Here is a 56,351-nt window from a genome sequence, read left to right on the forward strand (position 1 = left end):
GGGGGAGACGCCCATGGCCTCGGCGGCCTCCTCGCCGTACGACGGGTGGGACGGGTCGTGCTCGTAGGCGTGGACGGTGAAGGCCACGCCCGCCGCGGTGAGCGCCACCGTCGCCGGGGTCCCCGCCGACTGCTGTTTCTTCTGCTTCTTCGCCAAAGTACTCGCGCCTTACGTGGCTCAGTTGAGGCTGGTCGTCCCGCGGGTCAGCTCCGTCGCGGGCAGCGACGGCAGGTTACGGATGATCGCGGTCTCCGCGCGAAGCGTTTTCAGCTCGTCCCGCAGCCGCGACGCGGTGTCCGGAGCCTCCAGGAGCCGCTGCTTCGTCGGGGTGTCCAGGACGGCCGCCGCGGCGACGAGGTAGGACACGACGGACGGGTCGTCCGGCAGCTCGGCTCCCGTGGACAGCGAGCCCTCCCGCGCCCCGGCCAGCCGCTTCTGGTAGGAGCGGAAGGCACGCAGGACGCCCTCGGCCAGGGCGCCCGCGCCGTCGCCCGGCTCCTCGGGCACCTCCTCGACCTCGGCGGTGAGGAAGGCCCCGGAGGCGTCGACGGAGTGGATGCGCACGCGCGTCGTACCGGTGGCGAGGACCTCGAAGCCGCCGTCGGCGCGCTCCCTGATCGTCGCCGCGTCCGCCACGCACCCCATGGTGTGGAAGGCCTTGAGCGGGTCGTCGCCGAAGCCCGCGGCGGGGCCGTGCTCGGGCAGCGCCGTCGGGTCGGGGAGGCCGGGCGCGCTCGGCGCCACCTCCAGGCCGTCGCGGATCGCGACGACGGCGAACCTGCGCTGCTCCTCCTCGGGGGTCTTGAGCAGTTCGCGCATCATGGCGCGATATCGCTCCTCGAAGACGTTCAGCGGCACGACGAGGCCGGGGAACAGCACCGAGTTGAGCGGAAAGAGCGGAAGCCGGGTGGTCACGACCGGCAAGCCTAATGCTCACCGGGGCGGTCGCGTTCGCTCGGCCAGATCCTGGAGCCGCGCAGCGGCGTCATCGAGGCCACTTCGATGCGTACGCCGTCGCGCAGCTCCAGGAACTGGCCGAGCGGATCGTCGGCCATCCGGTCCCAGGGGAAGGACGTCGCGTACGGCCCGATCAGGCGCAATTGCTCCAGCGCGTCGTCCCAGCGCTCCAGACGGACCAGGACGTACGTGAGGAGGTTGCGGACCTCGGCGGGCCACGGGTCCCCGGCCTCGTACGCGCACGAGAGGGCGATCGCGAGGTCGGCGGCCGTGTCCAGGCGCTCGCGCGGCACGTTCCCGGAGGGGCTGGTCAGGTAGGCGAAGGCGGCCCGCGCCGGGAGGACCTGTATCAGCGAGCCGGGCAGCGCGTCGGCCGCGGCGCGCTCGGCGAAGTCGAAGCACTCGCGGTGCGAGCCGTACCAGGCCGCCGACAGGTATTGCAGGGCGGAGGCGTGGCAGCCGTAGTGGTACGAGGAGCGGCGCACCGCCTCCTCCCACAGCTGCTCGAAGACGGTGTGCGGGGCGTGCGTGCCGCGGGCGTGGTCGAGGGCGATCCGCCAGGGCACCGGGTCGCGCGGGTCGGCCTCCGCGGCGGCGGTCAGCAGCGGCCCCGACTCGCGCAGGAGCTCGGCGCGGGCCGGCGACTCCCAGCCCCGGACGACCGCGAGCTCGGCCTTGACGAGCAGGGCGTCCGGGTCGTGCGGGGACGCGCCGAGCCAGTCGTCGAACCACTCGGGGCGGGAGCGGGCGAAGGCGGCGAGCCGGGTGGCGTAGCGGTCGCGGTTCTCCCACTCGGCGGCCTCGCGGGTGGTGGCGAGGACCTTCGAGGCCGGGCCGTAGTCACCGCGCCCGGCAGCGACGAGCGCGGGAGCGAGCCGCTCGTCGGGCACGTCCAGGAGGACCTCGTCGTCCGGCGGCAGTCCGGCGGCGAGCCGCGGGGTGTGCCGGACCATGCGGGCGGTACGGATGAAGGCACGCAGCACCGTGCCCTCCTTTGCGCCTCAACCGGCGCCGCTGGCGCGGTCTCGCCGGTCACCGTCGTGGTTGCTCGTTTGTCGGTCGCAGGGATGACGGCCCGAGGAGGGGGAAGGTTGCCCGCCCACGCATAACGGTTCAGCCGCCGGCCGCTCAGTTGCGGCGCAGCAGCCGGGTCGCGCCCGCCGCCACCGTGGTGGCGAGGACCCAGCCGAGCAGGATCAGCGCGGTCGAGAACCACTGCCAGCCGCCGCGCAGCTGCCAGTACGTGTCCTGGCCGAGGTTGATGACGGGCAGCAGCAGGTCGAGGGAGAAGAGGGCCGGGTTCCAGTGCGGGTGCTCGCCCGGCTTGATCGCCGGATGGTCGGCGCGCGAGAACGCCACCGCGCTGATCGCCCACAGCACGGCCATCCAGACCGCGGCCCGGCCCGGACGGTAGCCGTAGGCGACGGTCCAGTCCTGCGCGTACCCCCAGAGCTTCGCGGCCAGCGGCAGCGTCTCGCGGCGCCGGCGCTGCTTGGCGAGGAGGACCTCGCGGGCGTCGGCGTCCTCACCGCCGTTGCGCAGGACGGCGGCGAGCTTCTCGTACGGCTCGGGGTTGTACTCGGCCGTCGCGGCAAGCACCCAGTCGAGGCGCCGGGAGAGCGGGAAGCTGCCCTGCGGCACGAGGTTCTCGTACGTGAAGCCGCCCATCTGGAGGCCGCCGGGCCCCGGCCAGCTGCTCGCCCTGTCGATGAGGTTGACGACCTTGGCGCCGGACAGCACGACTTTCCCGCGCTGCGGCGCCTCGCCGAGGAAGCGGAGCTCGGGCGTCTGGACGCGGCGCAGCGAGATCTCCTGGTCGGTCTGGAGCGTGAAGCGGGCGTGCGCGAAGTCGATGGCGTCGCCGAAGCGGCCGTCGTCGAGGCGGATGCCGCCCTCGCACTCGAAGCGCTGCACGCGGGTGCCGCGCGCCGGCGTCGTGCCGCTGGTCTGCGGCGGATTGCCGACGGCCGCCGGGGTCAGGTACAGGGTGCGCTCGACGGTCATCTGCGGGGCGTTCAGGGCGTGCCTGCCGTACTGGTTGATCAGCTTGCTGCCGCGCAGGCTGAGCGAGACGCCGATCTTCGCGCCGCGCAGGCTCAGCATGCCGTGCGACTCCATCATCTCGGCCTGGAGGTCCTGCCCGACGGTGAGGCCGTCGCCGGTGATGGAGTGGCTGCGCCGGTCGCGGTAGATCACGGCCTGGTTCAGCAGCAGGTCGGTGCCGATGTGCGCGTCCGTGAGGCGGATGCCGTTGTGGATCCGGCAGCGGGGCAGGTGCAGATCGCCCTCGGTGTGCAGCCGCGCCGCCTCGATCCGGGGGATCGAGCAGTCGACGAGCCGCAGCGTCGCGAAGCGGGCCTCGGGGAGGAGGACCTCCTTCTCGAAACGGCAGTGCTTCATCTCCGTGTACGGGACGACCGTGCCGCCCGCGAGGTCGAGCGGATCGGTGATCTGCACGCCCGCCAGCTTCAGCGAGGACACCCGGCCCGCCAGCGCGGGCGGCCCGTCGAGCAGCAGCCAGCACACGATGCGCGCCCGCACGCTGCGCTCGGGCCCCCAGGGGTGCCCGCCGTGCGGGTCGTCGGCGGCCGGATCACCCGATCGGAGGTCGTAGACGCTGCCGTTGCGGAAGGCCTGCCACATGCCGATCTCCGCGGCGGTCAGCCCGTCCGGCGGGTCACCGGCGGCGGAGTCGTCGACCACTGCTGTTGCCCTCCGTCCTGCGGTGCGAGTTGCTCTCGTACACCTGTTTCATGCCCGCTGTGTGACCGGCTGAACGCTAGTGGTGAACACGGTCTTCCGTGGTTGATATCAGCCAGTGATACGGGCGAACGACGTCGAAAGAAGGTCTGAGAGAATTGGGCATGTGATCTCTCGAATCGATCTGCGCGGCGATGCCCTCACGGAGTTTCCGTCCGGGTCCGCCCTGCGCGCCATGCTGCCCCGTGCCGACTTCGACGTCGCGGCCGCCCTGGAGAAGGTGCGGCCCATCTGCGAGGACGTGCATCATCGTGGCGACGCGGCGCTGATCGAGTACGCGGAGAAGTTCGACGGCGTGCGCCTGGACCAGGTCCGCGTCCCCGCCGCCGCGCTCACCGAGGCCCTCGCCGGTCTCGACCCGGCCGTGCGCGAGGCCCTGGAGGAGTCCATCCGCCGCGCCCGCGCCGTCCACCGCGAGCAGCGCCGCGCCCCGCACACCACGCAGGTCGTGCCCGGCGGCACCGTCACCGAGAAATGGGTGCCCGTCGAGCGCGTCGGGCTCTACGCACCCGGCGGCCGGTCCGTCTACCCCTCGTCCGTGATCATGAACGCCGTTCCGGCGCAGGAGGCGGGCGTCGAGTCGATGGCGCTCGCGTCCCCGCCGCAGGCCGACTTCGGCGGACTGCCGCACCCGACCATCCTCGCCGCCTGCGCGCTCCTCGGCATCGACGAGGTGTACGCGGTCGGCGGCGCCCAGGCCGTCGCGATGTTCGCGTACGGCACCGAGAGCTGCGCCGCCGCCAACATGGTCACGGGCCCCGGCAACATCTGGGTCGCGGCCGCCAAGCGCTACTTCACCGGCCGGATCGGCATCGACACGGAGGCGGGCCCGACCGAGATCGCGGTCCTCGCCGACGACACCGCCGACCCGGCGCACGTCGCCTCCGACCTGATCAGCCAGGCCGAGCACGACCCGCTCGCGGCCGCCGTCCTCGTCACGGACTCCGTGGCGCTCGCGGACGCCGTAGAGAAGGAGCTGGCGCCGCAGATCGCCGCCACCAAGCACGTCGAGGACCGGATCGTCCCCGCGCTGAGCGGCCGCCAGTCCGCGATCGTCCTGGTCGACGGCCTGGAGGAGGGCCTGCGGGTCGTCGACGCGTACGGCGCCGAGCACCTGGAGATCCAGACCGGTGACGCGGCCGCCGTCGCGGGGCGCGTGAAGAACGCGGGCGCGATCTTCGTCGGCCCCTGGGCGCCGGTGTCCCTCGGCGACTACTGCGCGGGCTCCAACCACGTCCTGCCCACCGGCGGCTGCGCCTGCCACTCCTCGGGGCTCAGCGTCCAGTCCTTCCTGCGCGGCATCCACATCGTGGACTACTCGCGCGAGGCCCTCGCCGATGTCGCGCACCACGTCGTGACGCTCGCCGAGGCGGAGGACCTGCCCGCGCACGGCGCGGCCGTCAAGGCACGGTTCGGATGGAAGGTGCCGAACCAGTGAGCGACGTACGCATCGACGACCTCCCCGTCCGCGACGAGCTGCGCGGCAAGTCGCCCTACGGCGCGCCCCAGCTCGACGTCCCCGTGCGCCTGAACACCAACGAGAACCCGTACCCGCTGCCCGAACCGCTCGTCGAACGCATCGCCGAGCGGGTCCGCGAGGCCGCCCGCGACCTCAACCGCTACCCCGACCGGGACGCCGTCGAGCTGCGCACGGAGCTCGCCCGCTACCTCACCCGCACCGGAGGGCACGAGGTCACCCTCGCCAACGTCTGGGCGGCGAACGGCTCCAACGAGGTCATCCAGCAGCTCCTGCAGACCTTCGGCGGCCCCGGCCGCACGGCCATCGGCTTCGAGCCCTCGTACTCGATGCACGGCCTCATCGCCCGCGGCACCGGCACCGGCTGGATCTCGGGCCCGCGCCACGACGACTTCACGATCGACGTCGAGGCTGCCACGAAGGCCATCGCCGAGTACCGGCCGGACGTCGTCTTCATCACGACCCCCAACAACCCCACCGGCAACGCCGTCTCCGCCGAGACGGTCCTCGCCCTGTACGAGGCGGCGCAGGCCGCGAAGCCGTCCATCGTCGTGATCGACGAGGCGTACGTCGAGTTCAGTCACGGCGACTCGCTGCTCCCGCTGATCGAGGGCCGGCCGCACCTCGTCGTCTCCCGCACCATGTCGAAGGCATTCGGCGCCGCGGGACTGCGCCTCGGCTACCTCGCCGCCGCCCCCGCGGTTGTCGACGCCGTACAGCTCGTACGCCTGCCGTACCACCTGTCCGCCGTCACGCAGGCCACCGCGCTCGCCGCCCTGGAGCACACGGACACGCTCCTGGGATACGTCGAGCAGCTCAAGGCCGAGCGCGACCGCCTCGTCACCGAGCTGCGCGCGATGGAGTACGAGGTGACCGACTCCGACGCCAACTTCGTGCAGTTCGGGCGGTTCGAAGGAGAAGGGGCCGCGCACCGGGTGTGGCAGCGGATTCTCGACCGGGGCGTCCTGGTCCGGGACAACGGAGTGCCGGGGTGGCTCCGGGTGTCCACCGGAACCCCCGCAGAAAACGACGCGTTCCTCGATGCGGTACGCGAACTGAAGAAGGAGCGAGACGCATGAGCCGCGTAGGACGGGTCGAACGCACCACGAAGGAGACGTCGGTCCTCGTCGAGATCGATCTCGACGGCACCGGAAAGGTCGATGTGTCGACCGGCGTGGGCTTCTACGACCACATGCTCGACCAGCTCGGCCGCCACGGCCTCTTCGACCTCACGGTCAAGACCGAGGGCGACCTGCACATCGACTCGCACCACACCATCGAGGACACCGCGCTCGCGCTCGGCGCAGCCTTCAAGCAGGCGCTCGGCGACAAGGTCGGCATCTACCGCTTCGGCAATTGCACCGTGCCGCTGGACGAGTCGCTCGCCCAGGTGACGGTCGACCTGAGCGGCCGCCCCTACCTCGTGCACACCGAGCCCGAGAAGATGGCGCCGATGATCGGCGAGTACGACACGACGATGACCCGGCACATCCTGGAGTCCTTCGTCGCGCAGGCCCAGATCGCGCTGCACGTCCACGTGCCGTACGGCCGCAACGCCCACCACATCGTGGAGTGCCAGTTCAAGGCCCTGGCCCGCGCGCTGCGTTACGCGTCCGAGCGCGACCCGCGCGCGGCCGGCATCCTTCCGTCCACGAAGGGCGCGCTGTAACCCATGACCGGTCTCAACACCATCCTCATCGTCGTCGGGCTCTTCCTGATCGGCGGCATCATCTCCTTCGTCAAGCAGGGCATGCCGAAGAGCCTGATCACGCTGCTCTCCATCGGCGCAGCGATGTGCCTGGCCGCGGGCATCCTGCGGCTCGACTACTGGAACTGACGGGAGGAGTACGCGACATGAGCTCTCCCAAGAAGGTCGTCGTCTTCGACTACGGCTTCGGCAACGTGCGCTCCGCCGAGCGCGCCCTCGCGCGCGCGGGCGCCGACGTCGAGATCACCCGCGACTACGACACGGCCATGAACGCCGACGGCCTCCTCGTGCCCGGCGTCGGCGCCTTCGCCGCCTGCATGCGGGGCCTCAAGGAGGCGCGCGGCGACTGGATCGTCGGCCGCCGCCTGGCCGGCGGACGCCCCGTGATGGGCATCTGCGTCGGCATGCAGATCCTCTTCGCGCGCGGTATCGAGCACGGCGAGGAGACCGAGGGCCTGGACGAGTGGCCCGGCACGGTCGAACCGCTGAAGGCCGAGATCGTCCCGCACATGGGCTGGAACACCGTCCAGGCCTCCGCGGGGTCCCCGCTCTTCAAGGGCCTGGACGACGACGCCCGCTTCTACTTCGTGCACTCCTACGCCGTGCACGACTGGACCCTGGAAGTCGCGAACCCGGCGATGCGCGCCCCGTACGTGCACTGGTCCACGCACGGCGAGCCTTTCGTGGCGGCCGTCGAGAACGGCGCCCTGAGCGCCACCCAGTTCCACCCCGAGAAGTCCGGCGACGCCGGCGCCCAGCTCCTCACCAACTGGATCGGAACCCTGTGAGCATCCTCGAACTCCTTCCCGCCGTCGACGTCCGCGACGGCCAGGCCGTACGCCTCGTCCACGGCGAGTCCGGCTCGGAGACCTCCTACGGCTCCCCGCTGGAGGCCGCCCTCGCCTGGCAGCGGTCGGGCGCCGAGTGGCTGCATCTGGTCGACCTGGACGCGGCGTTCGGCACCGGCGACAACCGCGAGTTGATCTCCGAGGTCGCGGGCGCCATGGACATCAAGGTCGAGCTGTCCGGCGGCATCCGCGACGACGCCTCGCTGGCCGCCGCCCTCGCCACCGGCTGCACCCGCGTCAACCTCGGCACGGCCGCCCTGGAGACCCCGGAGTGGGTCGCCAAGGTCATCGCCGAGCACGGCGACAAGATCGCGGTCGGCCTCGACGTACGCGGTACGACGCTGCGCGGCCGCGGCTGGACCCGCGACGGCGGCGACCTCTACGAGACGCTGGCGCGCCTGGACTCCGAGGGCTGCGCGCGCTACGTGGTCACCGACATCGCCAAGGACGGCACGCTCCAAGGCCCCAACCTGGAGCTGCTGCGCAACGTGTGCGCTGCCACCGACCGCCCGGTCGTGGCGTCCGGCGGCGTTTCCTCCCTGGACGACCTGCGCGCCATCTCCGAGCTCGTCCCGCTCGGCGTCGAGGGCGCGATCGTCGGCAAGGCGCTGTACGCGAAGGCGTTCACCCTCGAAGAGGCCCTCGCCGCGGTGGCGTCGTCATGAGTGACTCCGTGCGCCGGGTGAGCTCGGGCGGCCCGTGGGAGGACGTCATCGGCTACTCCCGCGCCGTCGAGCTGCCGAACGGTCTCGTCCTGGTGTCCGGGTGCACCTCCGTGGTGAACGGCGTCATCGACGCGGGCACCCCGTACGAGCAGACGGTCAACGCCTTCCGGACCGCGTTCGACGCCCTGAAGAAGCTGGGCCTCGGCCGCGAGCACGTCGTCCGCACCCGCATGTACCTCACGCACGCGCGGGACGTCGACGACGTGGGCCGCGCCCACAAGGAGCTCTTCGACGACGTGCGGCCCGCCGCGTCGATGCTGATCGTCTCCGGCTTCATCGACCCCAGCCTGGTCGTCGAGGTCGAGGTGGAGGCGTACGGTCCGCGTGCTGCCAGGGGAGGTGCGGAATGACTCTCTCCGTACGCGTGATCCCCTGCCTCGACGTGGACAACGGCCGCGTCGTCAAGGGCGTCAACTTCCAGAACCTGCGCGACGCGGGCGACCCCGTCGAGATGGCCAAGGTGTACGACGCCGAGGGCGCCGACGAGCTGACCTTCCTGGACATCACCGCGTCGTCCGGCAACCGCGAGACGACGTACGACGTGGTCCGCCGCACCGCCGAGCAGGTCTTCATCCCGCTCACCGTGGGCGGCGGCGTGCGCACCGCGCAGGACGTCGACAAGCTGCTGCGCGCGGGCGCGGACAAGGTGGGCGTGAACACGGCCGCCATCGCCCGCCCGGAGCTGATCCGCGAGATCGCTGAGCGGTTCGGGCGCCAGGTCCTCGTCCTCTCGGTGGACGCGCGCCGGACTGCCTCCGGCTCCTTCGAGGTGACGACGCACGGCGGCCGCAAGTCCGCGGGCATCGACGCCGTCGATTGGGCGCACCGGGCCGCCGAGCTCGGCGCGGGCGAGATCCTGCTCAACTCGATGGACGCCGACGGCACGAAGGACGGCTACGACATCGAGATGATCTCGGCGGTGCGCAAGCACGTCGGCGTCCCCGTCATCGCGTCCGGCGGCGCGGGCCGCCTGGAGCACTTCCCGCCGGCCGTCGCGGCGGGCGCGGACGCGGTGCTCGCCGCATCGGTCTTCCACTTCGGCGACCTGCGGATCGGCGAGGTCAAGGGAACGCTGCGGGGGGCGGGGTACCCGGTGCGGTAACTCCTCGGACGGGTCTATAGGGCCCCGGTCACCCGATGCGGGTGGCCGGGGCCTTCTCGTTCCCAGACGCGAAAGGAAAGTTGCGCAATTATTGTTGTGCAATTTTTCTTTCGTATCTACCGTGAGGTCATGGACAACCGTCGCCGGATCACGGACCTCGGCACCCTCAAGGCCTTCGGGCACCCCCTGCGGATGAAGCTGTACGGCGCGTTGCGCGCGGGCGGCCCCGCCACCGCCTCGCAGCTCGGCGCGCAGGTCGACGAGGCCGTCTCGCTCGTCAGCTACCACCTGCGCAAGCTCGCCGAGCACGGCCTCATCGAGGAGGCCGAGGCGCAGAGCGAGGACGCGCGGGAGCGCTGGTGGCAGGCCGCGCAGGACACCCTGAGCTTCCGGCACGAGGACTTCAAGGACACACCGGAAGGCGCGGCCACGCACGCCGCAGTCCTCCGCGGCCTGATCGCCCACCGCAGGGAACAGTACGAGACCTACCTGGACCAGCAGGCGGCCTGGGGCGCCGAGTGGCGCACGGCGGCGGACCAGTCGGACTTCCTCGCCCGGCTGAACCCCGCCGAACTCACCCGGCTGAACGCCGAGATCCACGCGCTGGTCAGGGCGTACGAGGAACAGGGCAGGGCCGCCGAGGCGGCGGGGGACACCGAGGGACGCGAGAACGTCGCCGTCCACCTGGCCAGCTTCCCCTTCAGGCTCTGAGAGGACGCGCCATGACCACCGCCTTGGCCGCCCCGGCCGCGACCGGCCGCCCCGCCCACCGCGACGCCAACGTCCTGCGCTGGCTCGGCGCCTACACCGCGTCGATGGTCGGCGACGGGATCTACTTCGTCGCCCTGTCCTGGGCCGCGGCCCGCGGCGGCAGCCCAGGACAGGCGGGCCTGGTCCTCGCGGTCGGCGCCGTCCCCCGGGCCGTCCTCATGCTCGGCGGGGGAGTCGTCGCGGACCGCCTCGGCCCGCGCCGCATGGTGATCGGCAGCGACGCCGTCCGCTGCGCGGTGCTCCTCGCGGCCGCCCTGCTGCTGCTCGTCTCCTCGCCCGGCGTCTGGCTGCTCGCCTGCCTCGCCCTGGTCTTCGGCGCGGTCGACGCGCTGTTCCTGCCGAGCGTGGGCGCGCTGCCGCCGCGCATCACCGCCCCGGACCAGCTGGGACGGGTCCAGGGCATGCGGGGTCTGGCGCAACGCCTCGCCACCGTCGTCGCGGCACCCCTCGGCGGCCTCGCCGTGGCGCTCGGCGGACCGGCGGCCGCGTTCGGCGCCGGCGGCGCGCTGTTCGTCCTCTCGCTGGCGCTGCTGGCGGCCGTACGCCTGCGCCCGCTGCCCGCCGACGACGCCACGGCGCACGGCGGCTCGGCCCTGCGGCAACTCACCGACGGGCTGCGGTACATCCGCGGGCACCGGGTCCTCGCCCCGCTGACGCTCGTCGCGGCGGTGACGGAGCTCGGCTTCGCGGGACCCGCCAACATCGGCCTGGTGCTCCTCGCCGACCGGCGTGGCTGGGGCGCCACGGGAATGGGCTGGGTCATCGCGGGATTCGGCGTCGGCGCGGGGCTCGCCGCCCTCCTGCTCGCCGTACGCGGCCGGATACCCCGGGCCGGGGCGGTGCAGTCCGCGGGCGTCATCGCAGGCTCGGTCGCCCTGGCCGGCATCGGCTTCGCGCCCTCGGTCGCGGCGGCCACGGCGGCGGGGCTCTGCGTGGGCCTGTGCACCGGGCTCGGCGGCGCCCTGATCGCCGCGCTGACGCAGACCGCCGCCGCCCCCGCCTACCTGGGGCGCGTCACCTCCGTGGCCACCCTGTTCACCCTGGGTGTGGCACCGCTCTGCTATCCGGTCGTCGGCGCCGCGATCGGGGCATGGGGCATCGAACCGGTGTACACCACGTGCGCCGCGCTCAGCGCCGCGGGCGGCGTCATCGGACTCTGCTCACGCTCCCTGCGCCGCGCCGAACTCCCGCGCTGAGCAGTGTGGTTCAGAGCCCCAGCTGCTTCGATTCGTGCAGCCTCGCGATCGCTTCCTTGTCCCCTTCGAGACCGACCTCGGCGGCCTCCTGCCTGCCGTACGCGAACAGCAGCAGCTCGGACGGCTCACCGGTCACCGTCACCACCGGAGTGCCCCGGTGCGCCACCGCCGTCTGGCCGTCCGGGCGGCGCAGGACCAGGCCCACCGGCGCCTTGCGGCCCACCAGGCGGGCCGTGCGTTCCAGACGGGACCACAGGGCGTCCGAGAAGACGGGGTCGAGTTCGCGCGGCCGCCAGCCGGGCTGCGCGCGGCGCACGTCCTCGGTGTGGATGTAGAACTCGACGGCGTTCGACGCCTCGTCCACCTGCTTGAGGGAGAAGGGCGAGAAACGGGGCGGGCCCGTCCGGATCAGCTGGATCAGTTCCTCGTACGGCTTCGCGGCGAACTCGGCCTGCACCCGCTCCAGGCGTCCCGCGAGCTGCTTGATCAGCAGCCCGCCCGCCGCGTCCGCACGGCGCTCGCGCACCACCACGTGGGCCGCGAGGTCACGGGTCTTCCAGCCCTCGCACAGAGTGGCCGCCTCGGGCCCCTCCGCCTCCAACAGGTCGGCGAGAAGAAGTCGTTCACGCTTCGCATGGGTCGACATACCAACCAGCGTACGACCGCGCCACCGGTCCGCACAGTGGACGCCGCGGGGGACGGCCCGCGCGGGGCGGCACAATGGGCCCATGACCAGCGTGCCCCCGCCCAGCAGCAACCTCGACCCGGACATCGCCGCGCGCCTCAGGCGCAGCGCCGACGGTCTCGTCCCCGCCATCGCCCAGCAGTACGACACCGGTGAGGTGCTCATGCTCGGCTGGATGGACGACGAGGCGCTGCACCGCACCCTCACCACCGGGCGCTGCACGTACTGGTCGCGCAGCCGCCAGGAGTACTGGGTCAAGGGCGACACATCAGGGCACTTCCAGTACGTCAAGGAAGTGGCGCTCGACTGCGACGCGGACACCGTCCTCGTCCAGGTCGACCAGATCGGCCCCGCCTGCCACACCGGCACCCGCACCTGCTTCGACACCGACGTGCTGCCCGTGCTGCCCGTGACCGGCGCCCCCGCACCCGGTCAGTAGGGTCAGCTGCCATGGACCTCGAGACCTTCCGCAAGCTGGCGACCGACCGCCGAGTGATCCCCGTCAGCCGCAAGCTCCTCGCGGACGGCGACACCCCCGTCGGCCTCTACCGCAAGCTCGCCGCCGAACGCTCCGGCACCTTCCTCCTGGAGTCGGCGGAGAACGGCCGGTCGTGGTCCCGCTACTCCTTCGTGGGCGTACGCAGCGCCGCCGCCCTCACCGTCCGCGACGGCGAGGCCCACTGGCTCGGCACCCCGCCCGTCGGCGTGCCCACCTCCGGTGACCCGCTCGCCGCGCTGCGCGCCACCATCGGCATACTGCACACCCCGCGCGACGTGGTCAGCGCCGACGGCCTGCCGCCCTTCACCGGCGGCATGGTCGGCTACCTCGGCTACGACATCGTGCGCCGCCTGGAGAAGATCGGCCCCGGCGACCGGGACGATCTGCGGCTCCCCGAGCTGACCATGCTGCTCACCAGCGACCTCGCCGTCCTCGACCACTGGGACGGCTCCGTCCTGCTGATCGCCAACGCGATCAACCACAACGACCTCCACACCGGCGTCGACGAGGCCTACGCCGACGCGGTCGCCCGCCTCGACGCCATGGAGGCCGACCTCTCCCGGCCGCTCTCCCAGCCCCCGGCCGCCCTCCCGCCCTCCGAGCTCCCCGAGTACACCGCCCTGTGGGGCGGCGAGCAGTACCAGGAAGCCGTCGAGGACATCAAGGAACGCATCAGGGCAGGCGAGGCCTTCCAGGTCGTGCCCTCGCAGCGCTTCGAGACCCCCTGCACGGCGAGCGCGCTGGACGTCTACCGCGTGCTGCGCGCCACCAACCCGTCGCCGTACATGTACCTCTTCCGCCTCGACGGATTCGACGTGGTCGGCTCATCGCCCGAGGCCCTCGTCAAGGTCGAGGACGGGCGCGCCATGGTCCACCCCATCGCCGGGACCCGGCACCGCGGCGCCACCCCGCGGGAGGACCAGGCGCTCGCCGACGAACTGCTCGCCGACCCCAAGGAGCGCGCCGAGCACCTGATGCTCGTCGACCTGGGCCGCAACGACCTGGGCCGGGTCTGCGAACCCGGCTCCGTCGAGGTCGTCGACTTCATGTCCATCGAGAAGTACTCCCACGTCATGCACATCGTGTCGACGGTCACCGGACAGGTCGCCGACGGCCGCACCGCCTTCGACGTGCTCACCGCCTGCTTCCCCGCGGGCACCCTCTCCGGCGCCCCCAAGCCCCGCGCCATGCAGATCATCGACGAGCTCGAACCGTCCCGCCGCGGCCTGTACGGCGGCTGCGTCGGCTACCTCGACTTCGCGGGCGACTCCGACACCGCCATCGCCATCCGCACCGCCCTCCTCCGCGACGGCACGGCGTACGTGCAGGCCGGGGCCGGGGTCGTCGCCGACTCGGACCCCGTCGCCGAGGACACCGAGTGCCGGAACAAGGCCGCAGCCGTGCTGCGCGCCATCCACACGGCGAACCGCCTGCACGACCGTTCGGGCCGTGAGGGATAGTGGACGGGTGACTTCTGCCGTACCTCCGCCCCGTACCGAGGCCGCGTCCGAGAGCCGCGCCCAGCGCAGCAGCCGGCGCAGCATCGCCGCCGCGCTGCTGCTCGGCGCCGTCGGCGCGGCCCTCGCCCTGCTCGCCTCCCGCCAGGACTGGGCCCACGGCACCGCGTCGGTGGCCGGCGGCGAGCTTCCGCTGACCGCCAAGGGCGGCGACGTCACGGGCGTCCCCGCGGCCCTCGCGATAGTGGGCCTCGCCGCACTCGTCGCGGTCTTCGCGGTCCGCCGCGCCGGTCGCTTCCTCGTCTCCCTGCTGCTCACGCTCAGCGGCGCCGGCATCGTCGCCGCAGCACTGCTCGGCGCGGACGACAGCGACGCGCTCGACGAGAAGGCCGCCACCGCCTCCGGTGACGCCGCCAGCACCATCGGCGACCTCAGCCACTCGGGCTGGCCGTACGCGGCGGCCGCCGCGGGCGCCCTCATCCTGCTCGCCGGGCTGCTCGCCCTCACGTACGGCCGTTCGTGGCCCGCGATGTCGGGGCGCTACGAACGCGACGGCTCACCCAGCCCCCGCAAGGCGCGCCGCGCCCCGGACCCCGAGCGGCCCGAGGAGCTGTGGAAGGCCCTCGACCGCGGCGAGGACCCGACGCGCGAAACGTGACCCCGCGCTCACGGCATACGCGCCGGTACGGGACAATGCCAGCGAGCGTCCGACTCGCGGTGGGCTTCCCACCACCACGCATACAGCAACGAGGAGCAATTCAATGGCGGGCAGCAGCCACGGACACACCCCGGCCGCCTGGACCGGTGTCATCATCGCCTTCATCGGTTTCTGCGTCGCGGGTGCCTTCATGGTGATGGCCAACGTGCCCGGGTTCTGGGCCGGCATGGCCATCATCGTCATCGGCGGCCTCGTGGGCGGTGCCATGCGCGCCGCGGGTATGGGCCAGGTCAAGCGCCCGCACCGCCAGGCCGCGCGGTCCGAGAGCTGATCCACGCAGTACGACACGCGGCGCGACACGCCGCACGAAGTGCTACGGCAAGAGGCGGTCCGGCAGGTGCCGGGGCCGCCTCTTCCGCATAATGCACGGGTGACCGCCGACACCGAGAGCGCCGCGCCCGCCGTCCTGACCCGCCTGCTCGTACCGGCCGGCGTGCTCGCTTCGGTCGCCGGCGCCTTCGCCTATGTGGGCGCCGTCGACCCGAACGAACCCGGCCACTACCCCGCCTGCCCGCTGCTGCGCCTCACCGGCATCTACTGCCCGGGCTGCGGCGGCCTGCGCAGCGCCCACGCCTTCGTCCACGGCGACTTCGGGGCGGCCCTCGGCGCCAACGCGCTGGCCGTCGCCGGGTACGTCCTCTTCGCCGTGCTGTGGGCCGTATGGGTGATCAGGACGGTGCGCGGACGGCCGTCGCGGATCGAGCTGGGGCCGGTGCAGCTGTGGAGCTTCGGCGCCCTGGTGACGGTCTTCACCGTCGTACGCAATCTGCCGTTCGGGTCATGGCTGCATCCCTGAGAAGCGCAGGTGGCGGGCCTGGCGGATGTCCAGGTCGTGGGACGGGGGTCAACCGGATGCGGGGCCTTCGCCCTCCTGCGGATACCATCGCAGTGACCAGCTTGAACGTCAGCTCAACCGTCAGGGAAGGGGGCCGCTCGCGTGAGTGTGCTCGACGAGATCATCGACGGAGTCCGTGCCGACCTCGCGGAGCGGCAGGCACGCGTCAGCCTCGACGAGCTCAAGGAGCGTGCGGCCAAGGCCCCCGCGGCCAAGGACGGCGCGGCGGCCCTGCGCGGCGACGGCGTCAAGGTCATCTGTGAGGTGAAGCGCTCCAGCCCCTCCAAGGGCGCGCTCGCCGCGATCGCCGACCCGGCAGGTCTCGCCGCCGACTACGAGGCGGGCGGCGCCGCCGTCATCTCCGTGCTCACCGAGGAGCGCCGCTTCGGCGGTTCGCTCGCCGACCTGGAGGCCGTCCGCGCCAAGGTCGACATCCCGGTGCTCCGCAAGGACTTCATCGTCACCTCGTACCAGCTGTGGGAGGCCAGGGCGTACGGCGCCGACCTCGTGCTGCTGATCGTGGCCGCCCTGGAGCAGCCCGCTCTGGAGTCCCTCATCGAGCGCGCCGAGTCGATCGGCCTCACGCCGATCGTCGAGGTGCACGACGAGGACGAGGCCGAGCGTGCCGTCGACGCGGGCGCCCGCGTGATCGGTGTCAACAACCGCGACCTCAAGACCCTCAAGGTCGACCGCTCCACCTTCGAGCGGGTCGCGCCCGAGCTGCCGGACAGCGTCGTCAAGATCGCCGAGTCCGGTGTGCGCGGACCGCACGACCTGATCGCCTTCGCCAACGCGGGCGCCGACGCGGTGCTCGTGGGCGAGTCCCTGGTGACCGGCCGCGACCCGAAGGGCGCGGTCTCCGACCTCGTCGCCGCGGGCACGCACCCGGCGCTCCGCCACGGACGGAGCTGACTCCTCCCGATGCCGATCTCCGCCCGCCTCGCACCCGGCTGCCGCCCCCGCGGCTGCCGGGCCCCCGCACGCCGCGTGCGGGGCAGGCGCGTGCGCTACCACATCGGCTCCGAGCCCGGCCAGATCCCCGGGATGCGATGGCGACGCGGCGCTCTGTGCGCCGCCTGAACTGAAGAGCCCTCGCGCCGTTGCCGGCCAGGGTTTCGTCGCGACCGCGGCCCGTCATGGGCTTGTCGCGCAGTTCCCCGCGCCCCTGAAGGGGCGCGCAAGCACCCGCCGTCATCGCCAGTTCTGACAAGGATCTGCCATGCCCAGCGAATACTTCATCCCGGACCCGGACGGTCAAGTCCCGAGCGCCGAAGGCTACTTCGGCGCGTTCGGCGGCAAGTTCATCCCGGAGGCCCTCGTCGCCGCCGTGGACGAGGTCGCCGTCGAGTACGACAAGGCGAAGAACGACCCGGAGTTCGCCCGCGAGCTCGACGACCTGCTCGTCAACTACACGGGCCGCCCCAGCAGCCTCACCGAGGTCCCCCGCTTCGCGGAGCACGCGGGCGGCGCCCGTGTCTTCCTCAAGCGCGAGGACCTGAACCACACCGGCTCGCACAAGATCAACAACGTGCTCGGGCAGGCCCTGCTCACCAAGCGCATGGGCAAGACCCGCGTCATCGCCGAGACCGGCGCAGGACAGCACGGCGTCGCCACGGCCACCGCCTGCGCGCTCTTCGGCCTCGAATGCACCATCTACATGGGCGAGATCGACACCGAGCGCCAGGCCCTGAACGTGGCCCGGATGCGGATGCTCGGCGCCGAGGTCGTCGCCGTGAAGTCCGGCAGCCGCACCCTGAAGGACGCCATCAACGAGGCGTTCCGCGACTGGGTGGCGAACGTGGACAGGACCCACTACCTGTTCGGCACCGTGGCCGGACCGCACCCGTTCCCCGCCATGGTCCGCGACTTCCACCGCGTCATCGGCGTCGAGGCCCGCCGCCAGATCCTGGAGCGCGCCGGACGCCTGCCCGACGCCGCCGTCGCCTGCGTGGGCGGCGGCTCCAACGCCATCGGCCTCTTCCACGCCTTCATCCCGGACGCGGACGTGCGCCTCATCGGCTGCGAGCCCGCCGGACACGGCATCGAGACCGGCGAGCACGCGGCCACCCTGACCGCGGGCGAACCGGGCATCCTGCACGGCTCCCGCTCCTACGTCCTCCAGGACGAGGAGGGCCAGATCACCGAGCCCTACTCGATCTCGGCGGGCCTGGACTACCCCGGCATCGGCCCCGAGCACGCCTACCTCAAGGACAGCGGCCGCGGCGAGTACCGCGCGGTCACCGACGACGCGGCCATGCAGGCCCTGCGGCTCCTCTCCAGGACCGAGGGCATCATCCCGGCCATCGAGAGCGCCCACGCGCTCGCCGGCGCCCTGGAGGTCGGCAAGGAGCTCGGCAAGGACGGGCTGATCGTCGTCAACCTCTCCGGGCGCGGCGACAAGGACATGGACACGGCCGCGCGCTACTTCGGCCTGTACGACACGGACGCCACCGTCGAGGCCGACGAGCCCGGCACCGGCGCGGAGATCGAGGGGGACGCAAAGTGAGCGGCAACGTCAAACTGCTGGACGACACCCTCGCGGCCGCGAAGGCCGAGGGCCGGGCGGCCCTCATCGCCTACCTGCCCGCGGGATTCCCCACCGTCGACGGCGGCATCGCGGCCGTCAAGGCGGCCTTCGAGGGCGGCGCGGACGTGGTCGAGGTCGGCCTGCCGCACTCCGACCCGGTGCTCGACGGCCCGGTCATCCAGACCGCCGACGACATCGCGCTGCGCGGCGGCCTCAAGATCCGCGACGTCATGCGCACCGTCCGCGAGGCGTACGAGGCGACCGGCAAGCCGGTGCTCGTCATGACGTACTGGAACCCGATCGACCGCTACGGCGTGGAGCGGTTCACCGCCGAGCTCGCCGAGGCGGGCGGCGCGGGCTGCATCCTGCCCGACCTGCCCGTCCAGGAGTCCGCGCTCTGGAGGGAGCACGCCGGGAAGCACGGCCTGGCGACGGTCTTCGTCGTCGCGCCGAGCAGCAAGGACGAGCGGCTCGCCACGATCACCGAGGCGGGCTCCGGCTTCGTCTACGCGGCCTCGCTGATGGGCGTCACCGGCACCCGCGAGTCGGTGGGCGCACAGGCGCAGGACCTGGTGGGGCGCACCAAGGCCACCACCGCACTGCCGGTCTGCGTCGGCCTCGGCGTCTCCAACGCCCGCCAGGCGGCCGAGGTCGCCGGCTTCGCCGACGGCGTGATCGTCGGCTCCGCCTTCGTGCAGCGCATGCTGGACGCGCCGGACGAAGCCGCGGGCCTGGCCGCCGTGCACGCCCTCGCCGGTGAGCTCGCCGACGGGGTCCGCGGCAAGGCGTAACTCGTACGGGTGGACCTGGACCGGGGAGGCACGCTCGTGCCTCCCCGGTTCGTTTGGCGGGGTGTGAGCGAGAAGAACCGTGAGGAAAAGCGATCGGCCCGCGAGCGGATGGCGGCAGAGCGAGAGCGGCAGAAGGCCCGCGACAAGCGGCGCAGGGCGCTGGTCGTGAGCGCCGCGGTGGTCGGCGTCCTCGGCCTCGCCGCCGTGGTGGGGCTGCTCGCCGCCAATTCCGGCGACGACAAGAGCGACGCGGCGGGCCCGGTGGTCGCGCCCAAGGGGGCGGGCGACAAGGACGGCCCCGTGATCCCCGTCGGCAAGGACAGCGCCAAGTCGACCCTCACCATCTGGGAGGACTTCCGCTGCCCGGCCTGCAAGCAGTTCGAGGACGGCTATCGCACGACGATCCACGACCTCGCCGACAAGGGCCTGCTCAAGGTCGAGTACCACCTGGCCACCCTCATCGACGGGAACATGGGCGGCAGCGGCTCCCGGCGCGCGGCCAACGCCGCGGCCTGTGCCCAGGACGCCGGCAAGTTCACCCCGTACCACGACGTGCTCTTCAAGAACCAGCCCGCGGAGCCGGACGACGCGTTCGGCAAGAACGGCAAGCTGATCGAGCTCGCCGGTGAGGTCGACGGACTGGTCACCGACTCCTTCAAGAAGTGCGTCGAGGACGGCGAGCACGACAGCTGGGTCGACAAGTCCAACAAGGCGTTCCAGGACGCCAAGCTGCGCGGCACCCCCACGGTGCGGCTCGACGGCAAGGACATCTTCGCCGACCAGCGGAACCCCCTGACGCCCCAGAAGCTGAAGCAGGCGGTGGAGAAGGCGAACCGGAACTGACGGCCGGGGGCGGCACTCCTGTTATGGACCCGTAGCCGGACCGATTGCCGCCCCCCACGCCCGGCACGGTAGCGTCGGTCGTGTCATGGACCTTGCCTTCATTCCCAGTCCGTCGCGCGGTGTGGTCGAACTCGGACCCATTCCGCTGCGCGGCTACGCGTTCTGCATCATCATCGGCGTCTTCGTAGCCGTCTGGCTCGGCAACAAGCGGTGGGTCGATCGCGGGGGCCGGTCAGGCACCGTGGCCGACATCGCCGTGTGGGCCGTCCCGTTCGGCCTCGTCGGCGGGCGTCTCTACCACGTGATCACGGACTACCAGCTGTACTTCAGCGACGGCCGTGACTGGGTGGACGCCTTCAAGATCTGGGAGGGCGGCCTCGGCATCTGGGGCGCGATCGCGCTCGGCGCGGTCGGTGCGTGGATCGGCTGTCGCCGCCGGGGCATCCCGCTGCCGGCCTGGGCCGACGCCCTGGCCCCCGGCATCGCCCTCGCGCAGGCCATCGGCCGCTGGGGCAACTGGTTCAACCAGGAGCTGTACGGCAAGCCCACGGACCTGCCCTGGGCGCTGAAGATCACCTCCGCCGAGGACGGCCGGGTCCCCGGCACGTACCACCCGACCTTCCTGTACGAGTCGCTGTGGTGCATCGGCGTCGCCGTCCTGGTCATCTGGGCCGACCGCCGCTTCAAGCTCGGACACGGCCGGGCGTTCGCGCTGTACGTCGCCTCGTACTGCGCCGGGCGCGGCTGGATCGAGTACATGCGGGTCGACGACGCGCACCACGTGCTCGGCCTGCGGCTGAACGTGTGGACCGCCATCGTGGTCTTCCTCCTGGCCGTCGCCTACTTCGTGGTGTCCGCGAAGACCCGCCCCGGCCGCGAGGAGATCGTCGAGCCGGGCGACGAGCCCGCCGCCGACAGCACCGACAGCACCGACAGCACCGGCAGCACCGATGGCGACTCCGTGAAGCTCACCAAGGGTGAGAAGGACACGAAGGGCGCCGAGGAGACCGACGGGGAGAAATCCTCGGCCGAGCCGAAGAGCTGACGTTCCCCGCTCGTCCACGTCGACGCCGAAGGGCCGCAGGATCACTCGATCCGGCGGCCCTTCGGCGTGGGCGGTCACCCTCTGTCGGCCAGCGCCAGGACCCGCCGCGCCCCCTCCACCACCGCCTTGTCCACGAAGCGGCCGTCCGGGAGCGCCAGGGCGCCCTCGTCCGTCACCGCCGCCTTCATGATCTCCTCCGCCCGCTCGATCTCCTCGGCGGTGGGCAGATAGGCCCGTTCGATCACCGGGAGCTGCCGGGGGTGGATCGCCGCGCGGCCGAGGAAGCCGAGGGCGCGCCCGCGGGCGCAGGACGCGGCGAGGCCGTCCAGGTCACGGATGTCCGGGTGGACCGACTGACTGGGCGGGGCCAGGCCGGCCGCCCGCGCGGCCACCACCACGCGCGAGCGCGCCCAGTCGAGACCCGACTCGTCGCGCATCCCCAGGTCGGCGCGGAGGTCGGCCTCGCCGAGGGAGATGCCGCGCAGGGCCGGGTGCGCGGTGGCGATGGCGAAGGCGTGCTCCAGGCCGAGCGCCGATTCGACGAGTGCGTGCAGGGCGAGAGCGCCGCCGTCGGCCGGGACGGCACGCTCGGCGACGCGGATGACCTCGGCGCGCGAGGTGACCTTGGGCAGGCGCAGGCCCGCCAGGCCCGGGAGCGGGGCGAGGGCGCGGAGGTCGGCGTCGGCCCGCGGGCCGTCCAGGGCGTTCACGCGGACGTGGACGGGGAGGGGCAGGGGTTCCGAGAGGAGCTCGGCCGTCGCCGCGCACGCGTACTCCTTGCGGTCGGGGGCCACCGCGTCCTCCAGGTCGACGATCACCGCGTCGGCGCCCGCGTGGAGGGCCTTGGCGACCACCTCGGGCCGGTCCCCGGGAACGTACAGCCAGGTCAGTGGGGAGTGGACGGTCACAGCGCGCCCTCCTTGCGCAGGGTGGTGATGTCCCCTTCCGTCAGGCCGAGTTCGGTCAGGACGGCGTCCGTGTCGGCGCCGTGCGGGCGGCCCGCCCAGTGGATCGCGCCGGGGGTCGCGGAGAGCCGGAAGAGGATGTTCTGCATGCGCAGGGGTCCGAGCTCCGGGTCGTCGACCGTGGTGAGCGTGTCGAGAGCCGCGTACTGGGGGTCGGTCATGACGTCGCGTACGTCCTGGATGGGAGCGACCGCGGCCTCCGCCTTCTCGAACGCCTCGATCACCTCGTCGCGGGTGTGCCGGGCGATCCAGCCGCCGACCGCCTCGTCGAGGACGTCGGCGTGGCGCGCCCGGTCCGCGCCGGTGGCGAACCACGGTTCCGCGATCAGGTCGGGGCGGCCGACCAGGCGCATCAGGCGCTCTGCGATCGACTGGGCGGAGGTGGAGACGGCGACCCAGCCGCCGTCCGCCGTGCGGTAGGTGTTGCGCGGCGCGTTGTTCGTGGAGCGGTTGCCGGTGCGGGGCTGTACGTGGCCCAGCTGGTCGTACCAGAGCGGCTGCGGGCCGAGGACCGTGAGGATCGGCTCGATGATCGCCATGTCCACGACCTGGCCCTCGCCCGTGCGGTCGCGGGCCGCGAGGGCCGTCATCACCGCGTACGCCGTCGCCAGGCCCGCGATCGAGTCGGCGAGGCCGAACGGCGGCAGGGTCGGCGGTCCCTCCGGCTCGCCGGTGATCGCGGCGAAGCCGCTCATCGCCTCGGCCAGCGTGCCGAAGCCGGGGCGGCGGGAGTACGGGCCGAACTGGCCGAAGCCGGTGACGCGGGCGAGGACCAGGCGGGGGTTGGCGGCGTGGAGTTCCTCCCAGCCCAGGTCCCACTTCTCCAGGGTGCCGGGGCGGAAGTTCTCGACGATCACGTCGGCGGTGGCGGCCAGGCGCAGCAGGGTCTCGCGGCCGCCGGGCGTCGACAGGTCGAGGGTCATCGTGCGCTTGTTGCGGCCGAGCAGCTTCCACCACAGGCCGACGCCGTCCTTCGACGGGCCGTGGCCGCGGGACGGGTCGGGGCGCGAGGGGTGCTCGACCTTGATGACCTCGGCGCCGAAGTCGCCGAGCATGGTGGCGGCCAGCGGGCCCGCGAAGAGGGTGGCGAGGTCGAGGACGCGCAGGCCGGTCAGGGGAGCTGTCATGACGTGACACCCGCCTCCGCGTCGATCTCCTTGCGGTACGGCATGGAGGCCGATGCTCCCGGACGCTGTACGGACAGGGCCGCCGCTGCCGACGCCCAACCGAGCGCGTCGGGCGCGGAGTTGCCCTCGGCGAGAGCCACGGCGAGGGCGCCCGCGAAGGTGTCGCCCGCGCCGGTGGTGTCGACCGGGGTGACCCGGCGGGCGGGCACCATGACCGGCTCGGTGCCGCGCGCCGCGTACAGGCTGCCGCGCGAGCCGAGGGTGATGACGACCTCGGGCACCTGGGAGAGCAGGGACCTGGCGGCGGCCGGCGGGTCGTCAGGGATGCCGGTGAGGGCGGCGGCCTCGTGCTCGTTGGGCAGCAACAGGTCGACGGCGGCGAGGAGTTCGGGTGGCAGGGGCTGGGCCGGGGCGGGGGTGAGGAGGGTACGGACGCCGTGGCGCCGGGCGGCCTGGGCGGCGGCGAGTACCCCTTCCACCGGCACCTCCAGCTGGAGCAGCAGCGCGTCGGCGGAGGCGATCAGGCTCTCGTCGCCGGGGGTGAGGGCGGTGACGGTGCCGTTGGCGCCGGGGATCACGACGATCGCGTTGCCGCCCTCGTCGTCGACGACGATGTGCGCGATACCGGTGGGCGTCTCGACGGTGCGCAGGAGGTCCGTGTCGACGCCGGAGTGTTCCAGGCAGGACCGGAGCGTACTGCCGTGGGCGTCGTTGCCGACCGCGCCGACCAGCGAGACCGTGGCGCCCGCGCGGGCCGCCGCGACGGCCTGGTTGGCGCCCTTGCCGCCGGGGGCGGTGCGGAACTCGCGGCCCGTCACGGTCTCGCCGCGCCGCGGGGCCTCGGCGACGTACGCGACGAGGTCCATGTTGGCGCTGCCGAGGACGGCGATGTGGGGCGTGGGGGTCATGAGCGGTGTGCCTCCCGGGCGGTGAGTGCGGTGGTGAGGTCTGCGAGGGTGTCGAAGCCGATGCCGTCGAAGTCGCCCACGGAGGTGGCGAGCCGGTTCTTGAGGGGCGCCGTCCAGCGGTCGGGGAGCGCGTCGGGGTGACCGGCGAGCAGGCCCGCGACCGACCCGGCGGTCGCGCCGTTCGAGTCGGTGTCCCAGCCGCCGGAGACGGCGCGGGTGATGGAGCCGGTGAAGTCGCCGTCGGCGTGGGTGAGGGCGGCGGCGAGGAGCGCGGCGTTGGGGATGACGTGCACCCAGTGGTGGGTGGCGTAACGCGCGTGGAGGTGGTCCACGACATCGTCGAAGTCCCTTGTTTCGTCCGCCAGTTGAACGGCGTGTCGGACGGCCAGGGCCAGGCGCGAGTCGGACGGCACGACGGACAGCCCCGTCCGCAGACAGGCGTGGACGTCGGCGGTGCCGCCGGCCGCCGCGGCGATCGTGGCCGCCGCGAACTCGGCGCCGTGCACGCCGTTCGCCGTGTGGGTGAGGACCGCGTCGCGGCGGGCCTGCTCCGCGGCCGCCTCCGGAGCCCCGGGGTTGGTCCAGCCGTGCAGATCGGCGCGGATGAGGGCGCCGATCCACTCGCGGAACGGGTTGCGGTGGGTGGCGGTGTGCGGGGGCTCGATGCCGTTCAGGAGGTTGCGGTAGGCGACGCGTTCCGCGGTGAAGGTGCGGCCCGCGGGGAGCTCGTCCAGCCAGAGCCGCGCCACGTCCTCGGTGGTGAAGTCCCTGCCGTGGCGTTGGAGGAGGGCGAGGTTCAGGAGCGGGTAGTTGAGGTCGTCGTCCTCGGGCATGCCGTCGATGTTCTCGGCGAGGGAGGTCGGCGCGGAGCGGCGGTTCCAGGGGTGGGCCGCCTTGAGCTCGGGCGGGACGCCCCGCTCGGTGAACCAGGTGTGCAGGGGCCAGTTGCCCGTTGCCCGGGCGAGTCTCCGGATGCCGTCCAGGGGAAGCTTCTCCACCGGTTTGCCCAGGAGGCAGCCCGCGGCTCTGCCGAGCCAGGCGGCGTGGAGGCGGTGGCGCAGCCCTGAGGGTGCGGGCGCCGCACCGGCGGGCACCCGGCGTGGCACGTCTGCCCACGGCGGGGCCGACCGGGCCAGTTCGTCCAGGAGGCGTTCCGCCAGGGTGCGGCGGTGGGGCGGGGCCGGGGCAGGGGAGGCGCCCGCACGGAGCGGGGGCAGGTGGCCGCCCGCCGCGAGCCAGCGGGCGCGTACGGAGGTGACGTCGCGGCCCTCCTGTTCCGCCTGGCACAGTTCGTGGCCGATCAGGTCCTCCGGCTGGACCCAGGTCAGGCGGATCACCGTTCGGCCGTCAGGGCAGTGAACGCGGACTCGTGGGCGCGGCGGCGGCGGACGTCGCGGGTGAAGATCTCCTCGGCGACCGCCGTGAGCGCCGCCGCCGGGGCGTGCAGGTCGAGGCGGCTGGCCTCGGCGACGCGCTTGGCCCAGTCGGCGGGCACGGCCTCCTCGCCGCGGAGCGCGCCCACGATCGCGCCGCTCATCGTCGCGATGGAGTCGCAGTCGCGGCCGTAGTTGACCGAACCCAGCACGGTGCGGCGGTAGTCGGCCTCGCCGACCAGGAGCATGCCGAGGGCGACGGGGAGCTCTTCGACGGAGTGCAGCCGGGAGGGGCGGCGGGCGCCCAGGGAGGGGGAGCGGTAGTCGGGCCCGACCGTGTCGAAGGGGGCGACGGCGGCCCGGACCGGGGCCAGCGCCGTCTCGAAGTCCCGGTGTTTCGCGGCGACTTCGGCCACGGCCTCGATGGCGGCGCGGGTGCCGTCCTTCGCCAGGGCGAGGCACTCCCCGATCACCGAGTCCGCCGTGGCGCCGGGCGCGCAGGCCGCCGCCACGGCCGCCGCGAAGACCCCGGCGGCCTCCCGGCCGTACGACGACTGGTGGGCGCCCGCGATGTCGAGGGCCTCGGCGTACGCGGCCCGCGGGTCGGCGGCGTTGACCAGTCCGACCGGCGCCATGTACATCGCGGCACCGCAGTTGACGATGTTGCCGGTGCCCGCCTCACGCGGGTCGACGTGGCCGTAGTGGAGGCGGGCGGCGAGCCACTTCTCGGCGAGGAAGATCCGGTGCAGGAGGATCGTCTCCGCCTCCAGCTCGGGGATCCAGCGCGGGGTCGTCATCAGGTCGGGGACCAGGTGGTCGGCCACGGCGTAGGCGTCGAGGTGGTCGCGGACGGTGGCGTACACGCGGACGAGCGCGTGGGTCATCAAGGTGTCGTCGGTGACGTGCCCGTCGCCCTTGTGGTACGGCGCGATGGGGCGGGCGGTGCGCCAGCGGTCGCCGTTCCAGGGGCCGACGATGCCGTGGACGCGCCCGCCGTGCCGCTCGGCGATCTGCTCGGGCGCGTACCCCTCGACGGGTCCGCCGAGCGCGTCGCCGACCGCGGCTCCGACGAGGCTGCCCGCGATGCGGTCGGCCAGGGACAGCTCGGTATGTGGCGTCTCAGGACGTGGCGTCATGGTCGTCATGTCGGAATTGTCCACCTGGAGCGGTCAGTTCCGTGTCTGCCAGCTGCCCGGCGAGTTCCACCAGGTCGGTGCCCGCGAGACGGGGGAGCGCACAGCCCGAGAGGGTGCGGCAGGCGTCCCGCCACGCCCCGGGGATCGCGGCCGCCGTGCCCAGGACGCCGGTGAGCGCCCCGGCGAGCGCGGGCGCGGAGTCCGCGACGCGCGACAGGCACGCGGCGGCGGGCACCGCCTCCCGGATGCGGCCGCGCGCGGCGGTGGCCAGGGCGAGGGCGACCGGCACGGTCTCGGCGGCGGCGATGCCGTAGCTGTAGACGTGGTCGACGATCTGGTGCTCCAGGAGCGGTACGAGGGCGAAGGCGCCGTCGTCCGGCTGGGCGCGGGCCGTCTTCACGGCGTGCCGGGCGTTCCTGCCGATCTCCGTGTGCTCCGGGAGCTGGTCGAGCGCGCAGTCCACCGCGGTGTCGACGTCGGCCTCCGCGAGTGCGGCGGCGATCGCGGCGGCCATCGCGCGGGCGCCGTGCGTGCCGTCGCCGTCCTGGGTGTAGCGGGCGTCGAACTCCGCGAGGGCGGCGGCCCGTTCGGGGTCGCCGGGGTGGACCAGGGCCAGCACGCAGGCCCGCACGCAGGCCGCGTCGTCGAAGTAGTGCGGGTTGTCGTGGCCGGTGGCGGGCGGGCGCAGGCCCGCGGCGAGGTTGCCGAGGCCCGCGCGGACGGAGATGCGGGCCCGCAGAGGCAGGACCGCGGACTCGACCTCGGGGGCGCGGGCCGCCGCCGCGGCGATCTCGGCGGCGAGGGCGTTCCAGGAGAGGTCGAGTGCCGCGCGGACGCGGCGGTCCGGGGCCAGTGCGCTGTCCAGGGTGCCGTCGGCGGCGCGGAGCAGGGACTCGGCGGTGAAGGCCGCCCATTCGGCGTCGTCCGAGGGGCCGAGGCGCAGGGGCTCGGGCGGCTGGTTCAGGGCGATGGGGACGGGGAGGGTGGTGGTGGCGTTCTGCTCGGCGAAGGTGTCCAGTTCGCGGGTGAGCCGCCGTGTCCACTCGGGCATGCGGGAGGCTCTGTGGCGGGCGGAGGGCCACCCTGCGGCGTCGCCTGCCGCGAGGCCCAGCAGGAGCGCTTCGGCGGGGGGCGCCTCGCTTCGGTTGGGGCCTCCGTTCTCGGCACCCGGCACCGGGGGCTGTGCCCACCCTCCCCCAAGCTCTCGGCTGCGCTCGACCAAGGGGGACCCCCATCGCCCCACGGCACGCCTGCCCACAGTGGTCATGCCCCCACCACTCCGTCGTCCGGCGTCAGCAGGTCTGCCACGTCCAGTACGTGGTGGCCCCGCATCGAGGGGAGGCAGCTGCCCCGGGCCGGGCCGATCGCCACCGACCAGGGCGGGGGGATCGCCGAGGCGCCGCACGTGGCGCCCGAGAGCGCGCCCGCCACCGCCGCCGTCGTGTCCGCGTCGCGGCCCATGTTCACCGCGCAGAGCACCGCGTCGCCGAAGTCGCCGCGCGCCACCGCGTACGCCCCGAAGGCCAGCCCCACCGCCTCCGGCGCGAGATCGGTCCAGGGGTAGCCGCCGATGACCACCGCGGAGCGCACCGCGCGTTCGCCGCGGTGGGCGACCGCCACCGCGCGGCGCAGAGAGCGGGACGTCCAGCAGTCCTCGGGGATGACGGAGAGGGCCGCCTCCACCACGGTCTCCACCGGGGCCCCCGTCATGGCCGCAGCGACGCCCGCCGCCACCGCCCGGCCGCCGTGGATGCCCTCGCCGTCATGGCTGACGGAGCCGTCGATCGCGACGAGGCGGGCCGCCTCGTCCGGGCGGCCCGCGGCGAAGACGCCGAAGGGCGCGGCCCGCATCGCGAGGCCGTCGCTCCAGGCGTGCCGGTGCTGGGCGGAGATGGGGGCGGCGAGGCCCCTGCGCAGGTTCTCCAGGGTGCCGCGCTCGCTGAAACCCGCGCCCCGGAACGGGCCTTCGTCCAGGTCCGCGATCCACTCGTGCCACGCGGTCTCGACGTGGGCGACCGTCAGCGCGGAGCCGTGCCGGGCGAGCAGCAGCCCGGAGAAGATCGCGTACTCGGTGTCGTCGGTGCCGGCCGGGTGTTCGGCGACGTATCCCGTGATGCGGCCCCAGCGGCGGCGGATCTCGGACGGCTTCATGTTCTCGGCGGGGGCGCCGAGCGCGTCGCCGACCGCGAGGCCGAGCAGGGCGCCGCGCGCCCGCTCGCGGAGGTCGTCGGCGTCGCCGGGCGCCGGGACCGAGGGAACGCATGCGGTGGACGCCATGCCGTGCCTCCCTTGTGCGGACCGCTGGCTGTGCGCGGACCGCGGACGGAGCGTGAACCGCTGGATGCGGTGCTTGGTGCATCTCTGCCACGCGGGGTGCTCACACGAGCATGTGCGAGCTCAGATCACTCCTTCGCCGCTCCCCGCAGGAGCCCCCGCCGGGCGTGTTTTCGCAGGTAAGTACGGCCTTCCTTGCTGGCGGGAGATTTTTTTCGCGCGTACTTTCGAGATCGTTCAAGTACGCGTACGAGGGGGCTCACGCCATGGCGATCATCGAAACCGAAGCGACTCTGCACGAGGCGCACCGCGACAACCACACCCACCGCGACGTGAACGGTGGCTGGCTGCGTCCGGCGGTCTTCGGGGCGATGGACGGGCTCGTCTCCAACCTCGCGCTGATGACCGGCGTCGCGGGCGGCGCCGTCTCGCGGGAGACCATCGTCATCACCGGCCTCGCGGGGCTCGCCGCCGGTGCCTTCTCGATGGCGGCCGGTGAGTACACCTCCGTGGCCTCCCAGCGCGAGCTCGTCGAGGCCGAGCTGGACGTGGAGCGGCGTGAGCTGCGCAAGCACCCCGCGGACGAGGAGAAGGAGCTCGCCGAGCTGTACGCGTCGCGCGGCGTCGAGCCCGAGCTGGCCCGCGAAGTCGCACGTCAGCTGTCCAAGGACCCCGAGCAGGCGCTGGAGATCCACGCCCGCGAGGAGCTCGGCATCGACCCGGGCGACCTGCCCTCGCCGACCGTCGCCGCGGTCTCGTCCTTCGGCGCGTTCGCGCTGGGCGCCCTGCTCCCCGTACTGCCGTATCTGCTCGGCGCCACCGTGCTGTGGCCCGCCCTGCTGCTCGCGCTCATCGGGCTCTTCGCCTGTGGCGCGGTGGTGGCCAAGGTGACCGCGAGGTCCTGGTGGTTCAGCGGTCTGCGGCAGCTCGCGCTCGGTGGAGCGGCCGCCGGTGTGACGTACGCCCTGGGCGGCTTGTTCGGTACCGCCGCAGGATGACGCCTTGCAGGTCTATGCGGGACCTTGCATAAGTAGTCGTTACTCGGCGGTTTCGACCCCGTGACCACTGGGCATGAGCCGTAAGCGCTGCGGGCAATGAGGCTCGTGTCGCTACGGACCTTCGGTCATGGATCTGTCCGCAATGGTCCCGAGGGTCCCTCTCCGAACCGAGTGGGTACCCCTCCGAACCGCTCCTCACCTTCCCGAGCGGTGTCCACATGGTGGAATGAGCTATCCGCTTTTCGAGAAGCGTTCCATCATGTAATCTGCACGAAATTTTGCCAGGGCCAACGTCGTCCCTTGCCACATGTAGTTGCCTCGACGACGACGGGAGTGCCGATGCGTACCCACGCCTGGTCGCCCATGGACGGTCGCCCCGCCCCCCAGGGGATGTACGACCCCCGTAACGAACACGACGCCTGCGGCGTCGGATTCGTGGCCACCCTCACCGGTGTGGCCAGCCATGAACTGGTCGAACAGGCGCTGACCGTACTGCGCAACCTCGAGCACCGCGGCGCCACCGGCTCCGAGCCGGACTCGGGTGACGGTGCGGGCATCCTGCTCCAGGTCCCGGACGCCTTCCTCCGCGAGGTGGCCGGATTCCAGCTCCCCGCGGCCGGTGCCTACGCCGTCGGCATCGCCTTCCTGCCCGTGGACACCGCCGGCACGACCGACGGAGCCGTCTCACAGATCGAGACGATCGCCTCCGAAGAGGGCCTCACCGTCCTCGGCTGGCGCGACGTTCCCGTCGCCCCCGAGCTGCTCGGTGCCACCGCCCGCTCCACGATGCCCGTCTTCCGGCAGATCTTCGTCGCCGACGGCGACACCACGGGCCTCGAACTGGACCGCAAGGCGTTCATGCTGCGCAAGCGCGCCGAGCGCGAGGCCGGGACGTACTTCCCCTCGCTCTCGTCCCGCACGATCGTCTACAAGGGCATGCTGACCACCGGCCAGCTGGAGCCGTTCTTCCCCGACCTGTCCGACCGCCGCTTCGCCACGGCCGTCGCGCTCGTCCACTCCCGCTTCTCGACGAACACGTTCCCGAGCTGGCCGCTCGCACACCCGTACCGCTTCGTCGCGCACAACGGCGAGATCAACACGGTCAAGGGCAACCGCAACTGGATGCGCGCCCGTGAGTCGCAGCTCGCCTCCGAGCTCTTCGGCACCGCGGGCCAGGCGGACAGGCTGGAGCGGATCTTCCCGGTCTGTACGCCGGACGCCTCCGACTCCGCGTCCTTCGACGAGGTGCTCGAACTCCTGCACCTCGGCGGCCGCTCCCTGCCGCACTCGGTCCTGATGATGATCCCGGAGGCCTGGGAGAACCACGCCTCCATGGACCCGGCACGCCGCGCCTTCTACCAGTACCACTCCACGATGATGGAGCCCTGGGACGGCCCGGCCTGCGTCACCTTCACCGACGGCACCCAGGTCGGCGCGGTCCTCGACCGCAACGGTCTGCGTCCCGGGCGCTACTGGGTCACCGACGACGGCCTCGTCGTCCTCGGCTCCGAGGTCGGCGTCCTCGACATCGACCCCGCGAAGGTCGTCCGCAAGGGCCGCCTCCAGCCGGGCCGGATGTTCCTCGTCGACACCGCTGAGCACCGCATCGTCGAGGACGACGAGATCAAGGCCGCCCTCGCCGCCGAGAAGCCGTACCAGGAGTGGCTGGAGGCCGGCGAGATCGAGCTCTCCGACCTGCCCGAGCGCGAGCACATCGTGCACACGCACGCCTCCGTCACGCGCCGCCAGCAGACCTTCGGCTACACCGAGGAAGAGCTGCGCATCATCCTCGCGCCGATGGCCAAGACCGGCGGCGAGCCGCTCGGCTCCATGGGCACGGACACCCCCATCGCGGCCCTCTCCGAGCGCCCGCGACTGATCTTCGACTACTTCACGCAGCTGTTCGCGCAGGTCACCAACCCGCCGCTGGACGCCATCCGCGAGGAGCTCGTCACCTCGCTGCACAGCTCGCTGGGCCCGCAGGGCAATCTGCTCGACCCGACCGCCGCGTCGTGCCGCAGCGTCACCCTGCCCTTCCCGGTGATCGACAACGACGAGCTGGCCAAGCTCATCCACATCAACGCCGACGGCGACATGCCCGGCATGAAGGCCGCGACGCTCTCCGGCCTCTACCGCGTCGGCGACGGCGGCGACGGGCTCGCCGCCCGCATCGACGAGATCTGCTCCGAGGCCGACGCCGCCATCGAGGCCGGCGCCCGCCTGATCGTGCTCTCCGACCGGCACTCCGACGCCGAGCACGCGCCGATCCCCTCGCTGCTGCTCACCTCCGCCGTCCACCATCACCTCATCCGCACCAAGCAGCGCACCCAGGTGGGCCTGCTCGTGGAGGCGGGCGACGTGCGCGAGGTCCACCACGTGGCCCTCCTCATCGGCTACGGCGCCGCGGCCGTCAACCCCTACCTCGCGATGGAGTCCGTCGAGGACCTCGTTCGCGCGGGAACGTTCCTGCCCGGCATCGAGTCCGAGCAGGCCATCCGCAACCTGATCTACGCCCTCGGCAAGGGCGTCCTGAAGGTCATGTCCAAGATGGGCATCTCCACCGTCGCCTCCTACCGCGGCGCCCAGGTCTTCGAGGCCGTCGGCCTCGAACAGTCCTTCGTGGAGCGGTACTTCAGCGGGACGACGACGAAGATCGGCGGCGCCGGCCTCGACGTCATCGCCAAGGAGGTCGCCGCCCGGCACGCCAAGGCCTACCCGGTCTCCGGCGTCCCCTCGGCACACCGCGCCCTCGACATCGGCGGCGAGTACCAGTGGCGCCGCGAGGGCGAGCCGCACCTGTTCGACCCCGACACGGTCTTCCGCCTCCAGCACTCCACGCGCAGCCGCCGCTACGACATCTTCAAGCAGTACACGGGCCGCGTGAACGAGCAGTCCGAGCGCCTCATGACGCTGCGCGGCCTGTTCGGCTTCAAGAGCGGCCGCCAGCCGATCTCCATCGACGAGGTCGAGCCCGCGAGCGAGATCGTCAAGCGCTTCTCCACCGGCGCCATGTCGTACGGCTCCATCTCCAAGGAGGCGCACGAGACCCTCGCCATCGCCATGAACCAGCTGGGCGGCAAGTCCAACACCGGTGAGGGCGGCGAGGACCCGGAGCGCCTGTACGACCCGGCGCGCCGCTCCTCCATCAAGCAGGTCGCGTCCGGCCGCTTCGGCGTGACCTCCGAGTACCTGGTCAACGCCGACGACATCCAGATCAAGATGGCGCAGGGCGCGAAGCCCGGCGAGGGCGGCCAGCTGCCAGGGCACAAGGTGTACCCGTGGGTCGCCAAGACGCGTCACTCGACGCCCGGCGTCGGCCTCATCTCGCCGCCGCCGCACCACGACATCTACTCCATCGAGGATCTGGCCCAGCTGATCCACGACCTGAAGAACGCCAACCCGCAGGCCCGCATCCACGTGAAGCTGGTCTCCGAGGTCGGCGTCGGGACCGTCGCCGCAGGCGTCTCCAAGGCCCACGCGGACGTCGTCCTCATCTCCGGTCACGACGGCGGCACCGGCGCCTCCCCGCTGACCTCCCTGAAGCACGCGGGCGGGCCCTGGGAGCTCGGCCTCGCCGAGACCCAGCAGACCCTGCTGCTCAACGGCCTGCGCGACCGCATCGTCGTCCAGACCGACGGCCAGCTGAAGACCGGCCGCGACGTCGTCATCGCCGCGCTGCTCGGCGCCGAGGAGTTCGGTTTCGCGACCGCGCCGCTCGTCGTCTCCGGCTGCGTCATGATGCGCGTCTGCCACCTGGACACCTGCCCGGTCGGCATCGCCACGCAGAACCCGGCGCTGCGCGAGCGCTTCTCCGGCAAGGCCGAGTACATCGTCAACTTCTTCGAGTTCATCGCCGAAGAGGTCCGCGAAATCCTCGCCGAGCTCGGCTTCCGCTCCATCGAGGAGGCCGTCGGCCACGCCGAGCTCCTCGACACCGAGAAGGCCGTCAGCCACTGGAAGGCGCAGGGCCTCGACCTGCAGCCGCTGTTCCACGTGCCGTCGCTGCCCGCGGGCGCCGTCCGGCACCAGATTGCGGACCAGGACCACGGCCTGGAGAAGGCGCTCGACAACGAGCTGATCAAGCTCGCCGCCGACGCGCTCGCCGCGAACAGCGCCACGGACGCCCACCCGGTCCGCGCACAGGTCGCCATCCGCAACATCAACCGCACGGTCGGCACCATGCTCGGCCACGAGGTGACGAAGAAGTTCGGCGGCGCCGGTCTGCCCGACGACACCATCGACATCACCTTCACCGGCTCGGCGGGCCAGTCCTTCGGCGCCTTCGTGCCGCGCGGTGTGACGCTGCGCCTGGAGGGCGACGCCAACGACTACGTCGGCAAGGGCCTCTCCGGCGGCCGCATCGTCGTCCGCCCGGACCGCGGCGCCGACCACCTCGCCGAGTACTCGACGATCGCGGGCAACACCATCGCGTACGGCGCGACCGGCGGTGAGCTGTTCCTGCGCGGCCGCACCGGCGAGCGCTTCTGCGTCCGCAACTCGGGTGCGACCGTGGTCTCCGAGGGCGTGGGCGACCACGGCTGCGAGTACATGACCGGCGGCCACGCGGTCGTCCTCGGCGAGACCGGACGCAACTTCGCGGCCGGCATGTCCGGCGGCATCGCGTACGTCATCGACCTCGACCGCGACAACGTCAACGCCGGCAACCTCGCGGCCGTCGAACCCCTCGACGACACCGACAAGCAGTGGCTGCACGACGTCGTGCGCCGCCACCAGGAGGAGACGGGCTCGACCGTCGCCGAGAAGCTGCTCGCCGAGTGGGACGTGGCGGTGGAGCGCTTCAGCAGGATCATCCCAAGCACGTACAAGGCAGTGCTCGCCGCCAAGGACGCCGCCGAGCGAGCCGGTCTCTCCGAGACCGAGATCACCGAGAAGATGATGGAGGCGGCGACCAATGGCTGATCCCAAGGGCTTTTTGAACCACGGCCGCGAGGTCGCGCAGACCCGCCCGGTCGGTGAGCGCGTCCAGGACTGGAACGAGGTCTACGTTCCCGGTTCGCTCCTCCCGATCATCTCCAAGCAGGCCTCGCGCTGCATGGACTGCGGCATCCCGTTCTGCCACAACGGCTGTCCGCTCGGGAACCTCATCCCGGAGTGGAACGACTACGCGTACCGCGAGGACTGGTCGGCCGCGCAGGAGCGGCTGCACGCCACCAACAACTTCCCGGAGTTCACGGGCCGCCTGTGCCCGGCCCCGTGCGAGTCGGCGTGCGTGCTCGGCATCAACCAGCCCGCCGTCACCATCAAGAACGTCGAGGTCTCGATCATCGACCAGGCGTGGGACCGCGGCGACGTCGCGCCCCAGGCCCCGGAGCGCCTCTCCGGCAAGACGGTCGCGGTCATCGGCTCGGGCCCGGCGGGCCTCGCCGCCGCCCAGCAGCTGACCCGGGCCGGCCACACGGTCGCCGTCTACGAGCGCGCCGACCGCATCGGCGGCCTGCTCCGCTACGGCATCCCCGAGTTCAAGATGGAGAAGCGGCACATCAACCGCCGCATCGAGCAGATGCGCGCGGAGGGCACCAAGTTCCGCACCGGCGTGGAGATCGGCCGCGACATCGACGCGGTCAAGCTGCGCAAGCGGTACGACGCCGTGGTCATCGCCGCCGGCGCCACCATCTCCCGCGACCTGCCGGTGCCCGGCCGCGACCTGAACGGCATCCACTTCGCCATGGAGTACCTGCCGCTCGCCAACAAGGTGCAGGAGGGCGACTTCGTGGCGCCCCCGATCACCGCCGAGGGCAAGCACGTCGTCGTCATCGGCGGCGGCGACACCGGCGCGGACTGCGTGGGCACGGCCCACCGCCAGGGCGCGGCCTCCGTGACCCAGCTGGAGATCATGCCGAAGCCGGGCGAGGACCGCGCCGCGCACCAGCCGTGGCCGACCTTCCCGATGCTCTACAAGGTCACCTCCGCGCACGAGGAGGGCGGCGAGCGGGTCTACTCCGTCAACACCACCCACTTCGAGGGCGACGAGGACGGCAACGTCCAGTTCCTCCACCTGGTCGAGGTGGAGTTCATCGAGGGCAAGCTGACCCCGAAGCCGGGCACGGAGCGGAAGATCCCCGCCCAGCTGGTCACCCTCGCGATGGGCTTCACCGGCACGGACCGTGAGAACGGCCTGGTGGACCAGTTCGCCCTGGAGCTCGACGAGCGCGGCAACGTCGCCCGCGACGCCGAATTCCAGACGAACGTTCCCGGCGTCTTCGTCGCCGGTGACGCGGGCCGCGGCCAGTCGCTCATCGTGTGGGCGATCGCCGAGGGCCGCTCCGCGGCGCGCGGCGTGGACCGCTTCCTCACCGGCGCCAGCGACCTGCCGGCCCCGATCCGCCCGACGGACCGTGCGCTGACGGTCTGACATTCCCCCATACGTCCCGTACAACGGCGTACGGAACTGAGCGACGCCCGCCTCGTCCCCGACCGGACCTGGGCGGGCGTCGTCATGTCCCGGGGCACCGCCTCCCCGATACGCGTGCGTTGCATGGGGCGCAATGCTATGAGCGTATGTTGCGTCACCCGCAACCCTCATTACGGTTCGGCCGCTTATCCCAATGGGTCTAGACCGCCCCCACTCTCTGTGACCACAATCGCTCCCACCAATCGGAACCTGGAGGGGCCGGCATGAATCGACGTGTCATCGCCGCTGGTTGTATCGCCATGAGTCTCGGACTGACCGCCACGGCGTGCGGTGGCGATGACGGGGGCGACAAGGGCGACAAGGCCACCGACGGCAAGGGCAAGACCCTCACCGTATGGATCATGGAGGGGACCAACCCCGACGCACGCCCCTTCTTCGAGGAGGCCGAGAAGGCCTTCACCAAGAAGACCGGCGCCAAGATCAAGGTCGAGTACCAGCAGTGGGCCAGCGCCCAGAAGAAGTTCACGACCGCCATCGAGGGCGGCGAGGACCAGGTGCCCGACGTCGCCGAGGTCGGCACCACGTGGGTGCCGCAGTTCGCCGAGACCGAGGCGCTCGTCGACGTCACCGACGAGGTCAAGAAGTCCGGCCTGAACGACGACCTCGTCGAGGGACTCGCCGACGCGGGCACGCTCGACGGCAAGCAGTACGGCATGCCCTGGTACGCGGGCGTCCGCTCGATCGTCTACCGCAAGGACATCTTCGAGAAGCACGACCTGAAGGCCCCGACCACGTGGAAGGAGCTCCAGGCGACCGCCAAGGCGCTCAAGGAGAAGGAGCCGAAGCTCGTCTCCTTCCCGGTGGCGGGCGGCGCGGAGATGTTCGCGGCCCCCTTCATCTGGGGCGCGGGCGGTGACCTCGCCACCGAGTCCGGCGGCAAGTGGAAGTCCGGCATCAACTCGCCCGAGGCCATCAAGGGCATCGAGTACTACACCGGCCTCGCCACCAAGGACAAGGTCTCCCCGGCCAAGGTCAACACCTGGACGGAGAAGGAGGTCGGCGACGCCTGGAACAAGGGCGAGATCGCCATGGCCATCGGCGGCAACTGGACCCCGAAGGCGATCGTCGACAAGAACCCCGACCTCAAGGGCAAGCTCGCCGCCGTCCCGATCCCCGGCCAGAACGGCGGCATGAGCAAGTCCTTCCTCGGCGGCTCCTACCTGTCCACGTTCGACACGGACAAGAAGGACCTCGCCTGGGAGTTCGTGAAGCTGGTGACCACCGGCGAGTTCGCCGCCAAGTGGGCCGAGCAGACCAACTACTTCCCCGGCCAGAACTCCGAGCTGAAGAAGATCGAGGCGAAGAAGGACCCGCTGGTCGAGCCGTTCGCCAAGCAGATGCTGGAGGCCGGCGCGACCGTCCCCAAGACCAAGTCGTACGGCGAGATCCAGGCCTCCAAGGTCATCCCCGGCATGATCCAGTCGATCCTCACCGGCAAGGCGTCCGTGAAGGAGGCGGCCGACAAGGCGGCCAAGGACATGGACGCGATCTTCGCCAAGGACGAGTAGTCAGGAACGAGCAGGCAACGGCGAGTTCGGCACTGTGAAGGACGCACTGTGAAAGACACGCTCGTCAGCGGCGGACCCGAGGCCCCGGTCCGCCGCGGCCCCCGGCAGCCGGACGGCGCAGCCGAGGCGGCCCTCCGTCGCAAGAAACTGATCACCCTCACCCGCCCCTGGCTCCTCCTCGCACCCTCCCTCGTGGTCCTCGTGGGTCTGCTGCTCTGGCCGCTGATCCAGGTCGGCAAGCTCTCCTTGCAGGACTACAAGGTCAAGTTCGGCGGCGGCGTAGGGACGTTCACCGGCTTCGACCACTACACCGACCTGCTCTCCAGCAGCCTGCTGTGGAAGACGGTCCTGCCCAACACCGTCTTCTTCGCCTTCGCCTGCGTCGGCCTCACCGTCGCGCTCGGCACCCTCGTGGCGCTGCTGCTCAACCGCCTCGGCGCCACCTGGCGGATGATCTGCTCGGTCGCGATCCTCGCCGCCTGGGCGATGCCCGCGGTGACGGGGACGTACGTCTGGATCTGGCTCTTCCAGCCGCAGGACGGCATGGTCAGCCAGATCGCGGGCTCGGTCGGACTGATCGACCCGGAGACCACCAACTGGTTCACCGAGCGCGGCCCGTTCTACGCGATCGCCACGCTCAACGTCATCCACCACGGCTTCCCGTTCGTCGCCATCACCGTCCTCGCGGGACTCCTGACGATCCCCAAGGAACTGTACGAAGCGGGCGAGCTGGACGGCGCCAACGCCTGGCAGCGGTTCTGGAACATCACCGTGCCGACCATCAAGCCCGTCTTCCTCGTGGTGACCATCCTCTCCACCATCTGGGACTTCAAGGTCTTCACCCAGGTCTATCTGCAACCCGGCGGCGACGGCTCCAACGAGGACGTCTACAACCTCGGCGTCTTCTCCTACATCCAGGCCTTCGCCAAGAACGACTACGGCGCGGGCGCCGCGGCAGCGGTCCTGCTCACCGTGCTGCTCCTCGCCATCACCGTCGTCTACATCCGCACGCTGTTCCGGCAGGGGGACGAGGAACTGTGACAACCCGCCGCACCACTCTCGCCTCACGCATCGGCCTGCCTGCCGCGATCGCCGGGCTCCTCCTGTTCACGCTCTTCCCCGTCTACTGGATGATCTCCACGGCGCTCGACCCGAAGGCCGCCCTGCGCGGCTCGGACGTGCTGCCGAGCGGCATCAGCCTCGAACACTTCGAGTTCGTCTTCGACAAGGGCAACTTCGGTACGTACCTGCTGAACTCGGCGCTCGTCGGCCTCGCCACGATCCTCGCGGCCGGACTGCTCTCGCTCTTCGCGGCCATCGCGGTGGCACGGTTCAAGTTCCGCTTCCGCACCTCCGTGCTGATCATGATCCTGATCGTGCAGATGGTGCCGCTGGAGGCCCTGGTCATCCCGCTCTTCATCCAGATGCGGGACTACGACATGCTCAACTCCCTGCTGGGACTGAGCATCGTCTACATCGCCCTCTCGCTGCCCTTCGCCATCTGGACGCTGCGCGGCTTCGTCGCCACCGTCCCCAAGGAGGTCGAGGAGGCCGCGTACATCGACGGGGCGTCCTGGCCGCGGATGTTCTGGTCGGTGCTGCTCCCGCTGGTCGCGCCGGGGCTCGTCGCCACCTCGATCTTCGCCTTCATCACGGCGTGGAACGAGTTCGTGTTCGCGTACACCTTCATGAAGGGCAGCGACAAGTACACGGCCGCCGTGGGCATCTACCAGTTCTTCGGTGAGAACTCCACGGCCTGGGGCCCGGTCATGGCCAGCTCCACGCTGGTCACGGTGCCCGTGATGATCTTCTTCGTGATCGTGCACCGGAAGCTGGGCTCTGGCCTGGCGGCGGGCGCCGTCAAGGGCTGAGGACCGCGCGGAGGGTGTACGGGGACCAGGGGGCTACGGCACCTTGAACGTCTCCCCGTACACCTTCCACGTCAGCGGCGTCCGCAGGGCCAGGTTCCCGTCGTACAGGAACCGGCGCTGCGCCGTGTCCACGCGGCTGGTGTCGCGGTGGGCCTTCTCCTGCTTCATCGCCTTGCGGCGGATGTCCAGGAAGATGTCGAGGTACGCCTTCTCCCCGCCGCCCTGGGACGGGGTGTCCGCCTCCTTCAGCGCGGCCTCGCGCAGGCCGTAGAAGCCGTGCGGGCCCGTGCCGGGGCCGTGCAGGACCATCGCGTCGTAGTAGATGAACTGGCCGAGCGTGCCGAGCCCGTCGAGCTTGGCCAGGCGCACCGCCGGGTCGAAGTAGAGACGGTCGCGCGCGCCGTCCTGGGCCGCGCGGAACGCGGGCTTCGCCGCCTCCGCCTTCCATGCCTTGACGAAGCCGGGATCGAGGCCCTCGTGCGAGTCGCTGCCGTCGACCTCGCGCAGGGCGGGCAGATAGCGGGCCAGGCCGTTGTCCGGATGCTTCTTCGTGTACCGCTCGACGAGTGCGAGCAGATCGTGCGTGCCGGTGCAGAAACCGATGATCCCGGCGGTGTAGCCGTTGCCGTCGGCTATGTCCTCGATGTAGCCGTACTGGCCGCGCCAGTTCAGCGTCGAGTTCTCCGCGCTCGCCACCAGCTGCTGGGCGAGCTCCTTCTTCGCGGGGGCGGCGAGGCCGGGCGGCAGGTCCGCGATCAGCTCCTCGTCGGATTCGATCTCGGTCCTCGACTTGTCCTTCTCGTACGAACGTCCGGTGGCGGGAGCCCGCTCGCCGGCCTGGACGTCGCCGCTGTCCGGGTCACCGCTCAGGAGGTACGCGGCCACGGTGGCGACCGGGGCCACGGCGACGAGAAGGAGGAGACCGGCACGTTTCATCCGGCCAAGGGTACGGCGCGACCCGCTCTATTGACTAAAAGTCAATTCGCCGCCACTCTCGGGACCCGTGACCCAGCCGAGAGACCGGCCCCGGGAGGCGACGTGACCACCGAAGCACAGCCGCAACGCGAACGGCTCGCCACCGAGCTGCGCGACGAACCACCGGAATCCTTCCGCCAGTTGACGCCCGAACAACTGGCAACGCTCGCCGAAGCGCTGAAGCGACAGCGCGAGAGCCGGGCCGCCGGACTCAACGAGGCCGCCGAGGAAGCACTGAAACTCGTGCCCGCCCTGGCCCGCGGCCCCGTCCGCCGGATTCTCTTCCGCTAGCCGAGAGGAGCGAGGAGTCAGCATGGACAAGCTGCGCGGCAGGGCCGAGACCCTCAAGATCACCCACCTGCTCGACGTCGAACCCGGCACGCTCACCTTCCTCCAGGACCTGCCCGTCGAGGACGTACGCCGCTTCCGCACCCAGACCGTCGCGGCCCTCTTCGACCGGGCACCCGACATGCTCGACCGGATCGCCGCCGCCACCAAGCTCGTGCCCGCCGGAGTCGCGGCCGCCATCTCCCAGAAAGCCCTCGGACCGCGCCTGGCCGCCGCCGTCGCCGGACGCCTCGACCCCCCGCGCGCCGCCGACATCATCGAGAAACTGCCGGTCTCCTTCACCGCCCGGTCCTGCGCACACCTCGACCCGCGCCGCATCGAGGGCATCGTCGACCGGCTCGACGAAGACCTCGTCGTGCGCATCGCCGTGGCACTCGCCGAACGCGGCGACCACCTCACGATGGGCCGCTTCGTCGGCCACCTGCCCGACCCGGCGCTGCGCCGCATCCTGCCGCAGGTCGACGACGCCGCCGTGCTCAGGACGGGCTTCGCGATCGATGTGCCCGAACGGCTCGGCCACATCATCGAGCTCATGGGCGCGGACCGGCTCGCCTCCGTCATCGGCTCGGCGTCCGCCGACGGACTGTGGCCGGAGGCGCTGGCCGTCGCCGGCATGGTGACCGGCGAGCAGCGGCGCCGGATCGCCTCGCTCGCCGCAGGACAGCCGCAGGACCGGCTCGACACACTCGTCGTGACGGTCGCGGAGCAGGACCTGTGGGAGTCACTGCTGCCCCTGGTCGCGCTGCTGAGCGAGGAGGAGCGCCGCGCGGTGGCCGCACTGCCCTCCCTGCGGGGCGCGGACGTGCTCGCCGGAGTCGTGCGCGCGGTCGTCGCCACCGCCCTGTGGGCGGAGTTCCTGCCGCTCGTGGACGCGCTCCCCGCCGAGTCCCGCAAGACCGTCGCCGACACGGCGGGCGCGCTGCCCGAACCCGACTTGGACGCGCTCGCCCGCGAGGTCGACAAGCGGGACCTCTGGGAACTGGTCCTTCCGCTCGTCGAGCTGATGGACGACGACGCGAAGACACGGATCTTCGCCCTGCCGGCGTTCCAGGAGCAGACGGGGCGGTAGCCCGCACGGCGGACGCGGGGGCCGGTGCGGCGGGGCCGCGCGGGTGACACCCCCCGGGCACCCCGCATAAACGGGCCGCGGACCGGGGAGGGCCGCAGCCGGACCCGTCGACTTCCGGACGGGTCCGGCCACCCCCCACCGCCGCCGGGGTCCCGCCCGGCGCCCGCACGGAAAAAGGTCATATGCGCCCTCGCCACACAGTCGCCGCCCTCCTCGGCGCGCTCGCCCTCGTCGTCACCCTGCCGACCTCCGCGAACGCCGCCACCGGCGCCTTCCACTACAAGTTCGTCGAAGACGGCACCGTCCGGTACGCCACCCTCCACGACCCCGGCAGCCCCGCCTGCATCACGCTCCCCGAGGTCGCGGACGACGACACCTCCAAGCCCGCGTTCGCCCCGTACAACGACACCGACGCCTGGGCGATGGTGTTCACCGACGCCGACTGCAGCGACGACTCCTGGACCCTGAAGCCGCACGGGAAGCCCGCCACGGACCGGCTCAAGGTCCGCTCGGTCTACTTCTTCCACCGCGTCTGATCCACAGGACCGGCAGGGCACTCAGGGTGCTCACCCTGTCGTCGAGCCGCCGTCCACGGTGAACTCCGCTCCCGTGACGTAGGACGACGCGTCCGACGCCAGGAAGAGCACCAGCTCACCGACCTCCTCCGGGCGGCCCATCCTGCCCAGCGGCAGATGCGACCAGTCCCGCCCGGCGGAGGCGGCGGAGATCATCGGGGTGTCGATCGCCCCCGGATGCACGGAGTTGACCCGCACCCGGTACCTGGCCAGGTCCAGCGCCGCCGAGCGGGTCAGCCCCCGCAGACCGAACTTCGTCGACCCGTACGCCGCGTGGCCCTGGATGCCGACCAGCCCCGCCGTCGACGACACGTTCACGACCGACCCGCCGCCCGCCTCCTTCAGCGCGGGCAGCACCGCCTGGATGCCGAGGAAGGGCCCCAGGAGATTCACCCGGACCAGGGCCTCGAAATTCTCGTACGTCTCGTCCTCCACGGACGCCGTCCGCCACAGCGCGGCATTGTTCACCAGGACGTCCAGCCGCCCGAAGGCGCCGAGCGCCCCCGCCACGGCCGACGCCCAGCTCTCCGCGTCGGTCACGTCATGCCGTACGAACAGCCCCTGAGAGCCGAGGGACCCGGCGACCTCGCGGCCCTCCTCCTCCCGCACGTCCGTCACCACGACCCGCGCCCCGGCCTCCGCGAAGAGCCGCGCCTCCGCCGCGCCCTGACCGCGGCCCGCGCCGGTGATGAGGACGACCCTGCCGTCCAAGCCGTGGTTCATGCCATCCTCCGTACGTCCGTACGTGCCGAATCGGCATGTGTCTAGCAGTCATATGTGCAAGGTGGAAGGGCGGGGCGGCGCATGGGATCCGCGATCAGTCTGCGCAAGGTGGAGGACTCGGCGCCCGCGCTGGTCAGCCTCTACAAGAGCGCCGGGGTCTCCCTGCGCAAACACGGTCTGGAGGGGGAGCGGGCGGCGGTCTACCTCGTCGTCGACTACTCCGGATCGATGCGGCCGTACTACAAGGACGGCAGCGTGCAGGCCCTCGCGGACCGTGTGCTCGGGCTCTCCGCGCACCTCGACGACGACGGTGTCGTGCCCACCGTCTTCTTCTCGACCGACGTCGACGCGGTGACGGACATCGCCCTGGAGAGCCACAGCGGCCGGATCGACGAGATCGTCGCGGGGCTCGGCCACATGGGCAAGACCAGCTACCACCTGGCGATGGACGCCGTCATCGATCATCACGTCGACAGCTGTGACAGCGGCTCCACCGTGCCCGCCCTCGTCGTCTTCCAGACCGACGGGGGCCCCATCAACAAGTTCGCCGCAGAGCGCTACCTCTGCAAGGCGGCGAAGCTCCCGATGTTCTGGCAGTTCATCGGCTTCGGCGACCCGGCGAGCAAGCAGTTCGACTACCTGCGCAAGCTCGACGAGCTGGCCGTCCCCGCCAGGCGTCCGGTCGACAACGCGGGCTTCTTCCACGCCGGGGAGGACCCCCTGGCCGTGCCGGACGACGAGCTGTACGACCGGCTGGTGGGGGAGTTCCCGGCGTGGCTCGCGGCGGCGCGGGCGGGCGGCATCGTGGCTTGAAGGGGGGTCTTGGGTCGGGTCTTGGGTTCTTGAGGGGCGGCCGTTGGTTTCAGTCGACCAGGCGGTCGCGCAGCTTCAGGATCGTGCCCGCGTCGAGACCGAGCCCTTTGGACAAGTAGCCCCCCAGGCCGCCGTACCGCTTCTCCGCCTCGTCGAGGGCCGTGTCCAGGTAGTCGGTGCGGACCTCCTGGAGCGGGATGATCAGGTCGGGGTTCTGCATGAGACCGCCCTGCCTGAGCTGTTCGCGGAGCCTCGCGTCGTACGCGGCCCGGTAGGTGTTGGAGGCCAGGTAGTCGTCGGTGGCGGTCCTTTCCGGTACGCCGACGAGGCGCAGCAGGAGGTACGTCGTCCAGCCGGTGCGGTCCTTGCCCGCGGTGCAGTGGTAGAGCAGCGGCGAGCGGCTGACTGCGATGTCGCGCAGGGTGGCCGCGAACTGGGCGCGGTTGGCGGAGTCGGTGACGAAGGTGCGGTAGACGTCGTGCATGAACGCGGCCGCCCTGCCGTTGCCCAGCATCTCCTCCTGCTTGACCGGGTCCCTGGAGCCGATCGCGGTGATGAGCCGAGTGAACAGGCCGTTGTCGGTGACCGGCCGGGAGGTGGGGGAGAGCCCCACGGGCAGCCGGTCCGGGCCGTCGTACTGCACCTCGGCGGGCACCCGGAAGTCGATGACCTTCTTCAGGCCGAGCCCGGCGATCGTGCCGAGGTCGGCGTCGGTGAGCTTGCTGAGGGCGTCGGCGCGGTAGACCCGGCCGTGGCGCACCCGCTCCCCGTCGTAGGTCCGGTGACCGCCGACGTCCCGTACGTTGACCGCGCCCTGGAGCGGGATGTGCCGGACGGTGGCGGGCGCGGCGGCCGCCGACCGGGGCGCGGCCGGTGCCGCCCAGGCGGGCGCGGCGCCGAGCACGAGCGCGAGGAAGACCAGTCCGGTCGCGGTACGGGTACGGGTTCGTGAGATGCGCATCGGTCCGCCTTCCACCGGCTGAGGGTGCCGGTCGTTCTTCGGCCCAACCAAGCGATTGTTTGGTAGAAGGTAGCGATGGGCCCCGGAAGGGGGAAGGGGCATGCGCGACGTACGTCTCACGGGGCCGGGAACAACGGGTCCCGCGAGCGTGTTAAAGTTATGTGTTGCAGTTTTGGTACCCATGAACTTTATGTGCGCCTGACGGGAATGCTCCGAGGGCGCATTATTGTTTTTCCGGTTCTCTCCGGTATGGGGGTCATTGCAGCGCTGGAGAATCGCAATACCGTGGTTCCCCATTCACTGCCCCTGTTGAGGAGATTGACATGGCAACCGGCACCGTTAAGTGGTTCAACTCGGAAAAGGGCTTCGGCTTCATCGAGCAGGACGGCGGCGGCCCCGACGTCTTCGCCCACTACTCGAACATCGCGTCCTCTGGCTTCCGTGAGCTCCTCGAGGGCCAGAAGGTCTCCTTCGAGGTGACGCAGGGCCAGAAGGGCCTGCAGGCCGAGAACATCGTTCCTGCCTGATCGTCGCAGCGCGCGAACCTCACAGCCGAGGCCCGCACCGGAAGGTGCGGGCCTCGGCTTGCGCTGTCATCGGGCCCAACCGGGCCCAGAGCCGCTCCGGCTCAGAGGTCCGGAAGTCCAGCGACCAGGAAGGCACCACTGAATGAACCGCCCCGAACGCCCGGCACGCCCCGCCCGCAAGCGTCCCGTCAACGCAGCAGGAAAGGGCAGGCCGAACGGCCAGGCGAAGGGCTCCGCGAATTCCGCGAGGAAAGCAGGGAGCCGTAAGCCGAGGCCCGTCCAGGGCGGCGAGTTCGCGCTGCCCGAGAGCCTCACGCCCGCACTGCCGGCCGTCGAGTCCTTCGGCGAGCTGGACATGCCCGAGGCCCTCCTGAAGACGCTGGCCGCCCAGGGCGTCACCGAGCCCTTCCCGATCCAGGCGGCCACCCTCCCCAACTCCCTCGCCGGCCGCGACATCCTCGGCCGCGGACGCACCGGCTCCGGCAAGACCCTCGCCTTCGGCCTCGCCCTCCTGGCCCGCACGGCCGGACAGCGCGCCGAGTCGAAGTCCCCGCTCGCCATGGTCCTGGTGCCCACGCGCGAGCTGGCCCAGCAGGTGACGGACGCCCTCACGCCGTACGCGACGTCGGTGAACCTCCGCATGGCCACGGTCGTCGGCGGCATGTCGATCAGCCGCCAGTCCGGCACGCTGCGCCGCGGCGCCGAGGTCCTCGTGGCCACCCCCGGCCGCCTCAAGGACCTGATCGAGCGCGGCGACTGCGACCTGTCGCAGGTGCGCACGACGGTCCTCGACGAGGCCGACCAGATGGCCGACATGGGCTTCATGCCGCAGGTCACGGCGCTGCTCAAGCAGGTCGCCCAGGGCGGCCAGACGATGCTCTTCTCGGCGACGCTCGACAAGAACATCGACCGGCTCGTCCGGATGTTCCTGACCGACCCCGTCGTCCACTCCGTCGACCCGTCGGCGGGCGCGGTGACGACGATGGAGCACCACGTGCTCTACGTCGCCGACGAGACGGACAAGAAGGCCGTCGCCATGCGCATCGCAGCCCGCGAGGGCCGCGTGATCATGTTCCTGGACACCAAGCGAGCCGTGGACCGCTTCACCAAGCGGCTGCTCGCCAACGGCGTACGCGCCTCCGGACTGCACGGCGGACGTTCCCAGCCGCAGCGCAACCGCACGCTCGACCAGTTCAAGACCGGCCAGGTCACCGCGCTGATCGCGACGAACGTCGCGGCGCGCGGCATCCACGTCGACGACCTCGACCTCGTCGTGAACATCGACCCGCCCGCCGACCACAAGGACTACCTCCACCGCGGCGGGCGCACCGCCCGCGCGGGAGAGTCGGGCAGCGTCGTCACCCTCGTGCTCCCCGAGGAGAAGCGCGACATGACGCGCCTCATGACCGACGCGGAGATCCGCCCCAACACGGCGCGCGTCTCCTCCTCCGACGAAGAGCTGGTGCGGATCACCGGCGCGCGGGAGCCGTCGGGTGTGCCGGTCGTCATCGAGACGCCGCAACCGCAGCAGCAGCAGGCCAAGACGCCCTCGCAGCGGCGCCGCAGGCCGCGCGGAGGCGCCGGCGCCGGCGCGCAGGCGCAGGGCGGCGGGCAGGGGCAGCGGCGCACGCCCCGCCAGGGCCAGGGTCAGGGCGGTCAGGCCAGGGGCGGTTCCGGCGGAGCCGCGGGCGGCGCCACCGGCGGCCGTGCCCGCCGTGGTCGTCCCGCCGGCGGAGAACAAGGGGGACGCCGCTCCGCGGCGTGACGCGAGGGTGGTGCCGATGACGCGGCGGCGGGCGGCAGAATGAGCCCGCCGCCGCCTCACCGGCACCACTCGCACCGGCACCACCTGCGCCACCGCCTCACCGGCACCACTCGCACCGACACCATCTGCACCACCGCATCACCGGTACCACTCGCGTCGGCACCATCTGCGCCACCGCATCACCTGCGTCACGCGCACCGGCACCACCTGCGCCACCTGCACCGCCCGCGCCACCCGGTCCAAAGGAGCCCGCTCGATGTCCTTGGAGCGCGACCCCGTCGCCCTGCCTCTGCTCGAAGACGACCGTGCCGCGCTGCGCGCCGACTGTGGCAGTTGTTCCGGGCTGTGCTGTGTGGCGCTCACCTTCTCCGCGTCCTCGGACTTTCCGGTGAACAAGGACGCGGGCAAGCCGTGCACCAACCTCCGAACGGACTTCCGCTGCGGCATCCACCGCGACCTCCGGGACAAGGGGTACCGGGGCTGCACGGTGTACGACTGCTTCGGGGCGGGGCAGCGCGTCTCGCAGGGCACCTTCGAGGGCCGCGACTGGCGTCGGGATCCGGCCACCGCGCGTCAGATGTTCGAGGTCTTCCCCGTCATGCGGCAGCTCCACGAGCTGCTCTGGTACCTGACGGAGGCGCTGACGTTCCCGCAGGCCGCGCCGATCGCCGCCGACCTGGAGCGCGCGCTCGCCGAGACGGAGCGGCTGGCCACGGGCACTCCTGACGCCGTCGTCGGGACGGACGTGGCCGGCCACCGCCAAAACGTCAACCTGCTCCTCCTGCGCACCAGCGAACTCGTCCGCGCCGAGCACCTCGGCCAGGGGGGCGGGAAAGGCAAGGGCGGCAAGCGGGGCAAGGGCGGCGGCAAGGGCGGTGCGAAGAAGGACCGCAGGGGCGCCGACCTCATCGGCGCGCGGCTCCGCGGCGCCGACCTGAAGGGCGCCGACCTGCGCGGGTCGTACCTCATCGGCGCCGACCTGCGCGACGCGGACCTGCGGGCCGCCGACCTGATCGGCGCGGACTTCCGTGACACGGACCTGCGCGGCGCCGACCTGACCGGCGCGCTCTTCCTCACCCAGTCGCAGGTCAACGCGGCCAGGGGCGACGACAGCACGAAGCTTTCGGACTCCCTGCACCGCCCCGGGCACTGGTCGGGGGCCTGACCGGGCGGCAGCCCGCCACGCACCCTACGTACCGCTACGTAACCCACGTACCGCTACGTATCGCACTCCGACACCGTCCGGCACAGCGTGCACCGCACCCGTACGCGCCCCCGCACCGGCACCCGTATCCGCTGGTGGCAGGTGGGGCAGGGGAACGTCACCCGGAGTGCCCCGGCGTCCAGGGAGAAGGAGTAGGGCCCGCCCGCCTCGACCGCCCCGCCGTGGTCCTGCGCGTACCGCCGGTCCTTCGCGTACCGTCGCCGCCCCGCCCACCCCGCGGCCGTCAGCGGCGGCTGCTGCTCGTCGCGGCGGGCCTGGGCGAGCCCCTTCGTGTACGCCGTGTACGCCTGCGCACTGGTGAACCACGTCTCCGGGGCCTCGCCGAAGGCCAGCGCCCGCTTGGCCAGGACGTATCCGAACTCCTCCGGTGTGAGGTAGCCGAGTTTCTGCGAGGAGGCGCCGTCCTCGCGGTAGGCGTCCAGCAGCAGCCAGCCCGCGCCCAGGTAGGTGGTCGCGGTATCGGTCAGGATCTCGTTGTCGCGGGTGCCGGGGAACGACAGGTCGAGCCGGTGCAGATACACGTGCATGACCTCGTGCGCGAGGGCCGCGCCGATGTCCCTGCGGTGGGTGCGGAAGCGGTCGTTCAGCTCGATGAAGTACTCGGGGCCCGCGGCGAGTTCGACGTATGCGGCGTGCTCCATCTCGCGGAAGCCGACGATCATCCGCGCGTCCGGGAGGCGCAGGTGCCGCACCATCTCGCGGGCCACCCGCTGCACGCCGAGGTACAGGTCGTCCTGGTCGCTGAAAGCCACGTCGGCGGGGGCGACGCTGGTCTCGAAGGTGTGCACGGTGTCGTACGAGAGGCGTTTGTAGAGGGCGGTGAGGGCGGCGCGCACGGTCTCAAGGTGGGGGTAGCCGTGCACGACTGGACCGCCGCCGACCGTCACGTCCGCACCTCCTGACGTCACCCACCGGACCCCACAACTGCCCTCCACTGTACGGGCGTCGGCGTCCCGGAGGGGGGTCGGCGCGACGCGCCGTGGCCGGAAACCGCCCCTTGTCCTGAGCGGACACCGATCTCCATAATCCGGGGCAACGCTTTGGCGGGCTCATGCCAGCCAGAAGCGCCACCCCCACGAACCCCCCACGAAGGGAAGTCAGTTGAAGACCAAGCTGCGTGGAGTGAAGAGAGCCGCCACCCTCGGCGCGATCGCTCTGGCCACCGTCAGCCTTCAGCCCGTGGCCGCTCAGGCGGCTCCCCACCCGGGCCCGGAGCCGGGAGAGCGCGTTGTCGGCGGCACCCCCGCCGAGCAGGGCGAGTTCCCGTTCATGGTCCGTCTCTCGATGGGCTGCGGCGGTGCGCTGTACGCCAAGGACATCGTCCTGACCGCCGCCCACTGTGTGGACGGCTCCGGCGACAACACCGGCATCACCGCCGTCGGCGGCGTCGTGGACCTGGAGAGCCCCGACGCGATCAAGGTGAAGTCCACCAAGGTCCTCCAGGCCCCCGGCTACAACGGCAAGGGCAAGGACTGGGCCCTCATCAAGCTCGAGAAGCCGATCGACCAGCCCACGCTGAAGATCGCCAAGGACACCAAGTACAACGAGGGCGAGTTCGACATCGCCGGCTGGGGTGCCGACAAGGAGGGTGGCGACCAGCAGCGCCACCTCCTCAAGGCGAAGGTCCCGTTCGTCAGCGACGCCGACTGCGAGGCCGCGTACGGCGGCGACCTCACGCCCGGCGAGGAACTCTGCGCCGGCAAGCTGAACGTGGGCGGCACGGACACCTGCCAGGGCGACTCCGGCGGCCCCATGTTCCGCAAGGACGAGGCCGGCGAGTACATCCAGGTCGGCATCGTCAGCTGGGGCAACGGCTGCGCGCAGCCGAAGTACCCCGGCGTCTACACCGAGGTGTCGACCTTCGCGGGAGACATAGAGAAGGCGGCGTCGGAGCTCTGAGGTCGGAGCTGACGCCGTGACGTCCGGCGGGGTGCCTGCGGTCGCGGGCACCCCGCTTCGTCATGGGACGGCACAGGGACGGCACCGGGACGGCACCGGGACGGCACCCTCCGCCGGTTAGTCCAACACCTGCCCCTCCTTTGTCCATGGGCGCGTTCGTCCCGCCCGGCGCATCGTGAGCGGCACGAATTCCGTCCCACCGTTCCGTCCCACCGTCCATCCCATGTCCGTCCCATGGAGGGGTGCCCATGCTGCCGTCAGACACGTCAGGACCGAGCCGCAGAGCCGTGGTCGCGACGGGCGCGATCGCCGGGGTGGGCGCCGCCCTCGGAGCGGGCGGCAGCGCCTTCGCCGCGCCCGCCGCACCCGGCACCGGAAAGCGCCCGGCCGCCGAGGCGGTCCTGCGCTCCGCCGGCCTTGACGTGCGCGTCGCCACCGGCTTCCCGCGCGTCGTCTCGTACACCGACCGCGCGAGCGGCGCCGTCCTGCACGGCCGTACGGACGCCGTCACCACCGTCCTGATCGACGAGACCGAGCACACCCCGAAGGTCACCGTCACGACGGGCCGCAGCCGCGCCGCGTACGTGCTGTCCTTCGACGGCGGCACCCGGATCGACGTCGAGATCGCCGTCGAGGGCCACCAGGTCCACTGGCGCGTCACAAAGATCGCCGACACGGCCGCGCTGCGGGTCGGCACCCTGCGCATCCCCGGCCTCACCCTGCTCTCCGTACGCAGCGACCAGCCCGGTGCCACCCTCCTCGCCGCCAAGGTGCAGCTCGACAAGGCCAAGAGCGGCGACACCCTCGTCCGCCCCACAGCCGACACACCTGCCGAGCGGCCCACCGGCTGCGCCTACGCCGTCGTCGCGCACGACCGGCTCGGCGGCGCCGTCGAGACGAACACCGTCTACGACAAGCCCACCTCCGAGGCGGGCACGACATGGGAGAACGGCCGCCTGTGGCGCGAGACGGTACGACCCACCGAAAACGCCGACTACGTAGAGGCCCGGTTGGCGCCGGGACAGTGGACGCACCGCGCCGCGACCGCACCCGTCGACGCCACCGAACCCCTCCCGTACGCCACCGTCGTCATCACCGGTGACCGCAACGGCGACGGCAAGGTCGACTGGCAGGACGCCGCGATCGCCTTCCGCGACATCATGGTGACCCCCCTCGGCGCCGACGAGCAGCACCTGCGGGTCGTCCCGCACATCCCCTTCAACTTCGCCTCACAGGCCACCAACCCGTTCCTCGCCACGCTCGACAACGTCAAGCGCATCCACCTGGCGACCGACGGCCTGCGCCAGTACACGCTCCTCAAGGGCTACCAGTCCGAGGGCCACGACTCCGCCCACCCCGACTACGCGGACAACTACAACACCCGCGCGGGCGGCCTCGACGACCTCAACACCCTGGTCCGCGAGGGCAAGAAGTGGAACAGCGACTTCAGCGTGCACGTCAACGCCACCGAGTCCTACCCCGTCGCCAACGCCTTCTCCGAGAAGCTCGTCGACAAGAGCAACGAGCAGTGGGACTGGCTCGACCAGAGCTACCGCATCGACCAGCGCCGCGACCTGGTCTCCGGAGACATCATCAAGCGCTTCGCCGACCTGCGCGCCCAGACCGACAACGGGCTGGGCGCCCTCTACATCGACGTGTTCCGCGAGTCCGGCTGGACCTCCGACCGCCTCCAGCGCGCCTTGCGCGAACAGGGCTGGACGATCACCACGGAGTGGGGCCACGGCTTCGAACGGTCCGCGATCTGGTCGCACTGGGCCACCGAGCCCGACTACGGAGGCGACACCTCACGCGGCATCAACTCCCGCCTCATCCGCTTCATCCGCAACCATCAGAAGGACGTCTTCGCCGACAAGTGGCCCACCCTCCTAGGCATCGCCCGCATGGGCAACTTCGAGGGCTGGGTCGGCAAGACCGACTGGCACGCCTTCTACGACCTCATCTGGACCCACTCACTGCCCGCCAAATACCTCCAGGCCCACCCCATCAAGACCTGGGGCGAGCACGAGATCACCTTCTTCGCAGACACCCGGTCCAAAGCGGCGACGACGGTCTCCGACTCCTCCGGCAAGCGGCGCATCACCACGGACGGAAACGTCGTCTACGAAGACGGCCGCTACCTCCTGCCCTGGGAGCCCCGCAAGGCACACGACCCCGCCAAGCTGTACCACTACAACCCGGCGGGCGGCACGAGCAGCTGGCAGCTCCCGCGCACGTGGGCACGCCGCTCCAGAGTGGCCCTCTACCGCCTCACCGACCAAGGCCGCGTCTTCGAGTCGTACGTCTCCGTAGCGGGCGGAAAAGTCACCCTCGAGGCCGACCCGAAGCAGCCCTACGTCCTCTACCGCGAACGCGCCGCGTCCCTCCCCGACCCGAAGTGGGGCCAGGGCACCCCGCTGCACGACCCGGGCTTCCACTCCGGCTCCCTGAAGGGGTGGAAGGTCACCGGCCCCGCGTCCGTGCGGCTCAGCCCCCTCGGCGACCACGAACTGGTCATCGGCGCGGGCGCCGCGGCCTCCGTCGGACAGCGCCTCGCCCGCCTGAAGGCCGGCACGTATGTGGCGTCCGTGCAGGTCGAGGTCGGCGAGAAGCCGGGGGAGCGGCGTAAGGCGTCCCTGGAGGTGCGCACCGCCGACGGCATCACCGCGGCCAACTTCACGCAGACGTCCACCGCGGGCAACTACGTGGCCGCCGACCGCAAGCACGGCACCCGCTTCCAGCGCATGTTCACGTACTTCACCGTCCCCGAGGGCGGTGGCACGGCCGAACTGACCCTGCGCGCCGAGGCCGGACAGGCACGCGTGCGCTTCGACAACGTACGGATCGTCGCGACCCGACGCCCCGCGAAGCGCCCCCGCGCCACCCTCGCCCACGAGGACTTCGAACACGTCCCGCAGGGCTGGGGCCCCTTCGTGAAGGGCGACGCGGGTGACGTCACCGACCCGCGCACCCACATCGCCCAGCGCCACGCCCCGTACACCCAGCGCGGCTGGAACGGCAAGGTGATCGACGACGTCATCGACGGCACCAACTCCCTGAAGTCACGCGGCGAGAACACCGGCCTCGTCTACCGCACGGTCCCCCACACCGTCCGCTTCACCCCGGGCAAGCGGTACCGCGTCTCCTTCCGCTACGAGAACGAGAAGGCCGACCAGTACGCCTGGATCACCGCGGTCGACACCCCGGCACCCCGCGAACTCGACCGCAAGAACCTCCCCCCTGCCACCGAACCCACCACGCTCACCTACGAGTTCACCGCCCCCGCCGAGGGCGAACCCTGGGTCGGCCTGCGCAAGACCGGCGACGACGGCAAGGCGGAGTTCGTACTCGACGCGTTCGAGGTCAGCGAGGTCCTCACACCAGCGTGACCCGCTCCCCGCCCGCCTCAAGCTCCAGCACCCACACCTCGTTCGCCCCCGCCCGCAGCACCGGCCCCGGCACGTACAACGACGTCTGCGGGCCCGCCGACCAGTAGCGGCCCAGGTTGAAGCCGTTCACCCACACGAAGCCGCGCGTCCAGCCGGGCAGGGACAGGGCGGCGTCACCGGGGGAGTCGATGTCGACGATGCCCTGGTACAGGCCGGGGCGGCCCTCTCCGGAGGCGGCCGCGGGGACCTCCCGTACCGCCGACGGCACGTCGAACGCGTCGAGCCGCAGTGCCCGCGCCCGCACCCCGTGCAGGTACTGCCGCTCGTGCAGGACGCCGCCGGTGATGCCCTTGGGCTCACCCGTCCGCGGGCCGTAGTTGACCCGCCCCAGCGACTCCACCCACAGCTCCACGCGCGCGGGCCCGGCGACCGGGGCGAGCAGGGTCGGGGTGCCCTCCGTGAGGACGCCCGCCCGCTCCCCGTCGACGTACACCACCGCCCGGTCCCGCAGGCCCCGCACGCTCAGCGGATAAGGCTTGCGCGGGCCCGGCACCGTCACCGTGTAGCGGACCAGGCCGCGGTCCACGTCCAGGTCCTCGAACGTGGGCGGGACCGCGTGCTCCGACTCCGGCGAGCCCAGGGCGTCCAGGACCGCGTCCAGGGAGGACCAGTGGGGGAGGGGCGCCGACGCGGGCGCGCCCAGCGACGGCGGCGGCGGGGGTGGCTCGGGCAGGGGAGCGGACGCGTACGCGGCGAGGACCTCTCTGAACGCCCAGAACTTCGGCGTGGCACGGCCGAACTCGTCGACGGGCGCGTCGTAGTCGTACGACGTGACGTCCGGCTGCAGCTCCCCGTCGTGCAGCGAACCGCCGCCCCGGTTGGCGCCCGCCCAGCCCGCGAAGTTCGTGCCGCCGTGCGCCATGTAGAGGTTCACCGACGCACCGCACTCCAGGATCTCGCGCAGCGCCGCCGCCGCGTCGTCGGCGTCCCGTACGACATGTTCCGCACCCCAGTGGTCGAACCAGCCGCACCAGAACTCCATACACATCAGCGGGCCCCCGGGGCGGTGCGCGCGGAGCTTCGCGAACGCGCCGCGCGCACCCGAACCGAAGTTGGCCGTCGCGAGGACACCCGGGACCGAGCCGCCGGTCAGCATGTGGTCCTCGGGGCCGTCCGAGGTGAACAACGGCACCTCGACCCCCTCCGCGAGCAGCAGATCCGCCAGCCGGCGCAGATACACCCGGTCCGAGCCGTAGCTGCCGTACTCGTTCTCGACCTGCACCATGAGCACCGGACCGCCCCGGTGCCGCTGGCGTGCCACGACCTGCGGCAGGAGCCGGCGGAACCAGCGGTTCACATGTCCCAGGTACTCCTCGTCGCGCGTCCGCACGCGTGCCCCCACCGCACCCGTCAGCCAGTGCGGCAGACCGCCGTTCTCCCACTCGGCGCAGATGTACGGGCCGGGCCGCACGATCGCCCACAGGCCCGCCTCGTGCACCGCGTCCAGGAACCGGCCGAGCGCCTCGACGTCCCGGTACGTGCCAGGACGCGGCTCGTGCAGGTTCCACGGGACGTACGTCTCCACGCAGTTGAGCCCCATCGCCCGCAGCATCGCGAGCCGGTGACCCCATTGCGCCTCGTGCACCCGGAAGTAGTGCAGCGCGCCGGACAGCAGCCGCACCGGCCGCCCGTCCAGCTCGAAATCGTCCTCGCCGACCCTGAACCCGTCCATCGTGTCCTCTCGCTCACGTACCGCTCGCCCACGATCACCTCTGGCGGGGGGCGGGGTCCATGGACAAAGATCGATCCCGGTTGGACGCAAGGAGCGGACCAGCGGACGGACGAAAGGGGCGGAAACGGATGTACCACACGTGGATGCGGTATTTCACCCCGAGCCCGGCCCACCACAAACTCGGCCTCGTCTGCCTCGGCGTCGGCCTGCAGCACGGCCTCCTGCCCACCGTGGGCCCCCGCACCCTCGACCACCACGTCGCCGTCGTCATCAGCTCCGGCGGCGGCTGGTTCCGCGGCCCCGACGGACGCCGCACCACCGTCGTCGCACCCGCCCTGATCTGGCTCACCCCCGGCGTACGCCACCACTACGGACCCGACCCCGACACCGGCTGGGACGAGTGCTTCGTCGACTTCACAGGGCCCGCCACCGCGACGTACACCGAACTCGGCTACATCGAAACCACCCGCCCCGTCGTACCGCTCTCCGACGCGGCGGGAGCCCGCGGCGTCGTCGCCCGCATCGCCCGCGCGGCCCGGCGCGGCAACCCCCTCCTGGAAGTGGAGACCGGCGCCGCCGTCCACGAACTCCTCGTCGCCCTGCGCCGTGCCCGCGCCGACATCGCCCCCGACGGCGACCCCGTCCTCCAGTCCCTGGCCCGCGACGCCTTCCAGCCCCTGTCCGTCGCCGAACACGCGGCCCGGCACGGCATGACCCCCGCCGAACTGCGCACCGCAGTCCGGCGCGGGGCCGGATGCAGCCCCAAGGACTACCTCCTGGGCATCCGCCTGGGCCGCGCCAAAGAACTCCTCGCCG

At 71.7% G+C, this 56,351-nt stretch carries 53 protein-coding genes (2 of these 53 only partly in view); 36 read left to right on the forward strand and 17 right to left on the reverse strand.

All coding sequences use genetic code 11. From position 1 onward, the window contains the following. From ybaK to AB0N81_RS07580, 4 genes are all read right to left on the reverse strand, one after another. On the reverse strand, window positions 1-156 hold the 5' portion of the coding sequence (gene ybaK / locus AB0N81_RS07565; protein ID WP_365356545.1) for a Cys-tRNA(Pro) deacylase. Its footprint begins 345 nt before the window's first position; 156 of the gene's 501 nt are visible here — the first part of the coding sequence; its start codon is at window positions 154-156; its stop codon lies beyond the left edge, outside the window. A gap of 21 nt (window positions 157-177) precedes the next feature. Continuing rightward, window positions 178-924, reverse strand: a complete 747-nt coding sequence (locus AB0N81_RS07570; protein ID WP_365356547.1) for an LON peptidase substrate-binding domain-containing protein — start codon at window positions 922-924, stop codon at window positions 178-180. Window positions 925-926: 2 nt separating this feature from the next. After that, on the reverse strand, window positions 927-1,910 hold the full coding sequence (locus AB0N81_RS07575) for a hypothetical protein (RefSeq protein ID WP_365357002.1): 984 nt from the start codon (window positions 1,908-1,910) through the stop codon (window positions 927-929). A 175-nt stretch (window positions 1,911-2,085) separates the two neighbouring features. Continuing rightward, window positions 2,086-3,600 (reverse strand): oxidoreductase, encoded by a 1,515-nt coding sequence (locus AB0N81_RS07580; RefSeq protein ID WP_365357004.1) that lies wholly within the window; start codon window positions 3,598-3,600, stop codon window positions 2,086-2,088. Between the two features lie 223 nt (window positions 3,601-3,823). Here AB0N81_RS07580 and hisD point away from each other — a divergent pair, with 223 nt between their 5' ends. The 10 genes from hisD (at window position 3,824) to AB0N81_RS07630 (ending at window position 11,544) form a co-directional block, all read left to right on the forward strand. Further along, window positions 3,824-5,155: a histidinol dehydrogenase gene (hisD, locus tag AB0N81_RS07585; protein WP_365356549.1), complete on the forward strand. Its 1,332-nt coding sequence runs from the start codon at window positions 3,824-3,826 to the stop codon at window positions 5,153-5,155. Then, the gene (locus tag AB0N81_RS07590) at window positions 5,152-6,273 is read left to right on the forward strand and encodes a histidinol-phosphate transaminase (RefSeq protein ID WP_365356551.1); all 1,122 of its coding nucleotides are present in this window, start codon (window positions 5,152-5,154) and stop codon (window positions 6,271-6,273) included. Before hisD ends, AB0N81_RS07590 begins: the two co-directional genes overlap by 4 nt. After that, a complete protein-coding gene (gene hisB, locus AB0N81_RS07595) occupies window positions 6,270-6,863 on the forward strand; it encodes an imidazoleglycerol-phosphate dehydratase HisB (RefSeq protein ID WP_365356553.1) in 594 nt (197 codons plus the stop codon). The genes AB0N81_RS07590 and hisB overlap by 4 nt, the downstream gene beginning before the upstream one ends. 3 nt (window positions 6,864-6,866) lie before the next feature. Beyond that, on the forward strand, window positions 6,867-7,031 hold the full coding sequence (locus AB0N81_RS07600; protein WP_055563286.1) for a hypothetical protein: 165 nt from the start codon (window positions 6,867-6,869) through the stop codon (window positions 7,029-7,031). A gap of 17 nt (window positions 7,032-7,048) precedes the next feature. Beyond that, on the forward strand, window positions 7,049-7,690 hold the full coding sequence (hisH, locus tag AB0N81_RS07605) for an imidazole glycerol phosphate synthase subunit HisH (protein ID WP_365356555.1): 642 nt from the start codon (window positions 7,049-7,051) through the stop codon (window positions 7,688-7,690). Next, window positions 7,687-8,415, forward strand: coding sequence for a bifunctional 1-(5-phosphoribosyl)-5-((5-phosphoribosylamino)methylideneamino)imidazole-4-carboxamide isomerase/phosphoribosylanthranilate isomerase PriA (priA, locus tag AB0N81_RS07610; protein ID WP_365356557.1), 729 nt, complete (start codon window positions 7,687-7,689; stop codon window positions 8,413-8,415). The genes hisH and priA overlap by 4 nt, the downstream gene beginning before the upstream one ends. After that, the gene (locus tag AB0N81_RS07615) at window positions 8,412-8,825 is read left to right on the forward strand and encodes a RidA family protein (RefSeq protein ID WP_365356558.1); all 414 of its coding nucleotides are present in this window, start codon (window positions 8,412-8,414) and stop codon (window positions 8,823-8,825) included. The genes priA and AB0N81_RS07615 overlap by 4 nt, the downstream gene beginning before the upstream one ends. Continuing rightward, entirely contained in the window at window positions 8,822-9,577 is a 756-nt protein-coding gene (gene hisF / locus AB0N81_RS07620; protein ID WP_365356560.1) for an imidazole glycerol phosphate synthase subunit HisF, read from the forward strand. The genes AB0N81_RS07615 and hisF overlap by 4 nt, the downstream gene beginning before the upstream one ends. Before the next feature lie 129 nt (window positions 9,578-9,706). Next, a complete protein-coding gene (locus AB0N81_RS07625) occupies window positions 9,707-10,288 on the forward strand; it encodes a helix-turn-helix domain-containing protein (protein WP_365356562.1) in 582 nt (193 codons plus the stop codon). Window positions 10,289-10,299: 11 nt separating this feature from the next. Then, window positions 10,300-11,544, forward strand: coding sequence for an MFS transporter (locus tag AB0N81_RS07630; protein ID WP_365356564.1), 1,245 nt, complete (start codon window positions 10,300-10,302; stop codon window positions 11,542-11,544). Window positions 11,545-11,554: 10 nt separating this feature from the next. Here AB0N81_RS07630 and AB0N81_RS07635 read toward each other — a convergent pair whose 3' ends face one another. Next, window positions 11,555-12,190 carry a TIGR03085 family metal-binding protein gene (locus AB0N81_RS07635; RefSeq protein WP_365356566.1) on the reverse strand — a complete coding sequence of 212 codons (636 nt, stop codon included), beginning with the start codon at window positions 12,188-12,190 and terminating at the stop codon, window positions 11,555-11,557. An 82-nt stretch (window positions 12,191-12,272) separates the two neighbouring features. Between AB0N81_RS07635 and hisI the strand changes: the two genes are divergently transcribed. From hisI to lgt, 10 genes are all read left to right on the forward strand, one after another. Then, window positions 12,273-12,668 (forward strand): phosphoribosyl-AMP cyclohydrolase, encoded by a 396-nt coding sequence (hisI, locus tag AB0N81_RS07640; protein ID WP_365356567.1) that lies wholly within the window; start codon window positions 12,273-12,275, stop codon window positions 12,666-12,668. An 11-nt stretch (window positions 12,669-12,679) separates the two neighbouring features. Further along, window positions 12,680-14,188 (forward strand): anthranilate synthase component I, encoded by a 1,509-nt coding sequence (locus AB0N81_RS07645; RefSeq protein WP_365356569.1) that lies wholly within the window; start codon window positions 12,680-12,682, stop codon window positions 14,186-14,188. Window positions 14,189-14,195: 7 nt separating this feature from the next. Continuing rightward, entirely contained in the window at window positions 14,196-14,843 is a 648-nt protein-coding gene (locus AB0N81_RS07650) for a TIGR02234 family membrane protein (RefSeq protein WP_365356571.1), read from the forward strand. A gap of 103 nt (window positions 14,844-14,946) precedes the next feature. Beyond that, window positions 14,947-15,174: an HGxxPAAW family protein gene (locus tag AB0N81_RS07655; protein ID WP_365356573.1), complete on the forward strand. Its 228-nt coding sequence runs from the start codon at window positions 14,947-14,949 to the stop codon at window positions 15,172-15,174. A 99-nt stretch (window positions 15,175-15,273) separates the two neighbouring features. Next, window positions 15,274-15,699 (forward strand): DUF2752 domain-containing protein, encoded by a 426-nt coding sequence (locus tag AB0N81_RS07660; RefSeq protein WP_365356575.1) that lies wholly within the window; start codon window positions 15,274-15,276, stop codon window positions 15,697-15,699. A 141-nt stretch (window positions 15,700-15,840) separates the two neighbouring features. Further along, window positions 15,841-16,650, forward strand: coding sequence for an indole-3-glycerol phosphate synthase TrpC (gene trpC, locus AB0N81_RS07665; RefSeq protein ID WP_365356577.1), 810 nt, complete (start codon window positions 15,841-15,843; stop codon window positions 16,648-16,650). A gap of 307 nt (window positions 16,651-16,957) precedes the next feature. Continuing rightward, window positions 16,958-18,244, forward strand: coding sequence for a tryptophan synthase subunit beta (trpB, locus tag AB0N81_RS07670; RefSeq protein WP_365356578.1), 1,287 nt, complete (start codon window positions 16,958-16,960; stop codon window positions 18,242-18,244). Beyond that, on the forward strand, window positions 18,241-19,056 hold the full coding sequence (gene trpA, locus AB0N81_RS07675) for a tryptophan synthase subunit alpha (protein ID WP_365356580.1): 816 nt from the start codon (window positions 18,241-18,243) through the stop codon (window positions 19,054-19,056). Before trpB ends, trpA begins: the two co-directional genes overlap by 4 nt. 63 nt (window positions 19,057-19,119) lie before the next feature. Next, complete coding sequence (locus AB0N81_RS07680) at window positions 19,120-19,899, forward strand: thioredoxin domain-containing protein (protein ID WP_365356581.1); 780 nt, start codon at window positions 19,120-19,122, stop codon at window positions 19,897-19,899. Window positions 19,900-19,984: 85 nt separating this feature from the next. After that, window positions 19,985-20,944, forward strand: a complete 960-nt coding sequence (gene lgt, locus AB0N81_RS07685; RefSeq protein WP_365356583.1) for a prolipoprotein diacylglyceryl transferase — start codon at window positions 19,985-19,987, stop codon at window positions 20,942-20,944. Window positions 20,945-21,018: 74 nt separating this feature from the next. Here lgt and AB0N81_RS07690 read toward each other — a convergent pair whose 3' ends face one another. Genes AB0N81_RS07690 through AB0N81_RS07720 form a run of 7 tightly spaced genes read right to left on the reverse strand, consistent with a single transcriptional unit; the run spans window position 21,019 to window position 28,730 of the window. Then, on the reverse strand, window positions 21,019-21,852 hold the full coding sequence (locus AB0N81_RS07690) for a CoA ester lyase (protein ID WP_365356585.1): 834 nt from the start codon (window positions 21,850-21,852) through the stop codon (window positions 21,019-21,021). Then, entirely contained in the window at window positions 21,849-23,036 is a 1,188-nt protein-coding gene (locus AB0N81_RS07695) for a CoA transferase (RefSeq protein WP_365356586.1), read from the reverse strand. The genes AB0N81_RS07690 and AB0N81_RS07695 overlap by 4 nt, the downstream gene beginning before the upstream one ends. After that, complete coding sequence (gene rbsK / locus AB0N81_RS07700) at window positions 23,033-23,944, reverse strand: ribokinase (protein ID WP_365356588.1); 912 nt, start codon at window positions 23,942-23,944, stop codon at window positions 23,033-23,035. The genes AB0N81_RS07695 and rbsK overlap by 4 nt, the downstream gene beginning before the upstream one ends. After that, window positions 23,941-25,281, reverse strand: coding sequence for an ADP-ribosylglycohydrolase family protein (locus AB0N81_RS07705; protein ID WP_365356589.1), 1,341 nt, complete (start codon window positions 25,279-25,281; stop codon window positions 23,941-23,943). The genes rbsK and AB0N81_RS07705 overlap by 4 nt, the downstream gene beginning before the upstream one ends. Next, on the reverse strand, window positions 25,278-26,453 hold the full coding sequence (locus AB0N81_RS07710) for an ADP-ribosylglycohydrolase family protein (protein WP_365357006.1): 1,176 nt from the start codon (window positions 26,451-26,453) through the stop codon (window positions 25,278-25,280). Before AB0N81_RS07710 ends, AB0N81_RS07705 begins: the two co-directional genes overlap by 4 nt. Beyond that, window positions 26,437-27,720, reverse strand: a complete 1,284-nt coding sequence (locus AB0N81_RS07715; RefSeq protein ID WP_365356591.1) for an ADP-ribosylglycohydrolase family protein — start codon at window positions 27,718-27,720, stop codon at window positions 26,437-26,439. Before AB0N81_RS07715 ends, AB0N81_RS07710 begins: the two co-directional genes overlap by 17 nt. Beyond that, on the reverse strand, window positions 27,717-28,730 hold the full coding sequence (locus tag AB0N81_RS07720) for an ADP-ribosylglycohydrolase family protein (RefSeq protein WP_365356593.1): 1,014 nt from the start codon (window positions 28,728-28,730) through the stop codon (window positions 27,717-27,719). The genes AB0N81_RS07715 and AB0N81_RS07720 overlap by 4 nt, the downstream gene beginning before the upstream one ends. Window positions 28,731-28,993: 263 nt before the next feature. Here AB0N81_RS07720 and AB0N81_RS07725 point away from each other — a divergent pair, with 263 nt between their 5' ends. The 6 genes from AB0N81_RS07725 to AB0N81_RS07750 all read left to right on the forward strand — a co-directional run bounded on the left by AB0N81_RS07725 (window position 28,994) and on the right by AB0N81_RS07750 (window position 39,537). Further along, window positions 28,994-29,725 (forward strand): VIT1/CCC1 transporter family protein, encoded by a 732-nt coding sequence (locus tag AB0N81_RS07725; protein WP_365356594.1) that lies wholly within the window; start codon window positions 28,994-28,996, stop codon window positions 29,723-29,725. 363 nt (window positions 29,726-30,088) lie between these two features. Further along, window positions 30,089-34,645 (forward strand): glutamate synthase large subunit, encoded by a 4,557-nt coding sequence (gene gltB / locus AB0N81_RS07730; protein ID WP_365357007.1) that lies wholly within the window; start codon window positions 30,089-30,091, stop codon window positions 34,643-34,645. After that, window positions 34,638-36,098, forward strand: coding sequence for a glutamate synthase subunit beta (locus tag AB0N81_RS07735; protein WP_365356596.1), 1,461 nt, complete (start codon window positions 34,638-34,640; stop codon window positions 36,096-36,098). The genes gltB and AB0N81_RS07735 overlap by 8 nt, the downstream gene beginning before the upstream one ends. 299 nt (window positions 36,099-36,397) lie before the next feature. Further along, window positions 36,398-37,666, forward strand: a complete 1,269-nt coding sequence (locus tag AB0N81_RS07740) for a sugar ABC transporter substrate-binding protein (protein WP_365356598.1) — start codon at window positions 36,398-36,400, stop codon at window positions 37,664-37,666. A gap of 48 nt (window positions 37,667-37,714) precedes the next feature. After that, window positions 37,715-38,707, forward strand: a complete 993-nt coding sequence (locus AB0N81_RS07745; protein ID WP_365356600.1) for a sugar ABC transporter permease — start codon at window positions 37,715-37,717, stop codon at window positions 38,705-38,707. Beyond that, on the forward strand, window positions 38,704-39,537 hold the full coding sequence (locus AB0N81_RS07750) for a carbohydrate ABC transporter permease (protein ID WP_365356601.1): 834 nt from the start codon (window positions 38,704-38,706) through the stop codon (window positions 39,535-39,537). The genes AB0N81_RS07745 and AB0N81_RS07750 overlap by 4 nt, the downstream gene beginning before the upstream one ends. A 33-nt stretch (window positions 39,538-39,570) precedes the next feature. On the opposite strand, the gene AB0N81_RS07755 is transcribed toward AB0N81_RS07750, so the two are convergent. After that, window positions 39,571-40,473, reverse strand: coding sequence for a chitosanase (locus AB0N81_RS07755; RefSeq protein ID WP_365356603.1), 903 nt, complete (start codon window positions 40,471-40,473; stop codon window positions 39,571-39,573). 102 nt (window positions 40,474-40,575) lie between these two features. Between AB0N81_RS07755 and AB0N81_RS07760 the strand changes: the two genes are divergently transcribed. The 3 genes from AB0N81_RS07760 (at window position 40,576) to AB0N81_RS07770 (ending at window position 42,465) form a co-directional block, all read left to right on the forward strand. Next, window positions 40,576-40,803, forward strand: coding sequence for a hypothetical protein (locus tag AB0N81_RS07760; RefSeq protein WP_365356605.1), 228 nt, complete (start codon window positions 40,576-40,578; stop codon window positions 40,801-40,803). A 22-nt stretch (window positions 40,804-40,825) separates the two neighbouring features. Next, the gene (locus AB0N81_RS07765; protein WP_365356607.1) at window positions 40,826-41,929 is read left to right on the forward strand and encodes a hypothetical protein; all 1,104 of its coding nucleotides are present in this window, start codon (window positions 40,826-40,828) and stop codon (window positions 41,927-41,929) included. A gap of 182 nt (window positions 41,930-42,111) precedes the next feature. Next, window positions 42,112-42,465 (forward strand): hypothetical protein, encoded by a 354-nt coding sequence (locus AB0N81_RS07770; protein WP_365356609.1) that lies wholly within the window; start codon window positions 42,112-42,114, stop codon window positions 42,463-42,465. A 30-nt stretch (window positions 42,466-42,495) separates the two neighbouring features. On the opposite strand, the gene AB0N81_RS07775 is transcribed toward AB0N81_RS07770, so the two are convergent. Continuing rightward, window positions 42,496-43,227 carry a glucose 1-dehydrogenase gene (locus tag AB0N81_RS07775; RefSeq protein WP_365356611.1) on the reverse strand — a complete coding sequence of 244 codons (732 nt, stop codon included), beginning with the start codon at window positions 43,225-43,227 and terminating at the stop codon, window positions 42,496-42,498. An 81-nt stretch (window positions 43,228-43,308) separates the two neighbouring features. Between AB0N81_RS07775 and AB0N81_RS07780 the strand changes: the two genes are divergently transcribed. Further along, window positions 43,309-44,040: a VWA domain-containing protein gene (locus tag AB0N81_RS07780; protein WP_365356612.1), complete on the forward strand. Its 732-nt coding sequence runs from the start codon at window positions 43,309-43,311 to the stop codon at window positions 44,038-44,040. Between the two features lie 49 nt (window positions 44,041-44,089). On the opposite strand, the gene AB0N81_RS07785 is transcribed toward AB0N81_RS07780, so the two are convergent. Next, complete coding sequence (locus tag AB0N81_RS07785; RefSeq protein WP_365356613.1) at window positions 44,090-45,001, reverse strand: tyrosine-protein phosphatase; 912 nt, start codon at window positions 44,999-45,001, stop codon at window positions 44,090-44,092. A 323-nt stretch (window positions 45,002-45,324) separates the two neighbouring features. On the opposite strand from AB0N81_RS07785, the gene AB0N81_RS07790 reads away from it, so the two are divergent. From AB0N81_RS07790 to AB0N81_RS07800, 3 genes are all read left to right on the forward strand, one after another. Further along, window positions 45,325-45,528: a cold-shock protein gene (locus tag AB0N81_RS07790; RefSeq protein ID WP_030362889.1), complete on the forward strand. Its 204-nt coding sequence runs from the start codon at window positions 45,325-45,327 to the stop codon at window positions 45,526-45,528. Between the two features lie 142 nt (window positions 45,529-45,670). Further along, the gene (locus tag AB0N81_RS07795; protein ID WP_365356615.1) at window positions 45,671-47,293 is read left to right on the forward strand and encodes a DEAD/DEAH box helicase; all 1,623 of its coding nucleotides are present in this window, start codon (window positions 45,671-45,673) and stop codon (window positions 47,291-47,293) included. 256 nt (window positions 47,294-47,549) lie between these two features. Then, window positions 47,550-48,458, forward strand: coding sequence for a pentapeptide repeat-containing protein (locus AB0N81_RS07800; protein WP_365356617.1), 909 nt, complete (start codon window positions 47,550-47,552; stop codon window positions 48,456-48,458). Window positions 48,459-48,511: 53 nt separating this feature from the next. Here the strand turns inward: AB0N81_RS07800 and AB0N81_RS07805 are convergent, their stop codons facing one another. After that, window positions 48,512-49,405 (reverse strand): hypothetical protein, encoded by an 894-nt coding sequence (locus AB0N81_RS07805; RefSeq protein ID WP_365356618.1) that lies wholly within the window; start codon window positions 49,403-49,405, stop codon window positions 48,512-48,514. A gap of 214 nt (window positions 49,406-49,619) precedes the next feature. Between AB0N81_RS07805 and AB0N81_RS07810 the strand changes: the two genes are divergently transcribed. Both AB0N81_RS07810 and AB0N81_RS07815 read left to right on the forward strand, forming a co-directional pair. Next, on the forward strand, window positions 49,620-50,417 hold the full coding sequence (locus tag AB0N81_RS07810; RefSeq protein ID WP_365356619.1) for a serine protease: 798 nt from the start codon (window positions 49,620-49,622) through the stop codon (window positions 50,415-50,417). Between the two features lie 248 nt (window positions 50,418-50,665). Then, window positions 50,666-53,803 carry an endo-alpha-N-acetylgalactosaminidase family protein gene (locus AB0N81_RS07815; RefSeq protein ID WP_365356620.1) on the forward strand — a complete coding sequence of 1,046 codons (3,138 nt, stop codon included), beginning with the start codon at window positions 50,666-50,668 and terminating at the stop codon, window positions 53,801-53,803. Here the strand turns inward: AB0N81_RS07815 and AB0N81_RS07820 are convergent. After that, window positions 53,790-55,535 (reverse strand): beta-galactosidase family protein, encoded by a 1,746-nt coding sequence (locus AB0N81_RS07820; protein WP_365356621.1) that lies wholly within the window; start codon window positions 55,533-55,535, stop codon window positions 53,790-53,792. The genes AB0N81_RS07815 and AB0N81_RS07820 overlap by 14 nt on opposite strands. A gap of 128 nt (window positions 55,536-55,663) precedes the next feature. Between AB0N81_RS07820 and AB0N81_RS07825 the strand changes: the two genes are divergently transcribed. Further along, a protein-coding gene (locus AB0N81_RS07825) for an AraC family transcriptional regulator (protein WP_365356623.1) crosses the window boundary here: on the forward strand, window positions 55,664-56,351 show its 5' portion. The gene runs 221 nt beyond the window's last position; only the first 688 of its 909 coding nucleotides appear in the window; it begins with the start codon at window positions 55,664-55,666; its stop codon lies off the right edge, out of view.

Source organism: Streptomyces sp. NPDC093510 (assembly GCF_040683555.1).
Lineage (GTDB): Bacteria > Actinomycetota > Actinomycetes > Streptomycetales > Streptomycetaceae > Streptomyces.

Coding starts and splice junctions, on each gene's coding strand:
- AB0N81_RS07695 (WP_365356586.1), bottom strand. CDS start 23,036: ATGACAGCTCCCCTGACCGGCCTGCGCGTCCTCGACCTCGCCACCCTC.
- gltB (WP_365357007.1), top strand. CDS start 30,089: ATGGACGGTCGCCCCGCCCCCCAGGGGATGTACGACCCCCGTAACGAA.
- AB0N81_RS07765 (WP_365356607.1), top strand. CDS start 40,826: ATGGACAAGCTGCGCGGCAGGGCCGAGACCCTCAAGATCACCCACCTG.
- AB0N81_RS07780 (WP_365356612.1), top strand. CDS start 43,309: ATGGGATCCGCGATCAGTCTGCGCAAGGTGGAGGACTCGGCGCCCGCG.
- AB0N81_RS07770 (WP_365356609.1), top strand. CDS start 42,112: ATGCGCCCTCGCCACACAGTCGCCGCCCTCCTCGGCGCGCTCGCCCTC.
- AB0N81_RS07755 (WP_365356603.1), bottom strand. CDS start 40,473: ATGAAACGTGCCGGTCTCCTCCTTCTCGTCGCCGTGGCCCCGGTCGCC.
- AB0N81_RS07715 (WP_365356591.1), bottom strand. CDS start 27,720: ATGACCACTGTGGGCAGGCGTGCCGTGGGGCGATGGGGGTCCCCCTTG.
- AB0N81_RS07710 (WP_365357006.1), bottom strand. CDS start 26,453: ATGACGCCACGTCCTGAGACGCCACATACCGAGCTGTCCCTGGCCGAC.
- AB0N81_RS07645 (WP_365356569.1), top strand. CDS start 12,680: ATGGACCTCGAGACCTTCCGCAAGCTGGCGACCGACCGCCGAGTGATC.
- AB0N81_RS07800 (WP_365356617.1), top strand. CDS start 47,550: ATGTCCTTGGAGCGCGACCCCGTCGCCCTGCCTCTGCTCGAAGACGAC.
- AB0N81_RS07600 (WP_055563286.1), top strand. CDS start 6,867: ATGACCGGTCTCAACACCATCCTCATCGTCGTCGGGCTCTTCCTGATC.
- trpB (WP_365356578.1), top strand. CDS start 16,958: ATGCCCAGCGAATACTTCATCCCGGACCCGGACGGTCAAGTCCCGAGC.
- AB0N81_RS07575 (WP_365357002.1), bottom strand. CDS start 1,910: ATGGTCCGGCACACCCCGCGGCTCGCCGCCGGACTGCCGCCGGACGAC.
- lgt (WP_365356583.1), top strand. CDS start 19,985: ATGGACCTTGCCTTCATTCCCAGTCCGTCGCGCGGTGTGGTCGAACTC.
- AB0N81_RS07635 (WP_365356566.1), bottom strand. CDS start 12,190: ATGTCGACCCATGCGAAGCGTGAACGACTTCTTCTCGCCGACCTGTTG.
- AB0N81_RS07625 (WP_365356562.1), top strand. CDS start 9,707: ATGGACAACCGTCGCCGGATCACGGACCTCGGCACCCTCAAGGCCTTC.
- rbsK (WP_365356588.1), bottom strand. CDS start 23,944: ATGACCCCCACGCCCCACATCGCCGTCCTCGGCAGCGCCAACATGGAC.
- AB0N81_RS07655 (WP_365356573.1), top strand. CDS start 14,947: ATGGCGGGCAGCAGCCACGGACACACCCCGGCCGCCTGGACCGGTGTC.
- AB0N81_RS07815 (WP_365356620.1), top strand. CDS start 50,666: ATGCTGCCGTCAGACACGTCAGGACCGAGCCGCAGAGCCGTGGTCGCG.
- AB0N81_RS07630 (WP_365356564.1), top strand. CDS start 10,300: ATGACCACCGCCTTGGCCGCCCCGGCCGCGACCGGCCGCCCCGCCCAC.
- AB0N81_RS07795 (WP_365356615.1), top strand. CDS start 45,671: ATGAACCGCCCCGAACGCCCGGCACGCCCCGCCCGCAAGCGTCCCGTC.
- hisF (WP_365356560.1), top strand. CDS start 8,822: ATGACTCTCTCCGTACGCGTGATCCCCTGCCTCGACGTGGACAACGGC.
- AB0N81_RS07615 (WP_365356558.1), top strand. CDS start 8,412: ATGAGTGACTCCGTGCGCCGGGTGAGCTCGGGCGGCCCGTGGGAGGAC.
- AB0N81_RS07790 (WP_030362889.1), top strand. CDS start 45,325: ATGGCAACCGGCACCGTTAAGTGGTTCAACTCGGAAAAGGGCTTCGGC.
- AB0N81_RS07820 (WP_365356621.1), bottom strand. CDS start 55,535: ATGGACGGGTTCAGGGTCGGCGAGGACGATTTCGAGCTGGACGGGCGG.
- hisI (WP_365356567.1), top strand. CDS start 12,273: ATGACCAGCGTGCCCCCGCCCAGCAGCAACCTCGACCCGGACATCGCC.
- AB0N81_RS07580 (WP_365357004.1), bottom strand. CDS start 3,600: ATGTGGCAGGCCTTCCGCAACGGCAGCGTCTACGACCTCCGATCGGGT.
- AB0N81_RS07720 (WP_365356593.1), bottom strand. CDS start 28,730: ATGGCGTCCACCGCATGCGTTCCCTCGGTCCCGGCGCCCGGCGACGCC.
- AB0N81_RS07735 (WP_365356596.1), top strand. CDS start 34,638: ATGGCTGATCCCAAGGGCTTTTTGAACCACGGCCGCGAGGTCGCGCAG.
- AB0N81_RS07725 (WP_365356594.1), top strand. CDS start 28,994: ATGGCGATCATCGAAACCGAAGCGACTCTGCACGAGGCGCACCGCGAC.
- AB0N81_RS07740 (WP_365356598.1), top strand. CDS start 36,398: ATGAGTCTCGGACTGACCGCCACGGCGTGCGGTGGCGATGACGGGGGC.
- AB0N81_RS07785 (WP_365356613.1), bottom strand. CDS start 45,001: ATGCGCATCTCACGAACCCGTACCCGTACCGCGACCGGACTGGTCTTC.
- hisB (WP_365356553.1), top strand. CDS start 6,270: ATGAGCCGCGTAGGACGGGTCGAACGCACCACGAAGGAGACGTCGGTC.
- AB0N81_RS07775 (WP_365356611.1), bottom strand. CDS start 43,227: ATGAACCACGGCTTGGACGGCAGGGTCGTCCTCATCACCGGCGCGGGC.
- hisH (WP_365356555.1), top strand. CDS start 7,049: ATGAGCTCTCCCAAGAAGGTCGTCGTCTTCGACTACGGCTTCGGCAAC.